Source organism: Maribacter flavus (assembly GCF_008386635.1).
Taxonomy (GTDB): Bacteria; Bacteroidota; Bacteroidia; order Flavobacteriales; family Flavobacteriaceae; genus Maribacter; species Maribacter flavus.
In genome coordinates, this window is sequence record NZ_VUOE01000001.1 from 1,990,660 (window position 1) to 2,037,759 (window position 47,100).

The following is a 47,100-nucleotide window of genomic DNA, read 5'->3' on the forward strand; positions in this document are numbered from 1 at the left end:
TTGGCCATGTAATTATCAAGGAATCGATTTTTGTGCGATTTCCAACTCCAAAATGGAGGCCATAGGGCACACTACTTTGAAAACCCCTTGATACGAAGTTCTCTCCGTACCCTATGACTTTGCCATTGGACTTAATCATGGCCTTGGCACCGATAGCCCTTAATTCTTTGTCAAAAAATTCTAATTGTATGCTTCGTTGATTAAGTGTATCGGTTGTATTTTCATAGAGGAAGGAAGGCATATTTACGTTATTCACTACCAAATCTAAATCTCCATCATTGTCCAAATCTCCATAAGCACTTCCGTTACTAAAACTGGGAGTGTCCAAACCCCAAGTTTCTACAGTGTTTTCAAAATTAAAGTTTCCTTTATTTCTAAAAACGGAATTTGCGACTGCTTGTGAAGGCATGGCATCTATAAGTGTTGTGATGACATTTTTTTCTTTTTGGGCAATTCTATTTCTAATTTTTTCCTCATTGGCATCAAAGGCCAAATAGTCACGGTCCAATAGATCCTTGTAAATTCCATTACTTACAAATATGTCCTTGAATCCGTCATTGTCCATATCAAAAATGAGGGCACCCCAACTCCATTCCGTTCCGGATACATTGGCCTGTCTACTTACTTCTAAAAAGGATCCGTTACCAAGATTCTTTTGTAGTGCATTCCTAGCAAATTGGTTAAAATAGCCCTGTTTTTCTGCAAGCTGTTGCTTGTCCCAGGATTCGAACAGGGTTTTGGTTTTTTTACGTTCTTCCGTGGCGGGCAGCATTTCTGTAACGATAAGGTCTGTCAACATGTCGTTGTCCAAATCCGCTAGATCCGCCCCCATGGACCCCATGGATATCGATTCAAAGTATTCTTCTAGATTTTCGGTAAAACCGCCTTTAGTATCGTTGATATATAAATAGTCTCTTTCAAAAAAATCATTTGAAATGAAAATATCCGTCCAATTATCGTTGTTGAAATCGCCTAATGTTATTCCAAGTCCAAAACCAATTTTGCTGGAGTATATTCCAACCTCATGGGTTATATCAATAAATTTGCCATCATCGTTCCTAAGAAATTTATTGCCATTTTTATCGGGTATCATTCGTAAGTCCTTTTTCAAATCGAAGCCGCCTATGGAACGAAGCGAGTTGTTCAGGATATACACATCCAAATCCCCATCCTTGTCATAATCAAAAAAGGCGGAATGCACCGATAGTCCTTCAATATCCAGACCGTATTCTTTGGAAGATTCCGTAAAGGTAAGGTCACCGTTGTTTATGAAGAGTTCATTGTGGCGATTGGAACCCTCTGGTTTTCCAGCTTTACATACATATAGGTCCAAAAGGCCATCCTTATTTATGTCTGCAAAGGTAGCTCCTGTGGACCACACGTTAGGGCAAGCTACTCCTGCGTTGATTGTAATATCTTCAAATTGCCAATTTCCTTTATTCAGAAACAATTTGTTATCTACCATGTTGCCCGTAAAATATATATCGATAAGGCCGTCATTATTTACATCGCCCAAGGCTACACCTCCGCCATTATAGAAGTTTCTGTAGAGGTAGGGGTTAAATTGCTCATCGTACACTAAATTATTTTCAAAATGAATACCCGTAGTGCTGTCACGCAAATTAAATAGAGGAATAAATGGGTTAGCTTCTTCCTTTTTACAGCTAAAAAGTGATAGTGTTAGAAAAGCGAAAATAAAATTCCAAAAGAATAGGGAACGAATAACTTTCATGGGTATTGATAACCTGTCTTGGGTAGCAAGAATTTATTACAAAGGTATATATCTTAGTAAAAAAAGGGCTGTTCTTACGAACAACCCTTTCAAAATTATAATTACTAAATCTCTTAATATCCAGGATTCTGTGTTAAAGTTCCATTTGATGCATTGATTTGAGCAATTGGGATAGGCATCAAAGACCTAAAGGCATCCGTGTTGGTTTTTTCCCACCATACATCGTCAAAGGTTCCAAAACGAATTTGGTCTGTTCTTCTGCTTGATTCCTGGAACATCTCACGACCTCTTTCCGCTAAGAATCCGGCCGCATCAATAGAAGTTAATGGTGCTACACCAGCTCTAGTTCTGATTGCATTTACATCAGGTAAGGAAAGACTCCAATCACCTGCTGCCCTCGCACGGGCTTCCCCACGCATTAAGTAAACATCGCCCAATCTTATAATTGGATAGTCGTTGTTCATATCCTGTCTTCCCAAAACTTCAAAACTAAATTTCTTCATACGGGCACCTGATTGTCTTAATGAATTAGGTTCCAACTCGTTGATTTCAGGAGTATAAACCACTTGAAGATCGTCATCATCCGATGCGAAATCAATCAGTGCATTTCCGGAGAAGTCCGTTTGTGGACCCACCAAGAAATTAGCTTCTTTACGTGCATCCCCATCTTCATAACTGTTGTAGAATTCTTCCAAAACCTGGAATCCATTCCATGGAGCAGCGTCCAAGCCATAAGTTAACTGGCTGGGTCCGTGTAAAGTCATTTGATTGAAGTTCATTCCGCCAAGACCAACACTACTATATTCAATGGACCAGATGATTTCTGGATTATTCTCATTATTGGGTGCGAATACGGTGGCATATCCTTCTAGAGTCTCTGGGTCAGAGTCAACTTCTGGTCTTTTTGCCAAGTTTGGTGCTACGCAGCCCTCATCACAAAGAATGTATGGACTGTTGTCAATGATATAGGACGCCGCCCAATCCGCTTCTTGATATCTCGCCGTACCCGTATACACTTCTGCATTCAGGTACAATTTTGCCAAGAGGCCTAATGCAGCATATTGGTTAATACGGTAGTTATTAACTTCAGTGCCTAAAGGGCTACTAGATAAGTCCAAAGAAGCTGTAACTGATGAAATACCTAAAGCTGCCAATAACTCATCTTCCACAAATTGGAAGACCTCGGCACGACTGGCTTGTGGTGGATCTTCACCAGGTGAAGTTACAATTTTAACTCTTCCAAAAGTATCCAACAATCTGTAGTAGAAATACGCACGTAGTGCTCTTGCCTGGGCTGTTTGGTTAGCATCTAGATTTCCTCCTGAAAGAGCTGTATTTACCTCACCGATACCACCATAAGCATGGTTCCAGGTTTCCCCGATTCGTTCGTGAGCAGCATCCCATGTATGTCGGTGTAGTTGTATCCATATACCACCGTCAAACCAGTCACCTCCTTTTTGGCCAACGGCCATTTCATCGGATGTAACACTTTGGGTGGCAAACCAGCCTGTGTTACCAGCTGAACCGTCTCTTAGTCTTGAATAGGAACTTAAAAGTGGCCCGGTGCTGCCACCACTGCCTCCGGTTGTTACACCTTCAATGGAAAATTCTTCAGTCAAGGAGTCTTCTAACTCATCATCTAAATCGGTACAAGAGAATGCAATCAATGCAACACTTGCCAATGTTATTTTAATAAATCGTTTCATAGTATTTTTTTTAGAAATTAACATTCAATCCAAGAGTTATGGTTGTTTGTGTAAAATAAGCTTCTCTTCTTTCAATACCAGGAACCAATGGATTAGCTGGTCCGGATCTTAAATCACCAAGACTACCACCATCTGCCAAATTTGGATCCGGGTTAATACCGTCATATCCAGTTATTGTGAATAGGTTTTGACCAGCTAAAGAAAGCCTTAAACCTTTGATATAGCTATCTGGGTTCATATCAAAGTTATATCCTACTGACATGTTATCCAAGCGAAGGAAGTCTGCCTTCTCAACATAATAGTCACTAAATTGGGCTGTTCTTATGTTCGGGTTTGCATTGTCTGTATTTACAAAGTTATAGGAGGCTTGAGAACCAATTATGGGTTCATAGAAGGCCCTAAAACTATTTACCAAGCTATGTCCTACAACAGCTCTGAAGAATACATTGGCATCCCAATTTCCGAATTTTACTTGGTTTGTCCAACCCAATTCAAAATCTGGAAGACCTGTACCCAATACTCTAAAGTCGGCATCTTCATCCAATGCACTACCTTGTCCGGTCACCAAATTTCCATCACCGTTGATATCACTTAAAATAGGTGTTCCAGAGGCATCCAATTCTCCGGACCAAACAGGTCCCCAAATTTGTCCAACTTCCTCACCTTCTTTTACACGTACGACAAAGGTGTTGTTTTGACCTGGTGCACCCAAATTACCCAAAACTTGGTCACCTTGTGGGTTCTCTTCCAAAATTGTTTTGTTATGAGTAAAGATAAGCCCAGTATTGTATTTTAGGTTTTCCTTTGCTATCAAATCATAGTTTACAGAAAATTCAACACCGTTAACACCTAGTGTTCCTGCATTTTCCCAACGTTGGCTAAAACCATTGAATTCAGAGGATTCAACGTTAGCTAGGATAATGAAGTCCCTGATATCTCTTGTAAAGAAATCAAGTGTTGCGCCTAGACGATCGGTTGCAAACTCAAAACCAAGGTTGATTTCCGATTTTTCTTCCCATTTTAGGTCTGGGTTGGCAGCACGACCTCCAGCTTGTGTTGTGGCAGCCCCACTTTGACCGTCGGCACCGTTCTGAACGTTAAATATCTGCTGATCCAATCCTACTTGTGGTGGGTTAGCTCCGGTAACACCCCAACCGAGTCGTGCTTTTAAAAGATTAACGTTGCTTAGGTTCAAGTACTTGTTCAAATCCGCACCTACGGCGACCGCAGGAAAGATACCCCATTGGTTTTCGGTACCAAAGCGGCTAGAACCTTCACGGCTCAAGGCAGCGTTTAAGTAAATGGCATCATCAAAAGTGGCGTTTACACGACCAAACATTCTAATAATACGGTCATCGTCCTGTCTGGAACTACTAGCCTGTACGCGACCACCTTCCAATAAATCCTGGGCATCTTGGATTCTGTTGCTAAAGTCAAAATCAACTCCGGCAGGGAAATCACCCAATGAGAAAAAGTTGAAATTTTGATCGGTTTCCTGGAAGGAATACCCACCGGTAACCGTTAAATTTAATAAGTCGCTAACTTTATTAGTATAAGTAGCATAGGTTTCGAACAAAGTGAAATTACGTTGAAAATTTGAGAAGTTCGCGAGACCTCTACGTGTTGGACTTAAAGCATTACCTCTCCAAAGATTCGTTGTTGGATAGTACTGATTCGCATCCAGTTTTTCGTCTTCTTTGGCATAATTCACATTGATAGAAAGTGCATCGGAAATTTTGTAATCCAAATTGATGTTGTAATTCAAAGTAGTATTGTCCCTGTCATTCCTGTTCTGATTGGCTATGGCCACTGGGTTAAAACTGTCAAAGAGCCCCAAGGTTTCAAAGTAACCACCAAATTGTGCCGAGTTAAAGGCAAAAGGTGCGTCATCCCCAAAAATAGGTGCGGTAGGGTTGTAACTGGTAGCATAACGTAAGGCTTCATTAAATCCTACTTGTGAATCCCTAGTCGTAAAGGCGGTATTTACGGTTACTTTTAGTTTGTCATCAAACAATCTTCCCGTAAAATTAGTACGGAAATTGGTTTGCTGAAAACCGGAGTTTACCAAAATTCCATCTGTGTCCCTAAAGTTTGCAGCAACACGGTAGGTCATGTTTTCACTACCTCCAGATGCGGATACGTTGTGTACTTGGGCAACACCTGTTTGGGTAACTTCATCCCTCCAATCAGTGTCACTTCCCAAATCATTACCCCCAGCCGCTAGAAACTCTTCACGGTTCATGATGCTAATCTGATTGGCAATGGTAGAGACTCCCAATTGTCCATTATAGGATACTTGTAGTGGTTGACCACTTTTTCCGCTTTTCGTAGTAATTACGATAACCCCTGAAGAAGCACGGGAGCCATAAATTGCAGCTGCAGAACCATCTTTCAAAACAGTTATATTTTGAATATCAGCAGGATCAACACTATCCAAAGATCCACCTAAGATACCATCAATTACCACTAAGGGCTCTTGGTTACCACCAACTGTTGACAATCCACGCAAACGAATTGTAGGGGCTTGGTTAGGGTTTCCCCCTGGATTGGCCACTGTAAGACCAGCAACCTTTCCTTGTAAAAGTTGTGCAGGAGCTTGAACCACACCTTGGTTAAAATCTTCTACATTAACACTGGTAACCGCCGTAGTAATTTCTTTTTTGGCCTGGCTACCATATCCAACAACTACAACTTCCTCTAAAGCCTGAGCATCTTCTTGTAAAGTGACATTAATGGTACTTTGACCATTTACAGCAATCTCGGTCGATTTGTAGCCGATGTAACTAATAACCAAGACAGCATCGTTCCCAACGGAAAGGGAGTAATTACCATCAAAATCTGTCTGGGTTCCATTTGTGGTACCTTTTTCAACAACGCTGGCTCCGGGTAGCGGGCCGCTTGCGTCAGAAACGGTACCGGAAACCTCCTGAGCCTGAGCTATACCAAAAGTCAAAAAGGCTCCCAGTACAACTAAGCTTTTTAGTAGCGTAATCTTCATAAAATGTTAATTTAAGTTGAGTTAATTAAATTCAATCGTTAAAAATATGTAAAAACAGCAATGCACAACAATGAAAGTCCTAGGGTATATCAACGAAAACGGTTTCGTGTTAATAACTTTTATAAATTATGGATTCTTAATTATACAAGTTATTAATTTATCTTTTCGTAATAAGTAAGGGCTTATTAATGTAATACTGCAATTTTTGTCAAATATATAAATTATATTTTTCTTTAAATTTTGTTAAGCCCTTATTAACATTATCTAATCTTCAATTTTATTGTTCACGTTCATTTAAGGTTTGAAATTTTGTGTAAATTCCCGAAAAATTGAGGTTAGAACTTCACGTACACATTGAAAAAAAGGGTTACTTTAAAACAAATTGCAAAGGAATTGGACGTTTCAGTGTCTACTGTTTCCAAGGCCTTGAAAAACAGCGAAGAGATTAGTAGGGATACAAAGGACAAGATTCAAGCGTTCGCCAAGCTTTACAATTATCGACCAAATAATATTGCCTTAAGTCTTAAGAACAAAAAGACCAAGAATATAGGAGTTATCATACCTGATATTGTCCATCATTTTTTTACTACTGTTTTTAGGGGAATTGAACACTACGCGGGCGAAAGGGGTTATAATGTCATGATTTGTGTTTCGGATGAATCCTTTGAAAAGGAGATTTTGAACATGGAATTGTTGGCCAATGGTAGTATCGATGGCTTTATAATGTCCTTATCCGCGGAAACTCAGGAAAAGAATGACTACACCCATCTTAAGGAAGTATTGGGTCAAGGTATTCCTTTGGTCCTTTTTGATAGGGTTACAGAAGATATCGAATGCGATAAAGTCATTTTGAACGATGAGCAGATAGCTTATGACGCGGTACAGGGCATGATCCGTTCTGGAAAAAGGAAAATTGCGTTGGTAACCACGGAGGGTTATTTTAATGTAAGTTTCGATCGGGCAAGGGGTTATAAACGGGCCCTGGAGATGAACGGATTGGATGTGGACAAGGCCTTGGTCTTGACCTTGCCTTATAAAAGTGAGGACGATACGGTAATTTGGGACTTTTTCGAAAGCAACGATATCGATGCCGTACTCTGCGTAAACGAAATTTTTGCGATCAAATGCATGGACGTGGTTCAAAGGCAGGGAAAGAAAGTGCCGGAGGATATTTCTTTCATTGGGTTTACTAACGGAATTTTGTCCAGATATTCAACGCCCAAATTGACGACTGTGGCCCAACATGGAGAGCTCATGGGCGAAACTGCTGCCAGATTGTTGATAGACCGTATAGAAAACGATTTGGAAGGAAACCATAAAACAGAAGTGATTTCCGCTACTATCATCCATAGGGAATCCACAATCAATTAGTTACTTTTGCCGGTATGAAAACCTCTTCGAGGGATAGGGTAAGGCAACCTTTATTTCAAAATTAAGAGGGAAATTTTTAAATCTTGGATAGTTGACCTTAAATATAAATCTGTGAGACCCTTAGCGAGAGACTTGTTATGGTAAGTAAAATACCACTACAATAGAAAATGTTTTAATTAAAGCTATTAATCTAATTTTAAGCGCATGAAAAAAGGATTTATTTTTGATTTGGATGGCGTTATCGTGGATACGGCTAAGTACCATTACCTAGCATGGAAAAAACTGGCCAATGAATTAGGTTTTGAATTTACATTGGAACAGAATGAACTTTTTAAAGGGGTAAGCCGAAAGCGCTGCCTAGAGATTCTTCTGGAAATAGGCAACATCCAGGCCAGTCAAGAACAGTTCGATCGTTGGATGATCGAAAAGAACGAGGACTATTTGGAATATATAGCAAAGATGGACGCATCGGAGATTTTACCAGATGTGCCGCGTGTCCTGGAATTTCTAAAAAATAAGAAAGTTCCAATCGCTTTGGGATCTGCAAGTAAAAACGCAAAGCCGATATTGGAAAAGGTGGGGTTGCTTCCCTATTTTGAGAGTATTGTTGATGGCAATAATGTAACCAAGGCGAAACCAGATCCGGAAGTATTCCTGATCGCCGCCACAAATCTTCAAGTAGCCCCCCAGGATTGTGTTGTTTTTGAGGATGCAGTGGCCGGAATACAAGCAGCCAACAATGCCCAAATGACAAGTATAGGTATTGGGGATGCGAATACCTTGACCGAAGCGAACTATAATTTCAACGATTTCACCGAAATGACCGACGATTTTTTGAACGGCTTGCTAGCATAAATCGGCTGTATCGGCTAACTAAAAATGAAACAAAAATTTTATCCCAATAAATAATGAATCAGGATTACATACAAGCTAACGAGTGGTCCGTTATAGAGGAAGGCTTTGATGCGGAAAGGGTAAAATCCTCCGAAAGTCTCTTCAGTATAGGAAATGGGGCCATGGGCCAACGTGCCAATTTTGAGGAAACTTATTCCGGGGGAACGTTCCAGGGCAGTTATATCGCAGGTGTCTACTACCCGGATAAAACCCGAGTGGGCTGGTGGAAAAATGGCTATCCGGAATATTTCGCCAAGGTTTTGAACGCGCCCAATTGGATTGGTATACAGGTGCTGGTAAATGGGACCGAACTCGATTTGGCTACCTGTAAGAAAGTATCGGGTTTTAGGCGCGAACTTAATATGAAGGAAGGTTGGTACAAAAGGAGCTACGATGCGGTTTTAGCAAACGACGCCCAAGTTGAGGTCCTTGTTACCAGATTCCTTAGTTTGGCATTGGACGAGGTAGGGGCCATTTCATTTGAGATATCCTTGAAAAATACGGACGGAGAGATAACTTTCATTCCGTATCTGGATAGTGGTATCACCAATGAGGATAGCAATTGGGACGATAAATTCTGGAACACTACCAACGTATCCTCATCGGGCAACAGGGCCTTTATTGAAGCCCATACCCTAAAAACGAATTTCAAGACCAGTACTTTCATGCAGGCCAGTTTGGATTACAAAGGTGTTTCGATTCCCGGAAGTTTGGATACGTCCACGGATACCTTTGTATCCTTACAATTTTCGCAGAAAGCCGAAAAGGGGGAGAAACTGACCCTTACAAAATTTGGGGGATACACCGTTTCCAGAAACCATCCCGAGGATGCACTGGTAGATGCTGCCAACGAGGTATTGGACGTGGCTTCGTCGCTTGGCTTTGAAAACTTGCTTAAAAAGCAAAAAGAGGCTTGGGCAGGTATATGGGAAATGAGCGATATTACCATCCAAGGCGATGTGAAAGCGCAACAGGGCATCCGGTTCAATATCTTTCAATTGAACCAAACCTATTTAGGGACGGATTCCAGGCTGAACATAGGTCCAAAAGGATTTACAGGAGAAAAATATGGGGGTAGTACGTATTGGGATACCGAAGCCTACTGTATTCCCTTTTACATGGCCACTAAGGACGAAATGGTTGCCCGTAAATTATTGAAATATAGGTACAACCATTTGGAAAAGGCCATTGAGAATGCGGAAAAACTTGGGTTTACCAATGGGGCTGCCCTATATCCCATGGTGACCATGAACGGTGAGGAGTGCCATAACGAATGGGAAATAACGTTCGAGGAAATCCACCGGAACGGTGCCATCGCATTCGCCATTTACAATTATTATCGATATACAGGGGACTACTCCTATATTCCGGAGATGGGCTTGGAAGTGCTCATTGGTATTGCCCGTTTTTGGCATCAACGGGCGAATTTTTCCACCTTCAGGAACAAATATGTCATTTTGGGGGTAACCGGTCCCAACGAATATGAAAATAACGTCAATAACAATTGGTACACCAATTACTTGGCCCAGTGGTGTATCCATTTTACCCTGGAACAATTGACCAAGGTTAAGGAAGGCTATCCGGAGGATTACAAAAGGATAATGGGCAAGACCAAACTTACGCCTACCGAATGCGATGCCTGGAAAAAAGTGGCGGATTCCATGTATTTGCCGTATTCGGAGGAATATGGCGTCTACCTGCAACAGGATGGATTCTTGGACAAGGATTTGGTGAAGGTGAGCGATTTGGAAAAAACGGAACGACCCATTAACCAAAAATGGAGCTGGGACCGTATTCTACGATCGCCGTATATAAAACAGGCCGATGTGCTACAAGGCTTCTACTTTTTTGAAGATCATTTTACAACGGATGAACTGGAGAAGCATTTTGATTTTTACGAACCGTTCACCGTGCACGAATCTTCCTTGTCGCCTTGTGTGCATAGTATCCAGGCGGCAAAATTGGGAAGGATGGAGCAGGCGTACACCTTTTATTTGAGGACTTCCCGGTTGGATTTGGACGATTATAACAAGGAAGTGGAGGAAGGACTCCATATAACCTCCATGGCAGGTACCTGGATGAGCATCGTTGAAGGTTTTGGAGGTATGCGTGTGGTCAATGATACACTTTCCTTTGAGCCCCGCATACCCAAGCAATGGGACGCGTATTCCTTTAAAGTGAATTTTAGGAACCGCATTATCAAGGTCAAGGTCACTTCCAACGAACTGACCTTTGAACTGAACGGGGACAACGGAATTTCCATTCTGGTGCAAGGTGAAGCCTATGAGTTGTTGCCCAACACGCCCTTAAAAGTTAACTAAGATCCCGTAATTTGGCTTCCCAGCTATCTGTTGGAAATAGGAAATTGAAATGCAAGGAAAAATCGTAATCTACCACGTTTTTACGCGACTTTTTGGGAATACCAATACCACCAATAAACCTTGGGGGACCATCGAGGAAAACGGGGTTGGCAAGTTTGAGGATTTTACCGATAAGGCCTTATCGGAAATCAAAAAGCTTGGCGTCTCCCACATTTGGTATACCGGTGTTCCGCATCACGCCGTAATCAGGGATTATACGGCCTATGGCATTTCCAATGACGACCCAAACGTAGTAAAAGGGCGCGCAGGTTCTCCGTATGCCGTAAAGGATTATTACAATGTGGATCCGGATTTGGCCCTGGATCCGGCAAATAGGTTACAGGAATTCAAGGAGCTCGTTGATAGGACCCATGCCCATGGTATGAAGGTCATTATGGATATCGTGCCCAATCACGTAGCCCGGGATTATCAAGGTATCTCCAATCCCAATGGCGTACGCAGTTTTGGTGCCGATGACGATACCGATCACGAGTATTTGAAGAACAACAATTTTTACTATATACCGGGCGCCCATTTTGAAGTGCCGGATTGGAAGGATGGCTATAAACCCTTAGGCGGTGAACTGCATAGATCCATTGGAACGCTCAAGGAGAATCCGGCCAAATGGACAGGGAACGGTTCCAGAAGCCCTAAACCGGATATGAACGACTGGTATGAAACAGTCCGCGTAAATTATGGTGTAAGACCCGATGGAGGTTTGGATTTTGACCTCTTGCCATATGATTTTGGGGAGAAGGATTATACCCAACATTTCCGGTTTTGGCAGCATAGGGACGTGCCTGATTCCTGGATAAAATTTAGGGACATTGCCCTGTATTGGATGGATTTTGGATTGGATGGCTTCCGATACGACATGGCCGAAATGGTACCCGTGGAATTTTGGAGCTTTATGAATTCCTACATCAAGATGCGGAACGAGGATGCTTTCTTAATGGCCGAGGTCTATAACCCAGATCTCTACAGGACCTTTATCCATAAAGGGAAAATGGATTATTTGTACGATAAGGTCGATTTTTATGACGGCCTCAAACATATCATGAAAGGCTATGGTTGGTCCGATCATATCCCGGTAGTGCAGAATAATCTGAAGGATATAGAACACCACATGCTCCATTTCTTGGAAAACCACGACGAACAGCGTATTGCGAGTCCGAAATTTGTGGGAAAGGCCGAAATAGCAAAACCGGCCATGGTGGTTTCCGCCACCATCAGTACTTCCCCCACCATGATCTATTTCGGACAGGAAGTGGGAGAACCTGCCGCTGAAAATCCCGGGTTTGGAAGCGCTTCCAGAACTTCCATTTTTGATTATGTGGGCGTGCCACATCATCAGCGATGGTTGAACAATAAAAAATTTGACGGGGGTCAATTGACCCAACAGGAGCGGGAATTGCGTGATTTTTATAAGAGGTTGTTGAATTTCACCTTGGAAAGCGAAGCCCTAATGGGAAAATATAGGGAAATTCATTTTTACAACAAGGAGCGTACAAAAGGTTATAACCATAGGGTGCTTTCGTACGTGCGATGGTCCAAAAATCAAAAATTGATCATCATCGTTAATTTTGATGTGACAGATTCCTTTTCCTTCGATTTAAAAGTTCCGCCCGAGATTTTGCAATCATGGGGGTTCGATAAAGCTGCGTACAAGTTAAGGGATACACTGTACGAAAAAACAAATACCTTGAAAATCATAAATAATGAAGGGCATATAGATGTGCATCTGGGCCCATTGGAATCCTTTATTTTTGAAGTTGTATAAATATGTGATCAATCCTCCTGATATCTATCGACAGGGTTACTTATATTTGACTGATAAAAACGAAATTTATATAGCACAAATGAAAAGAGTATTTTTAACCTTGGTATTTGGGATACTACTATCTTCCTGCAATATGAATCAACCTTTGGTAATAGGACATAGGGGTGCCATGGGGCATGAGACCGAAAATACCTTGGCTTCCGTTCAGAAAGCCATAGATTTGGGCGTTGATATGATAGAAATCGATGTGTTCAAGATACAGAGCGGGGAAATCGTTGTTTTCCATGACGAAACGGTGGACAGATTGACAAACGGCCCTGGAAAGATTGAGGAATACAACATTTTCGATCTAAGCAGATTAATAGTAAATGGGGGACATAAAATACCCATGTTACAGGATGTCCTCAAATTGATAGACAATAAGGTGGCCTTGAACATCGAATTAAAAGGGGATGATACAGCCGATAAGGTCAACCATATCATGAACTATTACATTGAGAAACAAGGATGGTCGCCCGAAAATTTTATCATTTCCAGTTTCAAATGGGACGAGTTACGGGAAATGCGAAAATTGAACCCCAGTGTACAGTTAGCGGTGTTGACCGAGGAAAACCCGGTGGACGCCATTCCCGTGGCAAAGGAGCTGAACGCGGTTGCCATAAACCCCTATTTTAAAAACCTGGATTTGGAAATCGCAAACCAGATCAGGGAAGCCGGACTCAAAATTTACGTATGGACCGTCAATGAGGATTTTGATATTGACGCCATGAAGCGTATTGGAGTCGACGGAATCATTACCAATTATCCGGAAAGAATCCACTAATGTTCGATGTGGTCATAGTTGGGGGCGGGGCGGCCGGTTTTTTTGCGGCCATCCATATCGCTGAAGCTAGGCCCAACGTAAAGATAGCCATCCTGGAACGCGGCAAACAGGTGTTGACCAAGGTAAAGGTTTCGGGCGGTGGAAGATGTAACGTTACCCATGCCGAGTTCAATCCCGCTGACCTTGCGTCCAATTATCCAAGAGGGGAAAAGGAATTGTTAGGTCCTTTTCACAGTTTTGCCACAGGCGATACCATCGGGTTTTTTGAAAAAAGGGGTATCCCCTTAAAAATTGAGGAGGATGGTAGAATGTTTCCAACAACCGACTCCTCACAGACCATTATCGATTGTTTTACCTCCGAAGCGGAAAGATTGGGCGTGAAAATTTTTAGGGTTTGTACCGTTACGGGATTTGAAAATATTACTTCCGCAAAAGGGGATTACTGGCAAATTAACACAACAAAAAAAACGTATAAGTGCAAAAAACTGTTGGTAAGTACGGGCAGTAATCCCAAAATTTGGGATTTGTTGCAAGGGTTGGGCCACACAATCGTGAGTCCAGTTCCTTCCTTGTTTACGTTTAACATACAGGACGAACGCATCAAAAATATTCCGGGAATAAGTACGCACGCCGAAGTTGCCGTTTTGGACAAAATTAAATCTAGGAGGAATACAAATAGCGCATCCCAAAGCGAAATCCTTTCTTCGGAAGGACCCTTATTGATTACCCACTGGGGCATGAGCGGTCCGGCAATTTTGAAACTGTCCGCTTGGGGGGCGCAAATTTTGGATTCCTATAAATACGAGTTCAAAATTAGGGTTAATTGGGTGCCGGAATACCATCCGGCCGGACTCTTGGAATTGTTCTTGAAGGTGAAGCAGGTAGAAAAAAAGACCGTGCTACGGACCAAGGTCTTGGATATTCCTAAAAGACTCTGGGCCAATTTGGTGAGGGCTTCCGGTATCGATGACACTGTTACATGGCCAGACGTCACCAAGGCCCAATTACAGGAATTAACAACTCAATTGACGCAAGGTCTTTTTTTCGTGAACGGGAAAAGTACCTTTAAGGAGGAATTTGTGACCGCCGGTGGCGTGGACTTAAAGGAGGTAAATTTTAAGACCTTTGAAAGCAAAGTCCTCTCCAATATGTACTTTGCGGGGGAAGTTTTGAATATTGATGCGATTACGGGCGGCTTTAATTTTCAAAATGCCTGGACGGGCGGATTTTTGGCCGCCCAAGGAATCGTAAATAGCTTTGATAACACCTAGATACATGCCCAAGCAAATCGCCTTTTTAAGGGGAATCAACGTGAGCGGACAAAAGAAAGTGTCCATGGCAGAATTGAGTTCGCTCTTGACCAACAATGGGTTTAAGGGCGTTAGTACGTATATACAAAGTGGCAACATTATTTTTGAGGAAGCCCATGTTTCGGTTTCAGAAACAAAAGTTACTTTGGAAGAAACCATTAAGGCCCATTTTGGTTTTGAGGTACCCGTTTTAGTGAAGTCCCTACCCGATTTGCAAAAGATCATCCGCAATAATCCCTTTTCAAAAAAGGAGGATTTGGAGTCCAACAGGGTTTACTTTGTTATGCTTTTCGGGTCTCCGGAAAAGGAAAAATTGGCCTCTTTCAAGGAAGAAATCTATCCGAACGAATCATGGGAGCTAGTGGAAGATTGCCTCTATTTATGCTGCAAAAATGGATATGGCAATGCCAAATTGAACAACAATCTTGTGGAACGAAAATTAAACGTTCAGGCGACCACCAGAAACTACCGTACGATGATGAGGTTAATCGAAATGGGCGAAATTAGTTAAGTTCCCAGATTTTGTAGTTTAAAATAGTCGCAAAGCAGACCCATGCCAAATACGGTAGCAAGAGAAGGGCCGCTACCTTGCTCACCAGCCTAAACCATTTTATGGTAAATACTATCATGACCAGTAGCGTCAAGATGACCAATAAGGCCCAAAAAGGCGATTGCAGCCCAAAAAATACAATGCTCCAAAGGGCATTCAATAGAAGCTGAAAACCAAAATGATAAAGGGCAGTCTTTACCCATTTATGATGGAAACCCTTGGCCCATACCCAACCTGCAGAAATGCCCATTAGGATATACAGTGTAGTCCAAACAGGGGCGAACAACCAATTAGGGGGATTAAAACCGGGCTTGTTCAACGTAAGGTACCAATCGTTCACGGAACTTTGGGTAACCACACTGGATACGAACCCAATAATGAGACACACGGTAACACTTATAAAAACGAATGGGAGTCTTTTTCTAAGTAGGGCTGTGTTCATGCCCTAAAATAATCATTTATTTTTATTGCTCCTCCTAAAAACTATCTTTGCGGAAATAGTTGGCTTCATGACAGAAAAAGATTTTATTCCTTCAAATCCCAAGGTTTTAATCGCAACGGGAAAAGTCGCTTATAAATCTCCCAGTAACATTGCCTTGGTGAAATATTGGGGGAAAAGGGAAGGACAGATTCCTGCAAATCCTTCCATCAGCTTTACCTTGAGTGCCTGTGCCACAACCACTAAAATCCAATTTAAAAAACTGGATGGTCCTTCTCCTGGATTCGCTTTTGATTTTTTATTCGAGGGAAGCCCTAAGCCTAGTTTCAGACCAAAAATCGAGACTTTCTTCAAACGTATAAGCTCCTATTGTCCATTTTTAAAGGAGTATCACTTCACCATAGAAACCTCCAATTCGTTTCCCCACAGCAGTGGCATCGCTTCATCGGCAAGTGGTATGTCGGCTTTGGCCCTCTGTCTCATGGAAATCGAACGAATGCTTTACCCTGGAATGGATGATGATTTCTTCATAAAAAAGGCCTCTTTTCTGGCGCGTTTGGGTTCTGGGAGTGCCTGTAGAAGTTTGGAAGGACCCTTGGTAACCTGGGGTGTCCATGAGGAAATTCTAGACAGTACGGATTTATACGGAATTCCCTATAAAGAGGAGGTACACCCTATTTTCAAAAACTATCACGATACCATTCTTTTAGTGGACAAAGGACAAAAACAGGTAAGTAGTACTGTGGGGCACGATTTGGTCAAGGGGCATCCATTTGCCGAGCAACGCTTTCAGCAGGCACATAGGAATTTAGGCCGATTAAAACCGATTTTAAAATCCGGCAGCTTGGAAGAATTTATACAGGTTGTTGAAAGTGAGGCGTTGACCTTGCACGCCATTATGATGACAGGAGACCCTTATTTTGTCTTGATGAAACCTAATACACTGGAAATTATCAATAGAATTTGGGCGTTTAGGGAGGAATCCGGATCACATGTTTGCTTCACTTTGGACGCAGGTGCAAATGTTCATGTGCTTTATCCTGAAACTGAAAAGGAAAAAGTAAATCAATTTATTGTGAATGAGTTGGTTGCATACTGCGAAAACCAGCAGTATATTTGTGATCGAATTGGGCAGGGTGCGGTAAAATTAAATTAATTGCTACACTTCTAATTCAATTCAAGCGTTATTGAAGTAGGATTTTAAGCATTTGAAATAATATTTTTGATGTTATAGCACCTAAGTTGCAAATTAGTTGTCTATATTTAAATTGTCTTAGGCGTTGCCGGTTTACTTAAACAAATGAAGGGACCATTATTTTATTCAAAGATTCTTCTTTTTGGGGAGTATGGTATCATCAAGGATTCCAAAGGACTTTCCATTCCGTATAATTTTTTTAAAGGTGCTTTGAAAACCAATAATGATTCTGAAAAGGCGAAAAAGTCCAATCAGGCGTTGCGTGAATTTGCGTCCTATTTAAAGGAATTATCGATAACGGAACCAAATTTGGTGTCCTTTGATTTTAGTGCGATGGATACCGATATTGAGGAAGGCATGTATTTTGACAGTTCCATCCCGCAAGGGTACGGAGTAGGTAGCAGTGGTGCCTTGGTCGCGGCTATTTACGATAAATATGCAAAGGACAAGATTACCGTATTGGAGAACCTGACCAGGGAAAAGCTTTTATCTTTAAAGCTCATTTTTGGTAAAATGGAATCCTTTTTCCACGGTAAGTCATCTGGTCTGGACCCCTTGAACAGTTATTTAAGTTTGCCTATACTTATCAATTCCCAAGATAATATTGAATCTACCAGTATCCCCTCCCAAAATTTGGAAGGTAAGGGAGCCGTATTTTTATTGGACAGTGGATCTATTGGTGAAACGGCACCAATGGTTCAAATCTTTATGGAACAAATGAAGAATGAAGGCTTTAGGAATATGCTTAAAGACCAATTTATTAAGCATACCGATGCCTGTGTGGAGGATTTTGTGAACGGTAACATTAAATCACTTTTCTGGAACTTGAAAAAGCTTTCCCATGTGGTATTGGATAATTTTAAACCAATGATTCCCGCCAAATTTCATGACCTTTGGAAACAAGGAATCGAGACCAATGACTACTATCTAAAACTATGTGGCTCTGGAGGCGGTGGTTATTTTCTTGGATTTACAGAGGATTTTGAAAAAGCACAGGAGGCCCTAAAGGATTACAAATTAGAGGTGGTCTACAACTTCTAGTATATACCCAACATTTTCATGCTTAGTAGAAAAAACAAACTCTTGCTATTAAAAGTATTGAGTCTGTTTTCCGTGGTACGTGGGTATAATCTTTTGATGATCATTTTGGCACAGTACCTGGCTTCCATCTATATCCTTTCCCCAAATTTACCCTTGAGACAGGTTGTTTTTGATGTAAATCTATTTGTAATCGTAATCGCTTCCGCTCTGGTAATCGCCGCAGGCTACATTATCAATAATTTTTACGATGCGGAAAAGGATTTAATCAACAAGCCCCGAAAGACCATGTTGGACCGCTTGGTGAGCCAGCGATTTAAATTGAGTACCTACTTCATTTTGAATTTTTTGGCTGTTTTTGCGGCCAGTTACGTTTCTTTTCGGGCAGTGCTTTTCTTTTCGGCCTATATTTTCGGTATATGGTTCTACTCCCACAAAGTGAAGAAAATCCCGTTCTTTGGCAACTTTGTATCGGCTACATTGGCAATCACCCCCTTTTTTGCGATTTTTGTGTACTACAAGAATTTTGAAACCGTCATTTTTGTGCATGCGATGTTTCTCTTTTTGTTGATATTGGCGAGGGAATTGATCAAGGATTTGGAAAATATTTCTGGGGATGTCGCCCAAAATTACCGAACCATACCCATTATTTATGGGGTCAACGTATCCAAATTCCTGATAGCGATACTGATGTTATTGACCCTGATACCTGCCTTATTGCTGATTTTTAAGTTCGATGTTGGGTATATGAACTATTATTTTGCCGGATGTATCCTTCTTTTTATACTCTTTTTAGGCATCCTCTTTAAATCAAGCACCCGAAAGCATTTTTTGTGGTTGCACAACATCCTGAAACTGGTCATTGTGGTGGGCGTTTTTAGTATTCTCTTGATCGATGTAGACCTGGTTTTAAATCGCATTCTTTAATCCTTAGTATTGGATGTTTTCATTTTCTTCAATATATAGAAGTACTTATTTAATATAATATTTGATACGTTCAGGAATTAGTGTACGCATTGGCTCGCCTTTCTTACCTTTGTCCAAAATAAAACCGTTATGAGTAGGGGAGAGTCAAACAAAGGGGATAAAGCATCGGGAAGACAAGGGGGGACTTTTAGGAAAAAAAGTTACGCTAGGGGCAATGCGCCTATCAAGAAAAACACCGCTCCAAAACAGGTAAGCGACCCCAACTCCATCCGCCTGAACAAATATGTAGCCAATTCCGGGGTCTGTTCCAGAAGGGATGCGGATATCTATATTTCTGCGGGAAATGTTACCGTAAACGGGAAACCCGTTACCGAAATGGGCTACAAAGTGAAACTTTCTGATGAAGTTAGGTTTGACGGACAGTTGTTGAATCCCGTAAAAAAGGAATACGTGCTTTTGAACAAACCGAAGGATTTCTCCACAACCATTCGCGACGAAAAGGGCAAACGTCATGTTTCCGGATTGATATCCAGTGCATCAAAATCAAAACTACTCCCAGTTGACAAAATGGACAAGGAAGATACCGGACTTCTTCTTTTTACCAACGACGGAGATTTGACCAAACGCCTTAAAAGTCCTATCAACGGATTGCGAAAAATTTATCATGTGGTATTGGACAAAGATCTTAGAAACGCAGACCTGGTAAAGATCCAGGAAGGCGTGGTGGTGAATGAGAAGGTCGTCAAAGTACAGGATATCAGTTTTATAGACGATGCCCCAAAAAGGGAAGTGGGCATAGAGATTTATAGTTCCAGAAATAAAATTGTAAACAGACTTTTTGAGCAATTGGGGTATACCATCGCAAGAATGGATCGTGTGGTGTATGGAGGTCTCACAAAAAAGGATTTGCCCAGAGGTCATTGGAGATACTTGACCGAGCAGGAGGTCATTAATTTTAAGATGATAAAATGAATGTAGCCCATGCCTAAGTTTCTATGAAATTATTCCAATGTTCCAACTGTGGAAATTCAATTGTTTTTGAAAATAATAGATGTGTTTCCTGCGGATATTACCTGGCCTATAGTTCGTTCTATAATCAAATGGTTTCCCTTTCCCCAAATCTTTCACAATGGAACACACCCTCCTTGGGCGATTGGCAATACAAGTATTGTGTCAATAGCCAACATGGAACCTGCAATTGGCTGGTCCCCCTAGACAGCCCTTCCGGATTTTGTCTTGCCTGTTCATTAAATAGGACCATACCGGATTTAACCGTAATAAAAAACCAAGAAAATTGGAAGAAAATTGAGATCGCAAAGCACAGGCTCGTTTATCAGCTCCTACGATTAAGGTTACCCATTTTCAACAAAAAGGAAAATTTTGTCGAGGGACTATGTTTCGATTTCCTATCTCCAAAAAACAGGGACAACCTAAAAACTGGACATGCCAACGGTGTTATTACGATTCTTATATCTGAGGCGGATGCCGTTGTTAGGGAAAAGGTTAAGCAAAATATGGAAGAGCGTTACAGAACGATGCTTGGTCATTTTAGACATGAAGTAGGTCATTATTACTGGGATGTTTTGATAAGCAACGATAAAGTTACGTTGTCAAACTTTCGGTAAGTTTTTGGTGACGAATCCATTTCTTACGAGAATTCCTTACAGAATTATTATACCAACGGCCCACGTCATGATTGGCAGAATTTCCACATTAGCAAATACGCATCTTCACATGCTTGGGAAGATTGGGCAGAAACCTGGTCTCATTATCTCCATCTAATGGATACTTTGGAAACCGCATATAATTTTGGACTACAAACATCCCCGAAATTGAGAGGGACAAATGACCTGGACGTGAATGCCAATTTCGACCCTTACATGGAGAACGATTTTCAAGCTATTTTACGAACTGCGATTCCATTGTTTTATACATTGAACAGTATGAACAGGTCTATGGGAAAGGACGATGCCTACCCTTTTGTAATATCAGAGCCCGTAAAGTCAAAATTAACATTTATTCATAATCTTCTAATCAAAGGGAAAGGTTTTTGAACCAAACTTTGATTTGAATGTGGTAGCTTCTTTTTGTCAATTATGCTAAATTGTAAAAAAGGACAAATCATGAATATATCACCCGTATTAGGTTTTGCTAAACTTTTGGTAAAAAGCAGGAAGACTAAATTAATATTGATTGGAGCTCAACTTGGGTATATTGGCTATAAATACTTGAAAAACAGGAAAAGAAAACACTCTAAGTCCAAATCAGGGACAATCAAAACATCTAATCAAGGAACTAGGTAGTTTTAAATCTTCTGAACCTTTAAGAGGCTCTGTTAGGTAATCTTTATCTTTTATGATTTCGTAAAATTCATTTGCTATTTGGGGAAGTTTATCTCTTCTTGATTTAATAGAGTTGATAATTTCTTCACCGTCCAATTCAAATATGGAATTTGGCCAAGCCTTAAAACTTTCTTCAATAGCCAAATCCGTAAGTTTATTTTGTAGTAGGTCCGCTTCTTTAATGAAATTTTCCCTGGAGGTATTTTTTAGAAAATAAATATCAATGGGCATAACTAATCCAGGTAGATAATCTATATCTTCTTGGAAGGATTGGAGATCCGGCAATATATATTTGTTTGAAATAATCGAGGGTATGATTCCGTCAATACTAAAAAATGCGTTGTCCCTATCCCCCGCAAGTGGTATTGCCATATGACCAGTCTCATTTTCAATCACTACCCACCCCCATTGCTTGGAATGGCGGTCCCAATCGCCAATTACAATATCCAATAGCCTAGCCCTAATAAATGCTGATTTGTCTATCTTTAGCATAGCACCCAATTCCATTTTCGATTCTTGTAGTTTTTCTGTATCCACAATTTCTTTTACCTGTTTAAAGGGTGTCCAATTTTTTCCTCCATCCGTTTCATGTTCCAGCAAGTAAATTTTATTGCCATAGTCTTTGTTGTAAGTACCCAAAGCATTTTGTCTAGGAAGAAAAACAGCTTTTGGCTGGGTATGCAAGAGATTTGACTTTTCGGCCAATTTAGCCACCGCTATGGCGGCATATGGATGCTGGGCGGAAATCCCATCAACAATTATATTCTCTAAACCAAGAGTTTTTGCCCATTTTGGAACTAATGGTTCTGGATTTTTATTTATGCTTCTAAGGGTAAAAATATACCCATCTTTGGTTTCTAGTTTGAGACTATGGGTTTGTTTTCCACCGCCTTCCTCCAAAATCTTGGCACCTCCATGTAAAGTGTCCAATTGTAATATTGGAAATTGAAAGGGTGTGGACCATACTTTACGATATTGCTGTCCTTGCATTATCGTTTTTAATTTATTTGCTTTATACAGTGTAGTTGGGGCAATAAGAACCGAATCTATTCTGGAAAAATCCATAGATTTTAAATCTTCGATATTCAGAACTATGGAAGTTTTACTTTCCTTTTCGGTAGAGGAAACAGAGATATAGGTAAGCAAAATAAAAATGAAAATTACTACCCCTATAATTATACCAATTTTTTTCATGGACCTAAGTTACCCATGACGTATGTAAGATAATATTTCTGAAAGATTTTTTTGGGACCCAATTACGATTTTTCCTCGAACAACAACCAGACATTTGGGTCTAAGGTCAAGGACTTGGGAGCTTCTTTCATGGGTATTTCAAAAATGGTTTTTTTGCCTACCACGTCCAATGTAAAGGTTCTTCCCTGCTCATTTCCAATTTGAATTTCCAAAGGAAAGGAAAAGGTAGCATGTTCCTGCACCTGTTCTATGTCCACAAAAAGCTTGTTTTTTTCATAATTCCATCCCCATTTTATTTCTGGATAACCCTTTGTGTATATCCATTGCTGAAAAAAAGTATCCAGATTTTTTCCTGAAATTTCTTCCATTACGGTTTTGAAATCTTCCGTTAGTGCATTGGAGTTTTGGTATTTTTTATAATAGGCAACAATGCCTTCCCAAAACAAGGTGTCCCCTAATTCGCGCCTGAGCATATGTAGCACCCAACCCCCTTTTTGGTACGTATTCACGCTCAGGACCTTCATTGGGTCCTTAATACTAGGGTCTACGATGGGCGATGGGTTTTTCTTGTAATAATCCAATATTTGGTTTCGGTCCAAAAGCAGTTCCTCTTTTCTTTTTTCGTCCCCGTAGACACTTTCTTGGTACAAAATTGCAAAGTAGGTAGCGAAGCCTTCGCTAAGCCAAACATGGTTCCAGTCCTTTTCTGAAGCCGAATTCCCAAACCACTGGTGCGCAATTTCATGCGCAATAAGGCCCTCAACTTCGTTCTTTCCATTCACCGAATTTTCAAAATAGGCAATGGTTCCAGCGTTTTCTAGGCCTCCCCATTGGGTCTTTGCCTGCATGTTCGCTAGTTTGGCATAGGAATAGGGCCCTATTTGGTCTATAAAATATCGAAGTACTTTGGTGGCCACCCCATAATCCGAAAAACCCTCCAACCGATTCTCAGGATATACCCATGCTGTGACTGGAATATCATATACTTCTCCCAACAACCTACTGGCAAATCTCGTGACGCCTATGGTCACCACCTTCATGGCAACGGGAGCCGTTTCCCTGTAAATGGTCAATTTGGTTGCATTATCAAGATAGCTTTCCTCTATTTTTTCGCCCGTGGCCACCACATCATAATGGTCCGGGGCCGTTATTCTAAATTCTACCGAGGCTTTATCGTAAGGATGGTCCACGGAAGGCAACCAGTGCCTTGCCAAATTGGGCCAGTTATCCCCAAAAAAAGATCGTTGGCCAAACTTGGTGGTGTCTATCACCAATCCTCTTTCCGGAATACCTTGATAATTTACCGTATATACTTGCGACCGCGTTGTTAATTGGGTTGGACTGATGCTAATTTTGTCGTTTTCAAACACATAGTCTATGGGTTTTCCAGCTTCGGAAATGCCGGATATTTTCATTCCGTAGTTACCGGAATACCCTACAAGATCTAGATGAAATGGAACCGCTTCCTTTTCAAAATCCACATGGATTTCGGCCTCTCCGGTAATAATATTGGTAGTATCGTTCAGATGCAGGTTGAAGATATACTTTTTTATATCGACCGATGCATTTCTAACATAGGTATCCTGTGATATCAAGGAAAGCGAGCATAAAAAAAGAATGAAAACAGTACCGATGGATTTGCATGGATATTTGATCATGGATTCGTTTTGCTTACAATATATCGGCCTAAGATAAAATATATCCGTGTTTTATCCATGGGGTTTGAAAACCGGACTACCAAAATTCCCGAATTCAAAGCCGTGATACAGTTCCATGCTTGAATCAAGGAAGAGCTATCAATCCCTATGATACCCTTCGCCAAAAAGATAGCTCACTACGATTCCATGGGTATTCCCAAGCGGATTGTTGTTAAATGCCAAGTTGTAGTTATAAATTGCACGTATGTTTTTTAGGAGATAAACTCCGGCCAACAGGTTTATGGAAGAATTGGTGCGGTACCCCGTGCCCAGCTCGAACCTATTTTTATAGCTCATGGCGATGTTAAAATCCACTTGAAACGGAGCGCCGTTTTCATACTTGGCCAGCACATTGGGTTTGATCATGATTTCCTCAAAGATGTTCGAATAAAATCGGTAGCCAAAATATCCGTAATACGCATTGGAGAGATCTAGATTGTCATCCGTAGCCAAGGTATCCCCCAATACATTGGGAGCCGAAAAGCCCAAATGAAAATCTGCCAGATTCAATAATATTCCCAAGCCAATGGTGGGTATGGACGCATTGATGTTCTGGGCGAAATTGGGATCACCAACAATACCCAGATCAAGGAGATTGTCCTGGTATTGCTGTAGACCTCCCGTGATGGCAAAAGAGAGTGAGTTTGGTGTGTATACCTGCCAATACGGCCTGTTTTTCTTTGTGTCGAAGAATATTTTATAGGAATAGGTCGCAAAAGCATTTGTAGATGTGGTAACTCCGATTTCGTCCCTAATAAACCCCGCTCCCAAACCTACTTTTCCTCTGTTCAAAGGAGTATGCAGGCTTAAGGCAAAACTACGCGGACTTCCTTCTACCCGATTGAAAAACCCTGTGTTGCTCAAGGAGACTTCCGTACTAGGTGCCAGTCCCGCATAGGCCGTATTGATCAGATACGGATTGTAATTATACTCGGCGAACAAAGGAGTCTGCTGCGCCTGTAATTTGTTTACGCCTATCTGAAATAAAATGTATATCGCCAATAAAGCGAATTGGTATATTGTTTTGTTCATGTATTATCGCTTTAAGACTAAAAACCCTTGTAGTTTATTGAGATTGTGTTCACCCGATACCTGAATATTAAAGAAATAGGTGCCACTAGGGAGTTCACTGGCCCCAAGTTGGGTTTTTCGGTTGGCGGTACCACTAAATACATTGGACTGATTGTCATAACCCTGGATCTCGAATACCAGATCCCCCCATCGGTTATAGATGGAGACCGTGTTATCAGGATTTAGTTCAATACCGTCAATGGTCCAAAAATCGTTTATGCCATCCCCATTGGGAGAGAAACCGTATTGGGTGTCGTCCTGGTTAATGGTGGTAAACATAAATTCGGTACAGTCTATGGCATCGCCCAGCGAATTATACGGGGTAATCGTCACATAATATCTGGTGTCCTCCATCAATCTTTCTGTAAATGAGTAGGAAGTTAGGATGCTTACATCTTCATTATTGACCACATCGTTGGCACCTGGAGAAGTACCAACGCTGAGACGGTATCCGTCTGCCGTTGGGGATTCCTCCCAAGTCAAGGTTACATCTACAGGAACGTTGGTGTCCCCATTGCTTGGAGTAAGCAAGGAGGTACAATCAGGTATTGTGGGCAAGGTTTCCGTGGTAAAACTTTCTTCAGAACATCCCATCGCCGTTCCATCTGCATTGTAGGGAACAACAGTTACAAAAATGGTGGAAGCTTCGGGCAGATCCGTTGTCAGATTATAGGTTCCTACATTTCCAACATCTACACTGTCCAGAATTTCGTTACCGCCTGAGGAAGTTCCTATGCTGAGGTAGTAACCATCGGCATTGGTAACGGTAGCCCAGGAAATATCGCTGGATAGGATCACATCGGTTGCATTATTTAATGGACTCGTCAGGTTGGTGCAATTCGGAACATTCAATACAGTTTCCGTAACGAAACTCTCTTCCATACACCCCATGGCACTTCCAACGGCATTGTAAGGGGTTATTGTGATAAAAATTTCGGTTTCTTCTGGTAGGTCCATCGCCAAATCGTACATACTCACATTGCCAACGTCCATAGTATCCAAGATGTCATTTCCGCCGGAAGTAGTTCCTATGGTCAGGTAATATCCATCCGCATTGGGAACGGTAGCCCAAGAAATATTGGTGGATAGGATTACGTCGGTTGCATTGTTGAGCGGAGCCGTTAAATTGGTACAGTTGGGAGCCGTAGGCAAGGTTTCGGTCACAAAACTTTCTTCCGTACAACTTATGGCATTTCCAACGGAATTATAGGGTACAATGGTCACAAAAATGGTGGTAGCTTCGGGCAAATCCGTTGCCAAATCATACATACTCACGTTGCCAACGTCCACAGCATCCAAAATGTCATTTCCGCCGGAAGTAGTTCCCATGCTCAGGTAATACCCATCCGCATTGGAAACGGTAGTCCAGGAGATATTGCTGGACAGGATTACATCGGTCGCGTTGTTGAGCGGAGCCGTTAAACTGGTGCAATTGGGTACGGTAGGCAAGGTTTCCGTAGTAAAACTTTCCTCGGTACACGAAGTGGCACTTCCAAAACTATTGTACGGTACAAGGGTCACGAAAATGGTCGTATTTTCCGGTAAATCATTGGCCAGGTCATACAAAGTCACATTCCCAACATCCATAGCGTCAAGAATATCCGTAGCTCCGGATGCCGTTCCTACAGTAAGATAATACCCATCCGTATTTGCGGCCGTGTTCCAACTGATATTAGTATTCATGGCTACATTGGATGCCCCGTTCAATGGGGACGCAAGCGTGGTACAAAGGGGAGGGTTGTTCAAGGTGGATGTTCCTGTCCTGAAATTCTCCTCGGCACATCCTACGGCATCGCCTACCTCGTTATAGGGTATAATGGTCACGTAATGGGTCCTATTGATTTGTAAATTTTGCGCGAAAGAATACGTAGTGGTATTTCCTACGTCGATACCATTGGCGATTTCAATACCGCCCTGTGTTATCCCCACATTGACGATGTAGCCTTTAGCGCCGTCCACCACGTTCCAAGTAAGGTCCGTATCAATGGGTACATTCACGGACCCAGATATAGGATTGGTAAGGTTTGTGCACACCGGTGGTACGGGAATCAACTCCGTACGGAAGCTTTCCTCGGTACATCCCAGAGCAGGATCTTGTTCGTTATAGGGTACTATCGTTACATAAATATCCGTATCCTCCGTTAAATTGGTTGCTAGGTCATAGTTGGTGATATTACCAACGTCTACATTATCCAGGATTTCGTTGCCCCCGGAACTGGTGCCAATCGTTAATCTATAGCCATCTGCATTGGAAATGGGCTCCCAGGACAAATCGGTGTCCACGGCTACTTCCGTAGCTCCGTTCATGGGCATAGTAAGTTGGGTACATTCCGGTATGGTTGGTGGATTGCTAGCAATGGTGAAACTTTCTTCCGAGCATCCTGTCGCACTTCCCGTATCATTGGTGGGAACGATGGTCACGTACACTGTTTCACCTCCAGTAAAATCGGTCGGGAACTCATAGGATGTGGCATTTACCACGACTTCATTGTTCAGGATATCATTGCCTCCCGGAGTAGTGCCTACAGTCAAATGGTATTCACGGGCATAGAGTACCGGCTCCCAATTTAGGTTGGTGTTCACGGGTACATCAAGCTCACCGTTGAAAGGGGCGACGAGTAGGGTACATTCCGGAATTGGGCAATCCAGTATATCCTGGTAGAAAGACCAACCATAGTTGTCCATCATGGACTGTCTTTCTTCAAGGGCATCGCAATAGAGTAAGCCTTGGGCCCCCAGCGAAAGACCGGGAGTAAGACTTTGTTCGGACCATGAGATCAAGGTACTGTCATAGTTTATGCGGGTCAAGGCCGTATTATTGAGCATGTTGGTCACGTTGTTGACGTTGTCCATGGTCCAATCCCCCAAATACTGGTCAAAGGCCGATGCATTTTCGAACATGCCTTGCAAGGAAACACTGCCCAGGTCCCATTGGTCCATAGCTTGGTTAAAAGCCGATGCACTCCTGAACATAAAATTCATACTGCCCACACCAGAAACCCGCCAGGAGTTTATATTCTGGTCAAAGGCCGATGCATTTTCGAACATACTTTGCATTGTGGTGACCTTTCGAACGTTCCAATTGTCCAAAGGTTGGTTAAAGGCCGATGCCCCGTTGAACATGGAAAGCATGGTAGTGACCGATGCCACGTTCCAAGAATTCATAGGTTGGTTGTAGGACGTAGCGTTTTGGAACATGGACTCCATTGTGGTTACAAAGGAAGTGTTCCAAGCATCGATATCTTGGTCAAAGGCCGTTGCCCCCCTGAACATTTCTTGGGCGTTCAATAGTTCACCGGTATCCCAATTGGCCAAAGGCTGGTCAAAAACAACGGCATCCTTGAACATGGCTTCCATATTGGTTACGGAACCTACGTTCCAGTTCCCAATTGGACCGTTAAATACCGATGCATCTTCGAACATGGAGTTCATCAAGGTTACGGAAGAGACATCCCAACTGTTCAATGGTTGGTTGAAAAGTGCCGCACTCTCGAACATGGATGCCATATTGGCCACCGCGCTTACGTTCCAAGAATCCAGAGGTTGGTTAAAGGCGGAAGCCGATTGGAACATGGATTGCATGTTCACCACGGAATTCACGTCCCAGTTGCCCAAAGGTTGGTCAAAAACACCTGCCAATTGGAACATACTGCGCATATTGGTAACATTGGTAACGTTCCAAGTATTGATGTTTTGATCAAAGACCTTTGCATCGTAGAACATGTATTGCATATTCGTAACTTCGGACACATCCCAATTACCCAAGGGCTGGTCAAAATTATCCGTATCCCGGAACATGTAGCTCATGTCCAGGACATTGGATACGTCCCAGCTATTTATGTTTTGATTGAATGCCGTACTTCTGCGGAACATGGCCTGCATATTAGTAACACTGCTCACGTTCCAATTGTCCAAGGGTTGGTTGAAGGCCATATCAGATACAAAGCCATCGAACATTTGACTCATATCCGATACATTGCCAACGTTCCAGGAATTTAGCGGCTGGTTAAATAATTCCGCTCTTTCGAACATGGAAGACATATTGGTAACATTACTTACGTTCCAACTATCTATATTTTGATTGAATACGGATGCCTGCCGGAACATATCCGCCATATTGGTTACACTGCTTACATTCCAATTGTTAAGGGGCTGGTCGAACGAGGTTGCTGCTAAAAACATGGCGCTCATGTTGGTAACGTTACTTACGTTCCAATTGTTCAACGGTTGGTTAAAATCCGATGCACCTAGGAATACACCGTACATATCGGTCACGTTGCTTACGTCCCAGTTTTCAATATTTCCATTGAACAAATAGCAAGATCCGAACATACTACGCATACTGGCCACATTAGACAAATCTGGAATATCCGTGGCGTTGTATTCCATGTTTTGGCATCCATAAAAGGCAAGCTCCATGGATTCCCAAGGTTGTGTTCCCCATTGATCTATGGAGATTAGTTTAATACTATCTGAATTGGAGTAATAATGGTGGGGTGCGGGAAAAGAGCCTATAATGGAAACTGTATAAATACCAGGTGTAAGATAGGTGTGCGTAATAGTTCCTGTAACATTATTGTTGTATTGCCCATCTCCCCAATCTATCGAATAATCATACGTAAAATAATTTGGATACCCCGTATTTGCTTCTATTTTTAACTGATTGGCCGGAGTACTCTTATAGTCGGTCAGTCCAGTGTTGTAAGTGAGCTTAAAGGCAGCTGGGCTATTGACCCAACTTTCCACTACGGTGAACGAAATGGGAGAACATCCCACAGCATCCCCTTCGTCATTAAATGGGATCACCAATACGGAAACATCGTCCCCTGGGGTAAATTCATTGGTGAAGTCAACCCCAACGTTATTCGCTGCCAGGGTTTGGTTGTATACTTCCACGGGTCCTGAGCCATCGTCCCTTGTGACGGTTATCCTATACCCAGTTGCATTGGGTACCGGATCCCATCGTATATCACTATTGGCAGGTACTTGGGTATCACCTGCCGCCGGCATTGTAATATTTGCGCAAAGGACAAAGGAACAGTTTATGGAATCCCCTGTGATGTTCCAGCCATGGTTATCCATCAAATCTTGTCTGGCATCGCGACCATCACAATAAGTAAGGTTCGTAACTCCCAGGTTTACGTTTGATTGAACCGTTTGGAATCCCCACCCGATTAAAGTGTTGTCATAATTTGCTTGGGAAAGACCAGAATCTGACAGCATATGCTCCATGCTGGATATATTGCCAATAGGCCACATGCCAAGATTTTGATCAAATGCCGTGGCTTCCTGGAACATCCTGCCCATATTGGTCACATTCGCGGTATTCCAATTGGAGAGTGGTTGATTGAAAACATCGGCACCCCTGAACATACCGCTCATATTGGTAACGATATCCACCACCCACGAGTTCAGGGGTTGGTCAAAGGCCAAAGCTCCTAAGAACATGTTGTTCATCAACGTAACGTTACTTACGTCCCAGCTATCCAGAGGCTGATTAAAAAGTGGCGCATTCTGAAACATTTCGCTCATATCCGTAACGGAGCTTACAACCCAGCTTCCAATGGGTTGATTGAACATATGGGCACCATTGAACATGCCCTTCATATTGGTAACATTGCTCACATTCCATCCGGTTATGTCCTGATTAAAATTGTCCGTGTCCCGGAACATGTAGCTCATATTGGTCACATTGCTAACGTCCCAGTTGTTCAGTGGTTGGTTGAATGTAACGTTCCAAATCCATCCATCGAACATACTGGCCATACTGGTCACGTTGCTCACGTCCCAATTGTTCAAGGGTTGGTTAAAAGTTCTATGTCTATAGAACATGTTGCTCATGTTGGTCACATTGCTCACGTCCCAACCTTCTATGGGTTGGTTGAATTGACCTTGTGCGAACATGTAGCTCATATTTGTTACATTGCTAACATTCCAATTGCCAATAGGTTGGTTAAAACCGGAGCTGTAGAACATATTGGACATGTCCGTTACATTGCCAACGTTCCAGTTGTTCAAAGGGCGGTTGAAACTATTTGTACTTTGAAAGGTCCCGGACATATTGGTAACCTGACTTACGTCCCAATTGTTGATGTTTTGATTGAATGAAGTGGCAGCTGAGAACATTCCTTCCATGGTAGTGACGGAGGCCACGTTCCAGTTGTCCAAAGGTTCGTTGTAGGCGTTTGCACTATTAAACGTATTGGTCATGTCCGTAACGGAAATCGTATTCCAGGCATCCAAGGGCCTATTGAAAATGGTAGCTCCGTGAAACAGACCAGCCATGGTTGTGACATTGACTACGTCCCAATTGTTCATGATACCATTAAAGCTTCGGCAATTTCGAAAGGTTTGGAACATGTTGGTAACTTGCGATAAGTCTGGGGAATTAATGGCATCAAAGTTGAGGTTTTCACATCCGAAAAATGCATTTTCCAAGGTTTGCCATTGGATGTTGCCCCAGTCCAGTATTTCAATGATTTTTAGTCGGTCTCCCGTATTGTTAAAATAAATGGCAGGAAAAGTACCGCTAATTTGTATCGTATAATTTCCAGGAGATGCGTAGGTGTGAGTTATATTCCCCGTAACTCCCGTATCGATACTTCCATCGCCCCAGTCCACGTCGTAGTTATAGGTCGTATAGGCGGGATTTGTAGGTATGGTTACCTCATTGGCCACCGAAGATCCGCTGCTTGTATTGTTCGTATTCCAAATCGAAGTGAAGGATTGGGAATTGGCCTTTAAGCCTAGTATCAGTAGTATGAAAAACGGGAAGAACTTCTTGAACATAATACGACATTATAATGTTTGCTGAAAACGCTTTCAACCTCGAATTATTTTAGGAAGGATCAGAAATGATGTCAGTTGCCCATTATTAGTTGTAAACAGTCCTACACAATTAATTTTACAAGTGTTTTCAGGGTTTGGGATAGTATAATTCCGATATGGGTCAACGAAATTGGAGTAGATAAAATAGCTTCAAAAAGCCAAAGGTGATACGATGAAATTTAGTTTGAAACAGCTTCCAAAATTATTATGGGCGACTTTTAATTCCTGGTTGGAAAAGGAACCTTTTAAAATAAGCGCCGTAATAGCGTATTACGCGATTCTTTCTTTACCCGGACTTTTAATTATAATACTTGAAATTGTTGGTTCCATTTGGGGAAGGGAAATAGTTCGTGGGGAACTTTTTTCTGAAATATCTTCAGCCATGGGCCCTGAAACGGCACAGTCCATCCAGGTAATGTTGGCCAATACAGGCAATGAAAACACATCTACCTTGGCCACTATTTTAGGGGTCTGCGTGCTTATTTACGGCGCAACGGGGGTATTCTACCAATTGCAAAATGCCCTGAACGAAATTTGGGGCGTATCACCCAACTATTCCAACGAACTATTGGCTACCATTTTTGGTAGGTTGAAAAGCTTTGGTTTTATTCTGATTTTTGGTTTTCTTTTGCTGATAAGCTTTGTGATTACATCCTTGCTATCGGCATTTTCCAGGCAATTGTCGAGCATATTGTCCACTCAGGTAGTAGGTTGGACCTTTGTAATGGACATCTTATTATCATTGGTTTTTATTTACTTTCTATTCGCCGCCATGTTCAAGTTTTTGCCCAGCAAAGTAGTCAAGTGGAATGCCGTAAAAATTGGGGCGGCACTTACGGCACTTTTGTTCCTGATGGGAAAATACGCCCTGGCCTTTTACTTTGGGAAAGCGGAACCCGGTTCAACCTATGGTGCGGCCGGCTCCATCATTTTAGTCATGTTATGGGTTTCCTACTCCAGCCTCATCGTTACCTTTGGCGCACAGTTTACCAAGATCTATTCGGATAGATTCGTTAGGTCAGGCTAACCTAGTTTATCCATTTTTGCTTTGATTTCGGGCAGACAAAGATTGCCCAAACTGCCTACATGGGAATGGGAAATATCCCTTTTTGGGGTAAAGGTACCTTGCTGGATTTCCTGTCCCATTTTCTTGTAGGCATCCCTGAACGGCATTCCGTTTTGGACCAACTCGTTCAAAGTATCCACACTGAACAGGTAATCGTATTTTTCATCTTCCAAAATATCCTTGTTCACCTGGATTTCCGCCAAGCTGAATGTAAGTATTTCCAAGCAGGCCTTCATGTCCTGAATGGCGGGCACGATGATTTCCTTCACCAATTGCAAGTCCCTGTGGTAACCGCTGGGTAAATTGTTGATGACCAATGTCAATTGATTAGGGACGGATTGCAGTTTGTTACATTTTCCCCTAACCAGTTCAAAGACATCCGGATTTTTTTTGTGGGGCATGATGCTGCTCCCGGTGGTCAACTCGTCTGGAAAGGAAATAAAATTGAAGTTTTGGCTCATGTACAAACATATATCCATCGCCATTTTGGATAGGGTGGACGCGATACTTGCCATCCCGAAAGCTGTTGCCTTTTCAACTTTTCCACGTCCCATTTGGGCGGCCACCACATTATATTTTAGGGTCTCAAAGCCCATTTCCTTAGTGGTAAAGCTTCGGTCTATTGGAAAGGAACTTCCGTATCCCGCTGCACTCCCCAAGGGATTTTGGTCGGCCACTTTATAGGCAGCTTCTATAAAATAAAGATCGTCTATCAAGCTTTCGGCATAGGCGGAAAACCACAGCCCGAACGATGAGGGCATCGCTATCTGCAAGTGCGTATATCCCGGGAGCAAGACATCCTTATATGTTTCGGCCTTTTCCAAAAGCAGGTCGAATAATTCTTTGGTCCTGGATTTAATTTCAGACAACTCATCCTTCAGATATAAATGCATTGCCACCAAAACTTGGTCGTTTCTAGATCTGGCCGTGTGGATTTTTTTGCCTGTATCGCCCAAACTCAAGGTAAGCATGTATTCTATTTTGGAATGCATATCCTCAAAGGAGGGCTCAATGGTGAAGGTCCCCCTTTCAATTCTTGAGGCGATGGCATCCAATTCCTTGACCAGCTCCTGGGTTTCCTTTTGCGTCAAAAGACCTATTTTCCCCAACATTTTCGCATGTGCCTTTGAGGCGATCACATCATATTTTGCCAGTTGTAAATCCAATTCCCGATCGTTGCCAACCGTGAACTGGTCTATTTTTTTATCCGTGCTAAATCCTTTGTCCCAGAGCTTCATCGTTGTTCAAATTCAATTTCAAGTGCAAACATCAAGTTCAAAAAATTTGTGTTTGAACTTGAACTTGTGTTTATTATTTAATAAATCCTTCTAATATCTTAATATACAAATCAATGCCTTCCTCAATTTCGCTTACATATATAAATTCATCCGCGGAATGGGAACGTGTACTGTCCCCCGGTCCCAATTTTAAGGATTGGCAACTCAATGCCGCTTGATCGGATAGGGTAGGGGAACCATAAGTTTTACGTCCCAATGCGATGCCCGATTTTACCAAGGGATGGTCTTTGTCGATGCTTGAGGAGTTGAGACGCAGCGAACGTTCCTTTAATTCGCAGGGTGCCTCACGTTTCAATAAATCGGCAATTTCCTGGTTGGTGTATTTATCGTTCACCCGTACGTCCACTACCAAATCTACCTGAGAAGGGACAACGTTATGTTGACTCCCCGCGTTTATTTGAGTAACCGTCATTTTCACGTCTCCCAAAACTTCGGATTTCCTGTCGAAAGAATAGTTTTTGAACCACTCCAATACTTCGATTGTATTATATATGGCATTATTATCGTTAGGATGCGCCGCATGTGATGGCGTTCCCTTTACCACGGCATCGAAAACCACAAGGCCCTTTTCCGCAATGGCCAATTGCATAAGTGTGGGTTCGCCAACAATGGCCACATCAATTTTGGGCAGACTGGGCAAAAGTCCCCGCAAACTGTTTTTTCCGGCATTTTCCTCTTCGGCCGAAGCGACCATCAAAATATTATGATTCAGGTTTTCGGCATGATAAAAATAGGCGAAGGTTGCCAACAGGGAAACCAAACATCCCCCTGCATCGTTACTTCCCAGTCCAAATAATTTGCCATCCTCAATATGGGGCAGGAAGGGGTCTTTTGTGTATGCTTGGTTAGGCTTTACGGTGTCGTGATGGGAGTTAAGCAATAGTGTTGGTTTGGAATCGTCCCAATACTTGTTCTTTGCAAAAATGTTGTTGTGAATACGCTCAAATGGAATATCCAGGCCCTTGAACCAATTTTCCAAGGCAGCCGCCGTACCTTCTTCCTCTTTTGAAAAGGAGGGTGTGGAAATCAATTCCTTTAGCAGTTCTAAGGCCTTTTCCGTAAGTGTTCGTTGGTTCATTTTATAAGGTTATGGTCGTAAATAGGTCGTTGTTTTGGTTCAACATGAACATATTTCCCAAACAGACTGATTTTACGTTATTATGTAATGCATAGAAACAATTTTCCAATTTGGGCAGCATCCCGTCCGCAATAATGCCTTCGTGTAAAAGCTCCTTGTATTTTTTTGTGTCGATGTGCCTTACTACCGATGCTTCATCGGTCACGTCCATCAAAACCCCCGGTTTTTCAAAACAGTAATAGAGTGTTGTGTCGTATTTTTCTCCCAATCCAATGGCCAATTCAGAGGCGATAGTATCCGCATTTGTATTTAAAAGCTGCCCATTGCCGTCGTGGCTCATGGCACAAAACACCGGGGTTAGACCTAGTGAAACCAGATTGGAAATTGTTGTTGTATTCACACCATCAATATCGCCCACAAATCCAAAATCGATTTCTTTAACCGGTCTTTTTTGGGCCTGTATGCTATCAGCATCGGCACCGCTCAGACCAATCGCATTGCACTGGTTTGCCTGTAATTTAGCAACAATATTTTTATTGGTAAGACCCGCATAGACCATGGTGATAATGTCCAAGGTTTCTGCATCGGTAATTCTGCGACCGTTTACCATTTTGGATGCTATGCCCAATTTGGAAGCCAATTGTGTAGCCAGTTTGCCACCGCCATGTACCAAGATTTTAGGACCTTCCATTTCGGAAAACAAATGGATGAATCGCTCCATTTCGGCCTCGTTCTCAATGACGTTTCCTCCAATTTTTACAACCGACAGTTTTTCTCTCATACGTATAAAATTGGGTCAATAGATTGATTCTTAAACATTTCCTTCTGTATAGATATTTAACTTACCATAATAAACCCCTCGGGGGGTTCATCTTACGAATTTATAATTCCTCCGTCAATGGTCATCGCTGTTCCCGTTATCCAGCTAGCTTCTTCAGAGACTAAGAACAAGGCCAATTTTGCTATGTCCTCCGGTGTTCCCAAGCGTTTCATTAGGGTCGCCATGGCCGCATCTTCAACGGCTTTACCAGGCACTGAAAATGCTTTCGCCGAATCCCAAAGTAAGGGTGTATCAACCGGACCTGGGCATATTGCGTTTACGCGTACTTCTGGACCATACTCTACGGCCATTTGTTTCATCAAAGCTACTGAACCAGCCTTGGAAGCACAATAGGCAGGGTGATTGGGAAAGCTTTTGAATGCAGCGATGGATGCATTGATTAATATATTCCCTTTTGATGCTTGAAGATGTGGAACAGCATATTTACACAGATAAAAAATGGCGCTGAGGTTGGTATGTATGGTATTGTTCCAGTCCTCCATAGAAAGATTGACCACATTGCCCAAACCCAGTATTCCAGCATTCAGGGAAACTATATCGAGTGTGCCAAAATGGGAAATCGCCGTTGCTACCAACTTTTCATTGTAGTCTATATTGCGGATATCCCCTCCAATAAAAATGGAATCTTTTAAGCTGGATGAGAGCTCCAACCCACGTTCTTCGTTTCTACCGGATAAAATCAATTTAGCACCTTCTTCCCAAAATTTGGTTGCAATCGCCTTGCCCATACCGCTGGTAGCGCCGGTAACGATACATACTTTGTCTTTCAGTTTTGCTTCAATCAAGGTTACAGGTTTTCCAGAATTTTCTTTAAAACGATTTGGGCCGCATATGTCCTGTTATTGGCCTGTTCAATGACCAAACTCTGATCGCTGTCTAAGACGGCATCCTCGACCACGACGTTCCTTCGAACCGGCAAACAGTGCATGAATTTTGCAGACCCCAGCTTCTTTTTGGTCATCATCCAATTAGGATCTTGGTTCAGGACCTTGCCATATTCCTTATAACTGCTCCAGTTTTTTATATATACGAAATCTGCATCTTGCAGGGCTTTTTCCTGATCGTATTCAATGTGGACATCCTTCGTAATAGCTGGATTAAGTTCATATCCTTTGGGATGTGTAATGACAAAATCTGCTTCCTGTAGCTGCATCATTTCCACAAAGGAATTGGCAACGGCATGGGGTAGCGCCTTGGGGTGTGGTGCCCACGACAGCACAACTTTTGGTCTTTCCTTGCTGTTGTGCTCTTCTAAGGTAATGGCATCTGCCAAGGCCTGTAAAGGGTGGCCTACGGAACTTTCCATATTGACAATGGGAATACCGGCGTATTTTTTGAATCCGTTCAGGACAACTTCCGCTTCGTCCTGCTCCTTATCGGTCAGCGTAGCAAAGGCACGAATGGCCACAATATCACAGAATTGGGAAACCACTTGGGCCGCTTCTTTGACATGTTCCGATGTGTTTTGGTCCATCACCGTACCATCCCCGTATTCCAAGGTCCAACCCTCGCTTCCAAAATTCATGACCATTACGTCCATGCCCAGATTCATCGCCGCTTTTTGGGTGCTCAAACGTGTCCTAAGGCTATTATTAAAGAAGAGCATGCAAATGGTTTTATTCGCTCCTAGGTTTTTATCTGCCTTTGGTTGCGATTTTAAAATTCTTGCCTCCTTTACCCATACGGATAAATTATCAATGTCTTTAATGGATAAATAATGCGTCATACTACTATTTTTGTAAAGTTCGATGCTCCTTCAATTGCATCCAAAATAAAATTATCCTTGAGCCCGTTTACGATCCATGTTTCGATGCGGGCCTTTTTTGCGATTCTGGCCGCCTGCATCTTGGATTCCATTCCGCCCGTACCGTGGGAGGATTTTTCCAAGCTTATTTCTTTTTCCAGTTCCTCAATATTCATTACCTCCGGGATTGTCTGTGGTTTAGAATCGTGGATAGTATCCTTGACATATATGCCATCTGTATTTGTGGCGATGATCAACACATCCACATCTAAAAGGCTTGCCGCTAATGCCGCTAATTTATCGTTATCACCGAATTTGATTTCGTCCGTTGCCACCGTATCGTTTTCATTGATGATGGGAACAAAATTATTTTCTACCAAGACATTGATGGTGTTCTTGATATTTTCCTTGGATTCCGGTTTTTCAAAGTCGGAATAGGAAAGGAGGCATTGCGAAGTGAACAGTCCCAACTCCCTAAAATTCTCCTGATAGATGCGCATGAGGTGCGGCTGACCTATAGCCGCCAATGCCTGTTTCACGGTAATTTCCTTCCCATTGTGTTCCAATTTTACGAACTGCTTTGCAGCGGCGATCGCCCCGGAACTTACGATGATGAATTCATAATCGTTTTTCAGTTTGGCGATTTGCCGTGCGATATCCTCAATCTTACCTCTGGAAATCTGATCGGTTTCCTTGGTAAGGGTATTAGAGCCTATTTTTAATAAAATCCTTTTTTTCATTATTCGCTATTGGCTGTTCGCGGGACGATTTTTGTTATTTGTCGAAAGCTGTTGGCTACACATTAGACTCTATCTATTTTCTAACATCTAACATCCATTCTATTTTATCTACCTCAACATACTCTTAACTCTGCACTCTGCATTCCAAACTATTATAAACCATCTATCTTATTTGCCCATTTCCTTTCACATACCACTTGTTGGTCACCAAATGTTGAAGGCCGATAGGCCCTCTTTGATGTAATTTATCCGTACTGATGGCCAATTCACCTCCCAGTCCAAATTCGCCCCCATCCGTAAAGCGGGAGGATGCATTGTGATAAACTGCGGCAGCATCCACGGAATTCAGAAACTCGGCTGCCTTTTCCTCATTGTTTGTGACTATTACGGCAGAATGCCCGCCGCCATACGTGTTGATGGTAATTATCGCTTCGTCCAAATCCGGTACCTGCCCTATGAGTATTTTATAATCCAAAAACTCCTCGTACCATACTTTTTCATTGGGCATGACCGAAGTGCCTTCCAATCCTTCCAACTTTGCATCGGTCAGAATCTCGACCTTGTGCTTTTTTAAAGATTGGATGAGGTGGTGCAAAAACTCTTGTTTTCTTGGCAAATCCCTTGAAATCAACACCTTGTCCAAGGCATTGCAGGCCGATATTTTCGAGGCCTTCCCATTGATGATAATGTCCAGGGCCATCTGTAAATCGGCATCGGTATCCACATATACAAAATTGTTGCCCCTACCGCTTACGATGACCGGGCAGCGGGCATGTTGCTTTACAAAGGCAATCAATTTTTCCCCGCCCCTAGGGACTATCAAATCCAATTTCTGCGTTGGATGTTCCAAAAAGGCTTGGGTCTGTGTACGGTCAAATTCTAAATAGGTCACCCAATCCTTAGGACACTCGTGCTCTTCCAGCGCCTTATGCCAAAGTTCTACCAAAAATAGGTTGCTGTTCAGGGACTCCTTGCCGCCTTTCAATAAAATTTTGTTGCCCGATTTAAAGGCGATTCCCGCCGCCTCAATGGTAACATCGGGCCTTGATTCATAGATAATCAAGATGGTTCCAAAGGGCGCAGTTCTATTACTGACCTTAATACCGTTTTCATGGGAAAAGGCAAAACGTTCAATGCCCAAAGGGTCCGGTTCCGATGCCAATTTCTTCAAGGCGGAGATCATACCAGCTACTTTGGCATCGTCCACTTTCAATCGGTCGCCCATGGCCAGATCCGCCCCGTCGTAATTATCCAGATCTAATTTGTTGGCGGCCAACAAGGCCGATTTCTCCATGGAAATCAGTTGCGCCATGGTCGTAAGCACGGCGTTTCTGGTCGTTATGTCCAACTGTTTGTTCACTTCAATGCGGCTTTTAGGGCTTCAAAAAATATATCGATATCCTTTTCAGTAATATTCAGGGCCGGTAGAATTCGCAGCACATGTTTGTCCTTGGCACCCCCCGTGAACAAATGATGGTCATAGATCAATTTTTTTCGCAACGGACCCACTTCAAAACCAAATTCCAACCCTAGCATCAACCCTTTGCCTTTCACCCTCTTCACTTGGGGGATTTCGGTTGCCTTTTTTGTAAAATAATAGCCAAGCTTGGCGGCATTTTCTATTAAATTCTCTTCCTCAATCACTTCCAAAACGGCGAGTGCAGCGGCACAGGCCAAATGGTTTCCTCCAAAAGTGGTGCCCAACATGCCGTGACTTGCCTTGATATTTTCATGCAATAGAATACCACCTACCGGAAATCCATTTCCCATGCCTTTTGCGATACTTATAATATCTGGTTCAATCCCATGATGCTGAAAACCGAAGAATTTTCCACTTCTTCCGTAACCCGATTGTACTTCATCGGCGATGAGGACCGCTTCATGTTCCTTGCACAGCGCGGCTATATTTTGATAGAATTGTGTCGATGGCTCGTCCAAGCCACCAACCCCTTGGATTGCTTCTATGATGACGGCACATACATCGCCCTTGTTCAATTCTTTTTTCAAGCCTTCCGCATCGTCCAAGTCCAAAAAGGTAACTTGCTGCTGCTTGTTTATAGGAGCGTTGATGGAAGCGTTGTCCGTCGCCGCTACCGCAGCGGAAGTCCTGCCGTGAAAACTATTTTTAAAGGCGACGATCCGGGATTTTCCAGTAATAAAGGAAGCCATCTTCAGGGCATTTTCGTTGGCCTCCGCCCCTGAATTGCAAAGGAAAAGATTGTAGTTTTCACAGCCTGAAAGTTTGCCCAGCTTTTCGGCGAGTTCTTCCTGAATCGGATTTTGAACGGCATTGCTATAAAACCCGATGTTGTCCAACTGGTCCTTTATCCGTTTCACATAGTGCGGATGTGAATGACCTATTGAAATTACGGCATGACCACCGTAAAAATCCAAATATTCCTGTCCTTTAGCATCGGTAACTACAATTCCTTTGGCCGAAACCGGAGTAACATCGTACAAAGGGTATACGTCGAATAGTTTCATATCATGAGCCCCCTAACCCCCAAAGAGGGTATTTTACGGGGTGTTTGTTTTAATCGTTAATTATATTTTTAAGTATCAAGTCCAAGGGTCCAGTTCAAACTCAAACTCAAATTCAAATATTAAGTTCAAGTAAAAAATGTCAATTATTGGATTACTTTCTATCCCACTAGTACACTATTTCACAAACTCACTTATCCAACAATCCTCATATCCGCACATCAATCAATCCACCAATCCACAAATCTTCAAATTAACCAATCCACCAATCCTCACATCCACACATCAATCAATCCATTAATCTTCAAATCCCCTAATTCCCAATACGTCACCTCTTCTTAAACTCGGTAATTTTATCGTAGGATGCCACAATACCCTGGATCAATGAGGAACTTAAACCTTGGTGCTCCATTTCGTTCAAGCCCTGGATGGTACAGCCCATGGGGGTCGTTACCCGGTCTATTTCCTCTTCCGGGTGGTTGCCGGATTCAATCAATAATTTTGCGGCACCATTACAGGTATGCATGGCCAGTTCTTGTGCTTCCCTGGCATCAAAACCAAGCTGAATGGCACCTTGGGTGGTGGCGCGGATCAACCGCATCCAAAAAGCGATGCCGCTGGCACAGATTACCGTTGCTGCCTGCATCTGCGATTCCGGAATTTCCATGGAGTGCCCCATCCTATTGAAAATGGCTTTGGCCAATTCGATCCGTTTTTTGCCTTTTTCATTACTGCAGATGCAGGTCATGGATTCACCAACGGAAATTGCCGTGTTGGGCATACTCCTAATGATGTATCTGTCTGTTCCAATTACGTCCTCAATCCTGTTCAACTCAAATCCCGTGATGGTGGAGATAATGACATGATTGTCCGTGAACAGGTCTTTGACACTTTCCAGAATACTTGCAAAATGCCCTGGCTGCACCGCAAAAATCAGGATATCGCATTTGGCAACCGCTTCCCTATTATCCGGTGTGACAGTAACATTGCCATATTTCTCATATTCAGAGATGGACCTTACATTACGTTTGGTCAGGTACATGCTCGTGGCACCGTTGCTGTTCAGAATTCCTTTGGCAATGGAAAGTCCCAGATTACCTGCTCCTATGATCGCTATTTTCATTTCCCTTTTTCGTTATTCGTTGTTGGATTTTCGTTGTTAACAGTGCTTAGAAAATCTTCGATTTTATTCACTATCCCTCTAACGTACTAATCCACTATTTCACTATCATTAAAAAACCCCAGCTTTCAAATTCAGTCCCAAATTTTCTTCCAACCCTAAAATCAGGTTCATATTTTGTACCGCCTGTCCGGATGCTCCTTTTAATAAGTTATCGATGGCCGATGTTATCAAAAGGGTATCGTTATGTTTATGCAGGTGTATATGGCAATTGTTGGTATTTACCACTTGCTTTAGACTAATAGGTTCTTCCGAAACATGCGTAAAAATGGCATCGGTATAATACTCCTTGAACAGGGATTTGGCATCTTCCAAGGAACCTGAAAAATCCGTATAAGCCGTAGCAAAAATGCCCCGTGTAAAATTCCCCCGGTTTGGTAGGAAAAACAATTCGCCAATAGGTTGCTGAAAGGAACGCAGGCTTTCGTTGATTTCCCCCAAATGCTGGTGCGTAAAGGGCTTATACCAACTTACGTTGTTGCTGCGCCAGCTAAAGTGGGAGGTGTCCGTAGGGCTTATGCCCGCACCTGTACTTCCTGTGACCGCGTTTACATGGATCTTGTCCGATAACTTTCCTGCCTTAGCCAATGGCAACAGCGCCAATTGAATGGCCGTGGCAAAACATCCGGGATTGGCGATGTATTGGGCATATTCAATATCGGAAGTATTCAATTCTGGCAGACCGTACACAAATTGTTTTCCGTTGAAATTGGCATCGGCCTGTAACCGAAAATCGTTGCTCAAATCGATGATTACCGTCTTCTCGGAAAAGTTGTTTTCCAATAAAAATTGGGAGGAATTCCCATGTCCCAAGCAAAGAAAGACAACATCCACCTCAAGATTCACGGTTCCGGTAAATTGCATATCGGTCAGCCCTAAAAGGTCGGGATGCGCAGTATATAAACCCTTACCGGCCCTGGTAGTGGAATAAACAAAATCGATTTCCACTGCAGGGTGATTCAATATTATCCGTATGAGTTCCCCCCCAGTATATCCCGAACCTCCAATAATACCCGCTTTAATCATTGCCTTGATTTACGTGGTTGTATATTTTTCCCGCATTGGACTGGATTTTAATAAAGCCCTTGGCTTCCTCGGCCGTCCAGCCCTTGTTCATTTCGCCATAACTTCCAAAGGAGGCATTCATAAGGTCGTGTGGTGAGGAAATACCGTTCAATCGAAACTGGAAGGGGTATAAACTCACGAACACATCGCCCGACACCGTTTTTTGGGTATCGGTTAAAAAGGCCTCGATGTTCCGCATGACGGCATCCAAATATTGTCCTTCGTGCAACAGCATCCCATAGAAATTACCTTGCTGCTCCTTTTGAAATTGTTGCCATTTGGTCAAAGTATGTTTTTCCAAAAGATGGTGGGCCTTAATGATGATTAAGGCGGCCGCTGCCTCAAAACCTACCCTCCCCTTAATTCCAATAATGGTATCACCTACATGGATATCCCTGCCAATGGCATATTTGGAGGCCATTGCTTCCAATTTTTCTATGTTGTTTACGGGAGTATCGGTGGTTCCGTCCAAAGCGACCAATTCTCCTTTTTTAAAGGTCAGTTTAACATTCGTTGGCGTTTTTTCTTCCAACTGGCTGGGATACGCACTATCCGGCAGAGCCTTTTCAGAAGTCAAAGTTTCCTCGCCCCCAACCGAAGTTCCCCAAAGTCCTTTGTTGATACTGTATTTGGCCTTTTCCCAAGGGTAGTCCACCCCATTTTCCTGTAGATATTTGATCTCGACTTCCCTGGCCAATTTGTTGTCACGGATGGGGGTGATGATTTCTATTTCCGGAGCGATTATCTGAAAAATCATATCGAAACGCACCTGGTCGTTACCGGCTCCCGTGCTACCGTGGGCAATGTATTTGGCCCCTATATTCTTGGCATGGTTAACGATCTCTATGGCTTGAACGATACGTTCGGCACTTACCGATAACGGATAGGTATTGTTCTTCAATACGTTGCCAAAAATTAGGTACTTGACCACTTTCTCATAAAACGTCTGTACGGCATCAATAGAGGTGTAGGAAGTGGCGCCAAGTTCCAAGGCCTTTTTCTCAATGTTTTTAATTTCCTCAGGAGTAAACCCGCCTGTATTTACGCTCACGGCATGGACCTCAAATCCTTTTTCCTTTGATAGATATTTGGCGCAATAGGAGGTGTCCAATCCACCGCTGTATGCTAAAACTAATTTCATTACTTATTCTATTTAGTTCCCTAATTGGGAATCAATTTGATATTATTTATTCTCTTTTTTAAAGAACAAGGCCTCCTTGATACTTTTTAATCGTTTAAAGGATTTGCTATTAATCTCCTTTTTCTTCTTGTCCTTTTCCTTGCGTTCCGGATCGTAAAGCATTCCCGTGCAAAGACACATTTTACGCTCGGTACGGGTCAGAATATCGAAGTTTTTACAGGTTTGGCAACCTTTCCAAAATTCGGGGTCGTCCGTTAGTTCTGAAAATGTAACAGGTTGGTATCCAAGATCGTAATTGATTTTCATTACTGCCAATCCTGTAGTGATTCCGAATATTTTGGCATTTGGGAATTTCTCCCTACTCAGTTCAAAAATCCTACCCTTAATGGCCTTTGCAAGTCCGTGACCTCTATAATCAGGGTGTACGATCAACCCAGAATTGGCCACGAATTTTTCATGGCCCCATACTTCGATATAGCAAAATCCGGCAAATTTGTCCCCGTCCAAGGCAATAATTGCATTTCCGTTGGACAATTTCTTTTGAATATATTCTGGAGTGCGCTTTGCAATCCCCGTTCCACGAACCTTGGCGGATTCCGCGATGGTATCGCAGATAATCTGTGCATATTTAAAATGTGATTCGTTAGCAACAACTAGTTTCATTGCCATGTTTGGATTTTAATAAGAAATAAAAATAAGATTTTGCTCGTGCGGAAATGGACTCACCTAATTCCATTAAAAATGTACAACCCTTACGGGCGACGACGGCGAGATACGAACGGACTGATGGGAGTACTGATACTCGTAAAAATAGAAATGTAAAGCTTCTCGTTCATAATGAAGTAAAAGTACAAATTAAATTGAACCTAAGTAAGAATGGGCCTATTTTTTACAAAAAGCTTACTTTTTGTTAGGATGCACGAAAATTTCATATCCCATAAAACCCAATACCACGGCATATTCCAAAGCCAGAAGGAGTAAATTTTCCTCATTGTTCACTTGGGAATAGGCAAAATAACTGAGAACGATCATACCTGTCCAGATTACAGGAAACTTAACAGAATTAAAGACGCCCAAAAGCAATACCGAAATGATGTACCACGGATGGACCGTTGTTGAAATCATGTAATACATTGTGAGCAGCCACATCATGGAAGCCATGAGTGTTAGGAGGTCCTTATTGTTCCTTAGAAAAGTAAGGAGTAGGGCCGTGATTAAGGTTAAATAAGGAACAATTTTGCCATACTCCTTTATGAATTTCCAGGGTTTTTCATCCATGGCAATGGCAACGCGTTTTGCCACATTGTAGAAGCCTGCATTGAATTCAAAGTTTGAAAACCAGAGTCCGACAGTCTCTGTATAGTTGGTTAAAAAGGCAGGGTCATAAAAAGGCAAAAACAATAGGATCGAAATACCTGCGATTATAAGATAAAAAGGCAGGCTCTTTTTTAGTCCGAAATATGTTAAGAACAAGGGCATAAAAAGCAGGGGAACCAATTTGACCGATATGGAACAGGCCATGACGATGGCCGCAAGCTGCCATTTGTTTTGGGACAATAAATACAGCGACCACACCAGAAAAAACAGCATGATACCTTCAAAATGAAGGTTACCGGTGAGTTCAACGATGACCAAGGGATTCAAAAAGTACCAACAGATAAGGTGCGGGGACCTATTGAGGTTTTTTAATAGTTTCCGGCCAAAATAAAAGATACCCAAATCGGCCAGGATAATCGTGCTTCTTAGAACTACAATTGAGCCCAAGATGGACTTTCCGCCTAACAGTGCCGCAAGGGCAAATACCATTTGGTGCAAAGGAGGATAGCTGCTGTAATGTTTGGCGCTTAGACTACCCATTCCCTGGTGCAATTCCTGTGCGTTCGCAATGGGAAGGTCCCGATTTTCAATAAGGGTGTTTGGAACTTCCAAGTACGGATTCAAAAGGTTTATGACGAGTTCCCCGTCCCAAATAAAACGAAAATAATCCTGGGACAAGTGGGGCTCAAGCGGGATAAAAATCAGCCTGAACAAAATTCCAGATACCAACAGAAACCGAAAGTTCCATTTTTCGAATTGGATAAGTTTCCAATAGAAAAAGAAAAGTGCCGCAAATAGAGTAAAAAGCTTTACATAGTCCGTTCGTTCCAACTGAAAGGCTAGACTATAGTAAAAAACCATGGAGAACAGCGCAAAGAGCAAGGGCAGTCTAAG

At 42.4% G+C, this 47,100-nt stretch carries 33 protein-coding genes and 1 pseudogene (1 of these 34 only partly in view); 13 read left to right on the forward strand and 21 right to left on the reverse strand.

Going from position 1 to position 47,100, the window contains the following annotated elements; genetic code table 11:
• The 3 genes from F0361_RS08630 to F0361_RS08640 all read right to left on the reverse strand — a co-directional run.
• A protein-coding gene (locus F0361_RS08630) for a VCBS repeat-containing protein (protein WP_154918042.1) crosses the window boundary here: on the reverse strand, window positions 1-1,732 show its 5' portion. 1,562 nt of this gene lie to the left of the window's left edge; only the first 1,732 of its 3,294 coding nucleotides appear in the window; it begins with the start codon at window positions 1,730-1,732; the stop codon falls past the left edge of the window.
• A gap of 113 nt (window positions 1,733-1,845) precedes the next feature.
• Window positions 1,846-3,438 (reverse strand): RagB/SusD family nutrient uptake outer membrane protein, encoded by a 1,593-nt coding sequence (locus F0361_RS08635; RefSeq protein WP_154918043.1) that lies wholly within the window; start codon window positions 3,436-3,438, stop codon window positions 1,846-1,848.
• A gap of 10 nt (window positions 3,439-3,448) precedes the next feature.
• Complete coding sequence (locus F0361_RS08640; protein ID WP_154918044.1) at window positions 3,449-6,436, reverse strand: SusC/RagA family TonB-linked outer membrane protein; 2,988 nt, start codon at window positions 6,434-6,436, stop codon at window positions 3,449-3,451.
• A gap of 354 nt (window positions 6,437-6,790) precedes the next feature.
• Here F0361_RS08640 and F0361_RS08645 point away from each other — a divergent pair, with 354 nt between their 5' ends.
• The 7 genes from F0361_RS08645 (at window position 6,791) to F0361_RS08675 (ending at window position 15,485) form a co-directional block, all read left to right on the forward strand.
• Window positions 6,791-7,807, forward strand: coding sequence for a LacI family DNA-binding transcriptional regulator (locus tag F0361_RS08645; RefSeq protein ID WP_138257015.1), 1,017 nt, complete (start codon window positions 6,791-6,793; stop codon window positions 7,805-7,807).
• A 204-nt stretch (window positions 7,808-8,011) separates the two neighbouring features.
• Complete coding sequence (gene pgmB / locus F0361_RS08650; RefSeq protein WP_154918045.1) at window positions 8,012-8,662, forward strand: beta-phosphoglucomutase; 651 nt, start codon at window positions 8,012-8,014, stop codon at window positions 8,660-8,662.
• A 53-nt stretch (window positions 8,663-8,715) separates the two neighbouring features.
• A complete protein-coding gene (locus tag F0361_RS08655; protein ID WP_154918046.1) occupies window positions 8,716-11,022 on the forward strand; it encodes a glycoside hydrolase family 65 protein in 2,307 nt (768 codons plus the stop codon).
• Window positions 11,023-11,071: 49 nt separating this feature from the next.
• Entirely contained in the window at window positions 11,072-12,841 is a 1,770-nt protein-coding gene (locus tag F0361_RS08660) for an alpha-amylase family protein (RefSeq protein WP_154918047.1), read from the forward strand.
• Between the two features lie 79 nt (window positions 12,842-12,920).
• Window positions 12,921-13,664, forward strand: coding sequence for a glycerophosphodiester phosphodiesterase (locus tag F0361_RS08665; RefSeq protein WP_154918048.1), 744 nt, complete (start codon window positions 12,921-12,923; stop codon window positions 13,662-13,664).
• The gene (locus F0361_RS08670; protein WP_154918049.1) at window positions 13,664-14,935 is read left to right on the forward strand and encodes a BaiN/RdsA family NAD(P)/FAD-dependent oxidoreductase; all 1,272 of its coding nucleotides are present in this window, start codon (window positions 13,664-13,666) and stop codon (window positions 14,933-14,935) included. The genes F0361_RS08665 and F0361_RS08670 overlap by 1 nt, the downstream gene beginning before the upstream one ends.
• A gap of 4 nt (window positions 14,936-14,939) precedes the next feature.
• Complete coding sequence (locus F0361_RS08675) at window positions 14,940-15,485, forward strand: DUF1697 domain-containing protein (RefSeq protein ID WP_154918050.1); 546 nt, start codon at window positions 14,940-14,942, stop codon at window positions 15,483-15,485.
• Here the strand turns inward: F0361_RS08675 and F0361_RS08680 are convergent.
• Window positions 15,478-15,966 (reverse strand): TspO/MBR family protein, encoded by a 489-nt coding sequence (locus tag F0361_RS08680; RefSeq protein WP_154918051.1) that lies wholly within the window; start codon window positions 15,964-15,966, stop codon window positions 15,478-15,480. The genes F0361_RS08675 and F0361_RS08680 overlap by 8 nt on opposite strands.
• 67 nt (window positions 15,967-16,033) lie before the next feature.
• Here F0361_RS08680 and F0361_RS08685 point away from each other — a divergent pair, with 67 nt between their 5' ends.
• The 5 genes and pseudogenes from F0361_RS08685 (at window position 16,034) to F0361_RS08705 (ending at window position 21,177) form a co-directional block, all read left to right on the forward strand.
• Window positions 16,034-17,119 carry a diphosphomevalonate/mevalonate 3,5-bisphosphate decarboxylase family protein gene (locus F0361_RS08685; RefSeq protein ID WP_154918052.1) on the forward strand — a complete coding sequence of 362 codons (1,086 nt, stop codon included), beginning with the start codon at window positions 16,034-16,036 and terminating at the stop codon, window positions 17,117-17,119.
• A 144-nt stretch (window positions 17,120-17,263) separates the two neighbouring features.
• A complete protein-coding gene (locus F0361_RS08690; protein ID WP_154918053.1) occupies window positions 17,264-18,199 on the forward strand; it encodes a mevalonate kinase family protein in 936 nt (311 codons plus the stop codon).
• 18 nt (window positions 18,200-18,217) lie between these two features.
• Entirely contained in the window at window positions 18,218-19,123 is a 906-nt protein-coding gene (locus F0361_RS08695) for a geranylgeranylglycerol-phosphate geranylgeranyltransferase (protein WP_154918054.1), read from the forward strand.
• 129 nt (window positions 19,124-19,252) lie between these two features.
• Window positions 19,253-20,095, forward strand: a complete 843-nt coding sequence (locus F0361_RS08700; RefSeq protein WP_154918055.1) for a pseudouridine synthase — start codon at window positions 19,253-19,255, stop codon at window positions 20,093-20,095.
• Between the two features lie 23 nt (window positions 20,096-20,118).
• Window positions 20,119-21,177, forward strand: a pseudogene (locus tag F0361_RS08705) (zinc-binding metallopeptidase family protein).
• Window positions 21,178-21,387: 210 nt separating this feature from the next.
• On the opposite strand, the gene F0361_RS08710 reads toward F0361_RS08705, so the two are convergent.
• The 4 genes from F0361_RS08710 to F0361_RS08725 form a co-directional block, all read right to left on the reverse strand.
• A complete protein-coding gene (locus F0361_RS08710; protein WP_246160842.1) occupies window positions 21,388-22,659 on the reverse strand; it encodes a hypothetical protein in 1,272 nt (423 codons plus the stop codon).
• Between the two features lie 62 nt (window positions 22,660-22,721).
• Entirely contained in the window at window positions 22,722-24,317 is a 1,596-nt protein-coding gene (locus F0361_RS08715) for a M1 family metallopeptidase (RefSeq protein ID WP_154918056.1), read from the reverse strand.
• A 138-nt stretch (window positions 24,318-24,455) separates the two neighbouring features.
• Window positions 24,456-25,388, reverse strand: a complete 933-nt coding sequence (locus tag F0361_RS08720; RefSeq protein WP_154918057.1) for a PorP/SprF family type IX secretion system membrane protein — start codon at window positions 25,386-25,388, stop codon at window positions 24,456-24,458.
• A gap of 3 nt (window positions 25,389-25,391) precedes the next feature.
• Window positions 25,392-32,216, reverse strand: coding sequence for a BspA family leucine-rich repeat surface protein (locus tag F0361_RS08725; RefSeq protein WP_154918058.1), 6,825 nt, complete (start codon window positions 32,214-32,216; stop codon window positions 25,392-25,394).
• A gap of 211 nt (window positions 32,217-32,427) precedes the next feature.
• Here F0361_RS08725 and F0361_RS08730 point away from each other — a divergent pair, with 211 nt between their 5' ends.
• Entirely contained in the window at window positions 32,428-33,282 is an 855-nt protein-coding gene (locus F0361_RS08730; RefSeq protein ID WP_154918059.1) for a YihY/virulence factor BrkB family protein, read from the forward strand.
• Here the strand turns inward: F0361_RS08730 and argH are convergent.
• The 13 genes from argH to F0361_RS08795 all read right to left on the reverse strand — a co-directional run.
• Window positions 33,279-34,559 (reverse strand): argininosuccinate lyase, encoded by a 1,281-nt coding sequence (argH, locus tag F0361_RS08735; protein WP_154918060.1) that lies wholly within the window; start codon window positions 34,557-34,559, stop codon window positions 33,279-33,281. The genes F0361_RS08730 and argH overlap by 4 nt on opposite strands.
• 73 nt (window positions 34,560-34,632) lie before the next feature.
• Window positions 34,633-35,697 carry a M20 family metallo-hydrolase gene (locus F0361_RS08740; protein WP_154918061.1) on the reverse strand — a complete coding sequence of 355 codons (1,065 nt, stop codon included), beginning with the start codon at window positions 35,695-35,697 and terminating at the stop codon, window positions 34,633-34,635.
• A gap of 1 nt (window position 35,698) precedes the next feature.
• Window positions 35,699-36,478: an acetylglutamate kinase gene (argB, locus tag F0361_RS08745; protein WP_154918062.1), complete on the reverse strand. Its 780-nt coding sequence runs from the start codon at window positions 36,476-36,478 to the stop codon at window positions 35,699-35,701.
• A gap of 92 nt (window positions 36,479-36,570) precedes the next feature.
• The gene (locus F0361_RS08750; protein WP_246160843.1) at window positions 36,571-37,323 is read right to left on the reverse strand and encodes an SDR family NAD(P)-dependent oxidoreductase; all 753 of its coding nucleotides are present in this window, start codon (window positions 37,321-37,323) and stop codon (window positions 36,571-36,573) included.
• A gap of 2 nt (window positions 37,324-37,325) precedes the next feature.
• Window positions 37,326-38,264 (reverse strand): Rossmann-fold NAD(P)-binding domain-containing protein, encoded by a 939-nt coding sequence (locus F0361_RS08755; RefSeq protein WP_154918063.1) that lies wholly within the window; start codon window positions 38,262-38,264, stop codon window positions 37,326-37,328.
• Entirely contained in the window at window positions 38,261-39,025 is a 765-nt protein-coding gene (gene proB, locus F0361_RS08760; RefSeq protein ID WP_138257036.1) for a glutamate 5-kinase, read from the reverse strand. The genes F0361_RS08755 and proB overlap by 4 nt, the downstream gene beginning before the upstream one ends.
• A gap of 160 nt (window positions 39,026-39,185) precedes the next feature.
• Window positions 39,186-40,382 (reverse strand): glutamate-5-semialdehyde dehydrogenase, encoded by a 1,197-nt coding sequence (locus F0361_RS08765; RefSeq protein ID WP_154918064.1) that lies wholly within the window; start codon window positions 40,380-40,382, stop codon window positions 39,186-39,188.
• Window positions 40,379-41,506, reverse strand: coding sequence for an aspartate aminotransferase family protein (locus tag F0361_RS08770; protein ID WP_154918065.1), 1,128 nt, complete (start codon window positions 41,504-41,506; stop codon window positions 40,379-40,381). Before F0361_RS08770 ends, F0361_RS08765 begins: the two co-directional genes overlap by 4 nt.
• Before the next feature lie 325 nt (window positions 41,507-41,831).
• Entirely contained in the window at window positions 41,832-42,626 is a 795-nt protein-coding gene (gene proC, locus F0361_RS08775; RefSeq protein WP_154918066.1) for a pyrroline-5-carboxylate reductase, read from the reverse strand.
• A gap of 108 nt (window positions 42,627-42,734) precedes the next feature.
• On the reverse strand, window positions 42,735-43,709 hold the full coding sequence (argC, locus tag F0361_RS08780; protein ID WP_154918067.1) for an N-acetyl-gamma-glutamyl-phosphate reductase: 975 nt from the start codon (window positions 43,707-43,709) through the stop codon (window positions 42,735-42,737).
• Window positions 43,702-44,889 carry an argininosuccinate synthase gene (gene argG, locus F0361_RS08785; RefSeq protein WP_154918068.1) on the reverse strand — a complete coding sequence of 396 codons (1,188 nt, stop codon included), beginning with the start codon at window positions 44,887-44,889 and terminating at the stop codon, window positions 43,702-43,704. The genes argC and argG overlap by 8 nt, the downstream gene beginning before the upstream one ends.
• Before the next feature lie 42 nt (window positions 44,890-44,931).
• On the reverse strand, window positions 44,932-45,552 hold the full coding sequence (locus F0361_RS08790; protein WP_138257350.1) for a GNAT family N-acetyltransferase: 621 nt from the start codon (window positions 45,550-45,552) through the stop codon (window positions 44,932-44,934).
• A 237-nt stretch (window positions 45,553-45,789) separates the two neighbouring features.
• Window positions 45,790-47,100: mannosyltransferase (locus F0361_RS08795; protein ID WP_246160844.1), on the reverse strand; the 1,311-nt coding region annotated here is incomplete at its 5' end.

Coding starts and splice junctions, on each gene's coding strand:
- pgmB (WP_154918045.1), top strand. CDS start 8,012: ATGAAAAAAGGATTTATTTTTGATTTGGATGGCGTTATCGTGGATACG.
- F0361_RS08670 (WP_154918049.1), top strand. CDS start 13,664: ATGTTCGATGTGGTCATAGTTGGGGGCGGGGCGGCCGGTTTTTTTGCG.
- F0361_RS08660 (WP_154918047.1), top strand. CDS start 11,072: ATGCAAGGAAAAATCGTAATCTACCACGTTTTTACGCGACTTTTTGGG.
- F0361_RS08710 (WP_246160842.1), bottom strand. CDS start 22,659: ATGAAAAAAATTGGTATAATTATAGGGGTAGTAATTTTCATTTTTATT.
- F0361_RS08690 (WP_154918053.1), top strand. CDS start 17,264: ATGAAGGGACCATTATTTTATTCAAAGATTCTTCTTTTTGGGGAGTAT.
- F0361_RS08730 (WP_154918059.1), top strand. CDS start 32,428: ATGAAATTTAGTTTGAAACAGCTTCCAAAATTATTATGGGCGACTTTT.
- F0361_RS08680 (WP_154918051.1), bottom strand. CDS start 15,966: ATGAACACAGCCCTACTTAGAAAAAGACTCCCATTCGTTTTTATAAGT.
- F0361_RS08635 (WP_154918043.1), bottom strand. CDS start 3,438: ATGAAACGATTTATTAAAATAACATTGGCAAGTGTTGCATTGATTGCA.
- proC (WP_154918066.1), bottom strand. CDS start 42,626: ATGAAAATAGCGATCATAGGAGCAGGTAATCTGGGACTTTCCATTGCC.
- argC (WP_154918067.1), bottom strand. CDS start 43,709: ATGATTAAAGCGGGTATTATTGGAGGTTCGGGATATACTGGGGGGGAA.
- argB (WP_154918062.1), bottom strand. CDS start 36,478: ATGAGAGAAAAACTGTCGGTTGTAAAAATTGGAGGAAACGTCATTGAG.
- F0361_RS08655 (WP_154918046.1), top strand. CDS start 8,716: ATGAATCAGGATTACATACAAGCTAACGAGTGGTCCGTTATAGAGGAA.
- F0361_RS08640 (WP_154918044.1), bottom strand. CDS start 6,436: ATGAAGATTACGCTACTAAAAAGCTTAGTTGTACTGGGAGCCTTTTTG.
- F0361_RS08720 (WP_154918057.1), bottom strand. CDS start 25,388: ATGAACAAAACAATATACCAATTCGCTTTATTGGCGATATACATTTTA.
- F0361_RS08695 (WP_154918054.1), top strand. CDS start 18,218: ATGCTTAGTAGAAAAAACAAACTCTTGCTATTAAAAGTATTGAGTCTG.
- F0361_RS08665 (WP_154918048.1), top strand. CDS start 12,921: ATGAAAAGAGTATTTTTAACCTTGGTATTTGGGATACTACTATCTTCC.
- F0361_RS08790 (WP_138257350.1), bottom strand. CDS start 45,552: ATGAAACTAGTTGTTGCTAACGAATCACATTTTAAATATGCACAGATT.
- F0361_RS08755 (WP_154918063.1), bottom strand. CDS start 38,264: ATGACGCATTATTTATCCATTAAAGACATTGATAATTTATCCGTATGG.
- F0361_RS08740 (WP_154918061.1), bottom strand. CDS start 35,697: ATGAACCAACGAACACTTACGGAAAAGGCCTTAGAACTGCTAAAGGAA.
- argG (WP_154918068.1), bottom strand. CDS start 44,889: ATGAAATTAGTTTTAGCATACAGCGGTGGATTGGACACCTCCTATTGC.
- F0361_RS08715 (WP_154918056.1), bottom strand. CDS start 24,317: ATGATCAAATATCCATGCAAATCCATCGGTACTGTTTTCATTCTTTTT.
- F0361_RS08685 (WP_154918052.1), top strand. CDS start 16,034: ATGACAGAAAAAGATTTTATTCCTTCAAATCCCAAGGTTTTAATCGCA.
- F0361_RS08725 (WP_154918058.1), bottom strand. CDS start 32,216: ATGTTCAAGAAGTTCTTCCCGTTTTTCATACTACTGATACTAGGCTTA.
- F0361_RS08700 (WP_154918055.1), top strand. CDS start 19,253: ATGAGTAGGGGAGAGTCAAACAAAGGGGATAAAGCATCGGGAAGACAA.
- argH (WP_154918060.1), bottom strand. CDS start 34,559: ATGAAGCTCTGGGACAAAGGATTTAGCACGGATAAAAAAATAGACCAG.
- F0361_RS08770 (WP_154918065.1), bottom strand. CDS start 41,506: ATGAAACTATTCGACGTATACCCTTTGTACGATGTTACTCCGGTTTCG.
- F0361_RS08675 (WP_154918050.1), top strand. CDS start 14,940: ATGCCCAAGCAAATCGCCTTTTTAAGGGGAATCAACGTGAGCGGACAA.